Origin of the sequence: uncultured Chitinibacter sp. (genome assembly GCF_945957625.1) — a bacterium.
GTDB lineage: Bacteria > Pseudomonadota > Gammaproteobacteria > Burkholderiales > Chitinibacteraceae > Chitinibacter > Chitinibacter tainanensis.
In genome coordinates this window covers 1-57,288 of the sequence record NZ_CAMFLP010000014.1, presented here as the reverse complement: position 1 = coordinate 57,288, position 57,288 = coordinate 1, and the positions used below count along the sequence as shown (strand labels likewise).

Genomic DNA, 57,288 nt, shown 5'->3' with positions numbered 1-57,288 from the left:
TACCACACTCTGTATGGGGTCTTTCTGACGAACGCCGTCAAACTGCAAGGTGGGAGTGAATTCATGTTGGCTCGACTTAGCCTGCGGCGCTTTCTGGCGCTGATTTTGACCTTGTCGCTGGTGCTGGTGTTGGTGCTCAGCGGCATGGCTTATCGCACATTGCATAGCACGGCGGCTGCCGCTGATCGGATGGGCTTGGGCAAGGATGTGGTCGCCGATATTTTGCCGCCACCGCTGTATGTGGTGGAGGCCATGCTGGTCAGTCATCAGCTGGTGCGTGCGCCCGCCGCCGAGCGTAATGCGCTGCTGGCGACCTTGCAGCGGCTAGAGGGCGAATACCAGACGCGCAACCGCTATTGGGCTGAGCAGGAAGGCTTTAATCCCACTTTGCGTAATGCGTTGCTCGGGGCGCCGAAAACGGCGGGCGAGCAATTCTGGCAACTGCAGCACAGCCAGCTTTGGCCTGTCGCCAAAGCCGGTGATGAAGCGGCGATGTTGGCCGCGCTGGCGCGGCTGGAAAACATTTACGATCAGCATCGGCGCGGTATTGATGCGGTGGTGAAGCAGGGTAATGAGTTTGCCAGCGAAACGGCCAGCCAGCTGCGTGCAGCGGTGCAGACTGCCGATCAGGTGTTGCTGGGTCTGGGCCTCGTGGGCTTACTCTTGATGACGGGCTTGCTGTGGTTGCTGTATGGCGAAATGTTGCAGCGTTTGGGCGGCGATCCTTTGCAGGCCAAAGGTCTGGCGCAGCAATTGGCGCAAGGCGAATTGCTCCCCGCGCCACCGGCCTTGCGCGGGCAGGATCAGCATAGTGTGCTGGCCAGCTTGGTCGTGTTGCAACAGCAGCTTACGACCCAAATGCGGCTGCTATTTCGGCTGGCGCAGGGCGTACGGCAGGCCGCGAGCGAGATGACGCAAGCTGGGGATGGCATTCTGGCCGCTAGCGAGGCCCGCCAGCAGCGCGCCAATACCGTCACCGCCGTAACCGAGCAGCTGAATGATAATTCGCTGCAGGTCGAGCTGTTGTCGGTGCAGATACTGCAGCAGGTGGAAGCCACCGCCGGCCAGGCGGCGCAGGGCTTGCAGGCGGTGATGAGCTGCGAAGCTGAAATGCAAAGTATTGCCGGGCAGGCCACTGCGGCCAGCGATAAAGTGGTGCAGCTGGCTGCTGCTGGGCAGCAAATTCACGCCATTACCGGCACGATTAGCGAAATTTCCGAGCAGACTAATCTGCTTGCGCTCAATGCCGCGATTGAGGCCGCCCGTGCGGGCGAGCAAGGGCGTGGTTTTGCCGTGGTGGCCGACGAAGTGCGCAAACTCGCCCAGCGTACTGGCGAAGCTACCCACGAAATCAATCTGATTATTCAGGGGCTGGCCAAGCTGATCGAGGCCAATCAGCAAGCCATGGGCCAGATTATGGCCAGCACCCAAACTGGCTTGGCGCAAATGGCGCAGACCACCGAGCGTATTCAGGCTATTAGCGGCAGCGCCGAGCAGACTAGCGCTTCCACCCGGCAAATTGCCGCCGAAATCGCGGCGCAGCTGGCCAGTGTGGATGAGCAGCGGCAAGCGTTGGAAGGCTTGTTTGCGATACTGGCCGATGGTATGGAGCGGGTGAGCACGATGCGCTGCATCGGGCAGGATCTCAGTAGCCTAGGTGGTGAGCTGCAGCAGGGTATTGAGCGCTATCGCTTTGAGCACTGAGCCTACAGCGAGATACCCCGTTCCTTCTGTAGATAAAACTGCCGAAAGCCCAGCACCACCAGGCTGGCAAGCGCCACGCCGGCCACTAGATCCGTGAAGTAGTGTACGCCCAGTACCAATCGGGCCAGGCAGCTGGCCAAAACCCAGGTCACCGCCAGGCTCCACCACAGCGCTTGTTTGGCGGGGCGATGCCGGCTGGCAATGCTGGCCAGCACGGCGGCCAAGGTGCAGGCGGCCATGGCGTGCCCGCTGGGGAGCGAATAGCCACTGGCCTGCGCTAGTAGCGGCCCCCATTCTGGCCGGGGGCGGGCCAGCCACAGCTTGGCCAGCTGATTGCTGGCGCCGCAGGCCACCAGCGCCGCCAGCAAACCCCACGCCGCTGGCCGATCACGCCAATGGCGGATTAAGCCCAGCGCGGCCGCTGCGCCCAGTGCGGCCACACCCCAGCCACTACCCAAGGCTTGCAAGCCGCGCGCCGCGCTAATCGTTACGGCGTGACCGCCATAGAGGGCTTGGCCGACGGCCGCATCCAGCCATGCCAATTGCGGGTAAAAAGCAATCAAGGCTAGAAACAGCAGCGCGCAAGCGCTGGCTGGGATGAGCGGAAAAGGGTGTTTGGGCATGATGATTCTCCTGAGCGCGCCAGCTTAATGGCTGCGGCTCAGCTTGGCGCGGACATATTCACATCCGCGCCGCGGCAGGCGATGGCTCAGGCCTGAAGAATAAACACCGTTGGCCGCTTATTCAGTTGCGGCTCGGGGCGTTTTTTCCAGCTGGCGATATCCAGTGTGAGGATCTCCTGGCTGGGCAAGGTGAGATCGCAGGCCACGGTGAGCCGGGTGCCGGGCTTGAGGGTATCGCGCAGCGCGCTAAAGAGCGCCGGATTGCGATAGGGCGTTTCGATGAAAAGCTCGGCTTGGCCTTCTTTGGCGGAAATGGTTTCCAGCTGGCGGATGGTTTGCAGGCGCTGGCCGGCATCGGCCGGCAAATAGCCGTTGAAGCGAAATTTCTGCCCATTGGCGCCCGAGCCCATCAGCGCCAGTAGTAAGGATGATGGCCCGACCAGTGGCATCACGCGAACACCGCGTTGATGCGCCAATTGCACCAGGCGCGCGCCCGGGTCGGCCACGCCGGGGCAGCCTGCTTCGGAGAGTAGACCCACATCGTGGCCATCGAGCAGCGGTTGCAGGAGGGCGCTGACTTCCTGTGGCTTGGTGTGCTCCGAGAGCTCGGCCATGCTCAGGCTGCGTAATTCATGCGGAGTGCCAAATAGCTTCAGATGCGCGCGGGTGGTTTTGGCGTTTTCCACCACAAAATGCGTCAGCGTACGGGCGATGTGGATTACCTCGGGCGGCAAAATGTGCTCAAGGGTGTCGCCGCCCAGCGGTACAGGAATTAAATAAAGGGTGCCGGCCATGATGGTTTCGCTTGGCTGTCGGGTATTGCTCTGCGGGCATTGATTCATATTGCTTGCAGAGCAATACCCTGGGGGTTAAAGAAGGGCGAACTGCTCGGCGTTCAGCATGCTCACCAGCTCGATCAGCGGCAGGCCGATGATGGCGGCCGGATCGCGGCCTTCGATGCTGGCAATCATCACCACGCCCAGGCCTTCGGTTTTGGCGCTGCCGGCGCAGTTGTACGGCTGTTCGCGCTGTAAATAACTTTCAATCTGCGCGTCGGTATAATTGCGCATGGTGACGCGAGTGATGTCGACCACGCTCTGGGTTTGGCCTGTGGCGGTGTTATGCAGGGCCAAGGCCGTATGAAAATCAATGCTTTGCCCACGCATGGCTTGCAATTGCGCCACGGCCCGCGCGTGCGTGCCGGGCTTGCCCAGTTGCTCGCCATTCAGTAGCGCCACTTGGTCAGAGCCGATAATCAGGCTGGCGGGAAAGCGTGCTGCCAGGGCTTGTGCTTTGGCAATCGCCAGCCGCTCGCTGGTTTGGGCGGCGGTTTCGCCGGACAGCGGGGTTTCATCCACTTCGGGTGCGGCCACCTCAAAGGGTACGCCCAAACGGCTGAGTAACTCCTTGCGGTAGACCGAGGTCGAGGCCAGAACCAGCCGGGGCGCAGGATGGGCTTGTTTTTGCATAAGAAATGTTCACCTTTTGCGGTCGACGCGCAATTGACACGGGTAGGTGCGCATTATATCATGCGCGGTTTCCGGTTCTACGCGGCAGCCAAGATGACTGTGATTCATAGCGCGGAATTTGCGCAAGAAGCTAAAGAACTCAAGGGTTCGATACCACTTGCCCAGCTTTCCCGCCTTCACGATCAGCTGGCCGATACGTCAGGTGAAGTGCACTGGCATATCGAAGGCGGCGTGGATCGATTGCAACGCTTGTGGCTTTATTTGGAAGTAACAGGTGATTTGCAGTTGGTCTGCCAACGCTGTCTGACCGGGGTGCCGTGGCCGCTGCATAGCGAGACCGTACTGACTCAGTTTACTAGCGAGGCGGACATCGACGAGGCGGAAGCCATCGATGAAGACCTAGAAGGTATGCTGATTGATCCAGCGCTGGATATTGAGGCGTTGGTCGAAGACGAAATCTTGCTGGCCTTGCCGATTGCGCCCACGCATACGCAATGCAGTGACAAAGACGCGCTGGCCAAATTGGCGAGCGATAAACCGAATCCGTTTGCAGTCCTGGCTCAGTTGAAAACCAGGAAAGCGGAATGACAACTGAGTATTAAGGAGTATTAACATGGCCGTTCAACAGAATAAAAAATCACCTTCTAAACGTGGTATGCACCGCGCTCACGACTTCCTGTCAGCTCCAGCTGTATCTGTTGATCCAGCAACTGGCGAAGTTCATCGCCCACACCACATTTCTCCAAACGGCTTCTACAAAGGCCGTCGCGTAATCAAGGCTAAAGGCGAGTAATTCGCGGCTTTGATTGCCTCTCTAAGCTTTGCTTAGCCTAGCGGCGCAAGTGAGACCTCTCGCTTGCGCCGTTCGTCGTTTTACAAGCACAAGCGAGTACACTGGTGCGCCCATGTCATGATGAGGCAGCCAGTCCAGCCTGAGTTTTTCCGTGTGAAAAGTCTCGGCGCTGGTTTTTCTTGGTATTTTCCGGTCGGGCGTAGCGTCAGGCTGGGTGGGATTTCAGATGGACATTACCGTTGCAGTAGATGCCATGGGTGGCGATCACGGAACGCATGTTACCGTGCCGGCCGCCTTGCGTTTTTTGCGCGATAACCCCGATGTGAATATCGTGTTGGTGGGCCTGCCGGATGCGCTGGCCGCCGAGCTGATCGCGCACAAGGTCGAAGTGGGGCCGCGCCTGCGCATTCATCCGGCATCCGAAGTCGTGGCGATGGATGAATCGCCGCAGCTAGCCATGAAAAACAAAAAAGACTCGTCGATGCGCGTGGCGATCAATCTGGTGAAATCGGGTGAAGCCAATGCGTGCGTGTCCGCCGGCAATACCGGCGCCTTGATGGCCACGGCGCGTTTTGTGCTCAAGACCATTCCGGGGATTGATCGTCCGGCGATTGCCAGCCTGATGCCGACCATGAAAGGCAGCGAAACGCTGATGCTGGATCTGGGCGCGAATGTCGATTCGTCGCCAGAGCAGCTGACGCAGTTTGCGATCATGGGCTCGGCCATGTATGGCGCGATCAAGCAAAGCGCTAGCCCAACGGTGGGCCTCTTGAATGTTGGCTCGGAAGACATCAAGGGCAATGAAGTGGTGAAGGCCGCCACCGAGCTATTGCGACAAACCCGGTTGAATTTCGCCGGTTATGTTGAAGGCAATGACATCTACAAGGGTACCGTGGATGTGGTGGCCTGTGATGGCTTTACCGGCAATATCACGCTCAAGGCTTCTGAAGGCGTGGCGCAAATGTTCAGTACCTACCTGAAAGCCGAATTTAGCCGCAGCTGGCTCAGCAAGCTGATGGCCATGGTGGCCATGCCGGTATTGAAAGGATTTAAACGCAAGCTCGATCCGCGTCGCTACAACGGTGCGTCATTTCTGGGCTTGCGCGGCATCGTGGTGAAAAGCCACGGCGGTGCCGATTCAGTGGCATTTTACTGGGCGCTGGCTCAGGCCGTTGAGGAAGCCCGCGCCGGTCTGATTCAGCGTATTACCGATCAGGTGCAGCAAGAGCTGCAGCACCTTCAAGCCGCAGATGCGGCTGTTCCGAACGCATAAAGCCAAGGGGGCGTTGTGATTTATTCCCGCATAGCCGGCACGGGCTCGTACCTGCCAGAACGCATCCTCACCAACCACGAGCTGGCGCAGTCGGTGGACACTAGCGATGAGTGGATTGTGAGCCGGACCGGGATTTCGGCCCGCCATATCGCAGCGGATGATCAGTTAACTTCCGACCTGGCCCTGATCGCCGTGGAGCGGGCCATCGAAAGTGCTGGCATCGCACGGGAAGACATCGATCTGCTGATCGTGGCCACCACCACCCCGGATAATATTTTCCCATCGACGGCATGTCTCTTGCAGGACAAGCTCGGTCTGCACGGCTTTCCGGCCTTTGATGTGCAGGCGGTCTGCGCGGGGTTTGCCTATGCCCTGACCACGGCCAATGCCATGATCAAAAGCGGTGCGGCCAAATGCGCGGTGGTCGTGGGGGCCGAGAAGCTCTCCAACCTGATTAATTGGCAAGATCGCGCTACCTGCATTTTGTTTGGCGATGGTGCGGGCGCGGTGGTGCTCACGGCGTCTGCTGAGCCTGGCATTCTGGCGACCAAGCTGCACGCCGATGGCCGCTATAACGGCATCCTGAAAACCGCGGCGCGCCCGAAACAAGGCGTGCTCGACGGTGAGCCGTGGATCTATATGGAAGGCAATGCCGTCTTCAAATTCGCCGTGCGGGCGCTGGCCGATGTGGCCGAGGCTACGCTGGCTGAGGCGGGCTTGCAGAAAAGCGATATCGACTGGCTGGTGCCGCACCAAGCCAATGTGCGCATTATCGAATCCACTGCCAAGCATCTGGGCATGAGCATGGACAATGTGATTGTTACGCTGGCTCAGCAAGGTAATACCTCGGCGGCTTCGATTCCGCTGGCGCTGGATCATGGTATCCGCACTGGCAAAATCCAGCGCGGCCAAACCCTGTTAATGGAAGGGATTGGCGGCGGGTTTGCCTGGGGCGCTATTCTGGCCAAGTACTAAATCCAACGGCGCCATCAGCGCCGTTTTTATTGGGTTTCAAACAATTGTTTTAGGGTGGGTTAGCCCGCCACAACCAAGGAGTGAGCGATGTCATTGGCTTTTGTTTTTCCGGGTCAGGGTTCGCAAGCTGTCGGCATGATGGCCGGCTGGGCAGAAATGCCGATTGTGAAAGCCACATTTGATGAAGCTTCCAGCGTGCTGGGGCAAGATTTGTGGGCCATGGTGAGCGACGGTCCGGCCGAGGCGCTGAACGCTACTGTGAATACCCAGCCGGTGATGTTGGCCGCAGGTGTGGCCGCATGGCGTGCCTATCAGGCCCGTGGTGGCGCACAGCCCGCCGTCCTGGCCGGGCATAGCCTGGGCGAATACAGTGCGCTGGTGGCGGCCGAAGTCCTGAGTTTTGGCGACGCGCTGGAGCTGGTGCGCCTGCGGGCCGAAGCCATGCAGGAAGCCGTGCCAGCGGGTACCGGCGCGATGGCGGCGATTTTGAATCTGGCCGACGCCGACATCATTGCCGCATGTGCGGAAAGCGCGCAGGGCGAAGTAGTGCAGGCGGTGAATTTCAATTCACCTGGCCAAGTGGTGATTGCGGGCCATAAAGCGGCGGTCGAGCGGGCCTGCGAGGCGTGTAAAGCCCGCGGTGCTAAACGTGCGCTGCTGTTGCCTGTATCGGTGCCTTCGCATTGTGATCTGATGCGCCCAGCTGCAGCGAAACTGGCAGCAAAATTGGCCACCATCGAGTTGCATGCGCCGGTGATTCCGGTGTTGCACAACGCGGATGTGGCGAGCTACAGCAATCCGGAGCAGATTCGTGATGCGCTGGTGCGTCAGCTGTATCAGCCGGTGCGCTGGGTCGAAACGGTGCAGAAAATGGTCGCCGACGGCGTTGATCTGGTGGCAGAATGCGGCCCGGGTAAAGTACTGGTGGGCCTGAATAAACGGATCGCTCCAGAGCTTAACTCGGTCGCCTTGGTGGATGGTGCTGCGCTGGACGCTTTGCTGAGCGCTGAATAATACTTAGGGTATTGCTCTGTATGGATTGAAATAATTGGTCTGTAGAGTAATGCCCCCAATAGGGAGTTAAAGATGAGTTTGCAAGGTAAAGTGGCGCTGGTGACGGGCGCCTCACGCGGGATTGGCCAAGCCATTGCGCTGGAACTGGCCCGGATGGGCGCCATTGTGGTGGGTACGGCCACCAGCGATAGTGGCGCAGAAGCCATCAGCGCCTACCTGAAAGAAGCCGGCGCGACCGGCGCGGGTAAACGCCTGAATGTGACCGAAGAAGGTGCCTGTGACGCCATCGTGGCCGACATCGAGAAAGAATTCGGGGCGATTGCGATCTTGGTCAATAACGCCGGGATTACCCGTGATAACCTCTTGATGCGCATGAAAGACGAAGAGTGGGATGCCATCATGGATACCAATCTGAAGCCGGTGTACAAATTATCCAAAGCTGTGATGCGCAATATGATGAAAGCGCGCTGGGGCCGGATTATCAATATCGCTTCAGTCGTTGGTGCAACCGGGAATGCTGGGCAAACCAACTATTCGGCAGCCAAAGCTGCGCTGTTTGGCTTTACCAAATCACTGGCTAAAGAAATCGGTAGCCGTGGTGTGACAGTGAATGCAGTGGCGCCAGGCTTTATCGACACCGACATGACCCGTGGTCTGCCGGACGAGCAAAAAGCGCATCTGATTGCCAATATTGCGCTGGGTCGCTTGGGCGACGCGCAAGACATCGCCGATGCCGTGGGCTTCTTGGCCTCGGACAAGGCAGCGTACATCACCGGCAACACCATTCACGTAAATGGTGGGATGTTTATGAATTAATCGGTTAGAATCGCCTCCGTTTGCGGTTTAAGCCGATGAAGTGCAACTAAAATAACCGCAACTGCGGTAGCACGTTTGCCGGAAAACAGGTAAATTTGCGACTTATTGCACCTTGTAACTGTTTGCAGCGCCAAATTTTTGGTAGAATGCGAACGCATTTTTCTGAATTAAGCTAATTAAGGCTTGGGAACTAAATCCATGGAAAACATCGAACAGCGCGTGAAGAAGATTGTTGCTGAGCAACTGGGCGTGCCTGAAACTGACGTTAAGATTGATTCTTCATTCGTAAACGACCTCGGCGCCGACTCACTCGACACCGTTGAACTCGTTATGGCCCTCGAAGAAGAGTTCGAGTGCGAGATCCCTGACGAGGACGCTGAGAAAATCACTACTGTTCAACAAGCCGTTGACTACGTTAACGCCCACCTGAACAAGTAATCTCGGTGATTCCAGACCTCCGCTATGGTTAGCCGTAGCGGGGGTTTTATTTTATCTGGCGCAGAAACAGCTGTTTGAACCGGCCTAGGCTGGCGCGACCAGCATTCTGTGTTAGCCGGCAAGCCCGGCAAACCTAAGCGGAGTACCCCCACGTGTCTAAACGCAGAGTAGTTGTTACCGGTTTGGGTCAAGTGTCCCCCGTCGGCAATGATGTTGCTACGGGTTGGGCCAACCTGCTGGCCGGCAAATCCGGCATCGGCATGATCACTCGTTTTGATGCGAGCGATCTGGCGTGTCAGATCGCTGGTGAAGTGAAAGATTTCGATATTGGTCAGTACATCAGCCCGAAAGATGCACGTCGCATGGACGTGTTTATTCATTACGGTATCGCTGCTGCCTTGCAGGCCGTGGCCGACGCGGGCTTGGATGACGTGGCCAATCTGGACAAAACCCGGGTCGGTGTCAATATCGGTTCCGGCATTGGTGGTCTGCCCCTGATTGAAAACACAGGCGTGGACGTTGTGCACGGCGGCCCGCGTAAAATTGGCCCGTTCTTTATTCCCGGCTCGCTGGTGAATCTGATTGCCGGCCACGTGTCGATCATCAAAGGCTATCAAGGCCCGAGCTACGGTATCGTTTCGGCGTGTACCACCGGCGCGCATTGTATCGGTGATTCAATGCGGATGATCCAGTACGGTGATGCTGACGTGATGGTGGCCGGTGGTGCGGAAGGCGCGATCTCTAAGCTGGGGATCGGTGGTTTCGCCGCCATGAAAGCGCTGTCAACGCGCAACGATGATCCGGCAACGGCATCACGTCCATGGGATAAAGGCCGCGATGGTTTCGTGATGGGCGAGGGTGCCGGCGTATTGGTGCTGGAAGAATACGAGCACGCGAAAAAACGTGGCGCGAAAATTTATGCCGAGCTGGTTGGCTTTGGTATGAGCTCGGATGCGCACCACATTACCGCACCGAATGCGGATGGCCCGGCGCGTGGCGTACAAAACGCCCTGCGTGATGCTGGCCTGAACGCCACCGATGTGGATTATGTGAATGCACACGGCACTTCAACGCCACTGGGTGACGCGAACGAAACCAATGCGCTGAAGATTGCGCTGGGTGATCACGCCAAAAACGTGGTGGTGAACTCTACCAAATCCATGACTGGCCACTTGTTGGGCGGGGCAGGCGGTGTTGAGGCGCTGTATTCGATCCTGGCCTTGCATCACCAGGTATCGCCACCCACCATCAATATCTTCGAGCAAGACCTTGAAGCCGGTTGCGATCTGGACTATTGCGCCAATACCGCCCGCGAGATGAAGATTGATGTCGCTATCTCGAATAGCTTTGGTTTTGGTGGTACCAACGGTACGCTGGTGTTCCGCAAAATCTGATTCCCGCATCAGCTTGGTATCATTGCCAATAAGCCGCTCATTTTGAGCGGCTTTTTTATTGCCCTGCCGTTCAGCCTATGGTCGAATACCATTGGTCGGTTAGTGCGTGCAATACATGCAAGTTGCAATCTGGATTCCTTACAATCTTGGCGCACTCAAAAAATGACAAGAAAATCAGCGAAACGGGCTACAACACAAAATACGGGGCTATCCCATCCTCGTTTCGCTGCGCAAAAAATGGATAGGTATGGATAGGAATGAACTCTTAACCGCGACGCGCGCGGCCTTTTTACGCGCCTACGGTTTACTCTTGCCCGATATGCTGACGCAAACGGCCGATGCGCTGTTTATCAAAGCGGATCGCGCCACCAGTTTGAGCGAGCAGCGCAAAATGCTGGATGCCCGCGCCGCAGTGATGACGCGTGAGGTGGGATGGAAAACCGAGCTGGCCGATGGGCTGGAGCAATTGCTGAACCGCAGTTTTCAAACGGCCTACAGCACTTTCCGACCATCCTTTAGCGCCTCGTTTGCCAGTGCCAGTTTGTCGCTGGTGGATGCGGGCGAATTTGATGGTGAGCTCAAAATCGATGAACTCACCACTCGCCTGCGCAACGCGGCCGAAGAGCAGCTGCGCGATCTGAATATCCGCATGGCCATCCTGTTTGGGCAGGATGACATCAATGAGCGTGAAAACCCGTTCCGCCCCTATTTATTATCCCGCTCGCTCACTCGCGCGCTGGAGCAATTACACATTGAGCCCGAATTACAAGAGCCGCTGTGCGATACCATCGCCGAGCAGCTGCTAAAGCATGTAGCAGAACTTTACGCCGGGCTCAATGAGCTGCTGGCCGCGCATGGTATTGCCGCACAGCTGCAACTCAAAGTGCGCCAGCTACCCGATCCGCAGCAGATGCGGCATATGACGAATGCCGATCTGCAGGCTGATGCTGCTCCGCGGCTTGATCATGGTACCGAAGTTGATACCAGCCAAGCCAATGGCTTTGCCAGTGGGCCTGTTTCGCAAATGGATGGCAGCTATTTGCCACCCAACGAATCGGCACCGGTGCAAACCGGTGCTTGGGCCAGTGCCCGGCTGGAGCAATGGTCGGACATGATGCGCCAGCATGCCCTGTATCCGCATGAAGAGCCGGCCTATTCACCAGGCCAAGATCTGGCGGCGCAAGCTGGCCGGGTGGTGGCGGGCTGGTTGGGCTCGGTGCGACAAATCGGTAGTTCGATTCGGCAGCTGCTGGCAGGCAATATGCCAATGCAGCAAGGCCGGCAGGTAGTCAGTGCCACGCTGGATTCGGCAATTAGCCAGCTGCGGCATGGTCAAGCCGAAGAGGCGCCACTGGATGCGCAGGGTCAGGTGCGCAATCTGATTCTGGAACAACGCACTGAGCTCACCGAAGCCACCCAAGACATCAATGAGCAGATGATTATTGATGTGGTGGGGATGCTGTTTGAGTTTATTTTGCGCGACAGCCAAGTGCCGGCCGAAATCCGTGCGCAGCTGGGACGTTTGCAATGGTTGGTGCTGAAAACGGCGCTGCAAGACCCGGCGCTGTTTTCGCAAAAACACCATCCGGCCCGCTTGCTCGTCAATCGCATTGGCTCGATTGCTCAGGGCTTGCAGCAACTCGACCCCAAGGCCGAGCGGATTACCGGCGAAATTCGTCGCATTATCGAAGCGCTGCTGGGTAATGATGATGAAAGCGTTGAGCTATTTGCGCGCATGCTGGATGAGCTCGATCTATTCATCGCCCGCGAATTGCGTGCGCTGGACGATGCCGCCCAACGCGCCAGCCAGGCCATTGAAAACGCCGAAAGCCGCACCCTGCGCTACGCCCGTATCACCGCGCAAACTGCGCAAGCGCTCGCCCCCTTTACCCTTGATGCGCTATTGCAGGATTTTCTGATCAATCTGTGGCCGTATGCGATCGAGCATGCGGAGCGCACCGATGAAGTGCAAGCATTGCGTTTTCGGATCTTTGTGCCGGAATTACTCTGGAGCATCGCGCCGAAAATCGAGCGCGAAGACCGGCAGCAATTGCTGGGCATGATTCCGCGGCTGATTAGCGTTTTGAGTGAAGGCTTAAAACTCACCCCGTGGTCGGCTGCGCAGCAGCAAAGTTTTAAAAGCTATCTAATCGATGCCCATCGCGCCGCCATTGCCGGCACTTTAAGCACCGCGCTGGAAGTGCCCTCGATGGCGCAGTTGCGCGCGCAGATGGCCGACTACATCAGCGAGCAGGCAAAAGACCCGCAAGACGCTGCGCCGAGCCAAGAGCTGGAACAGGTGAATCCGGTCTTGCTCGATCAGGCCATTGCCGAGCTGAAAGCCGAAATCGGCTTTATGGATCAGGCAGCCGAGGCCGCGCTGGCCTCGGTAGTGCAGGGCACTATTGCGGCCAACGAGCCGGAAGAGCTGAGCAACGAAGCGCTGTTTGCCCGCCTGCGGGACGGGGTGCCGCTGGAAATTAATCTAACCGGACAGCTGCGCCCCGCCCAGCTGTGCTGGATGAGCCCGAACGAAACCCGCTTGCTATTGCGCTTGGGCGATGACGCGCCGCCATCGATTCTGGGCGTGAATGTGTTTAAGCGACTGCTCAAAACGGGCCGGGCCCGCTGGCTGGAGCAAGCGCCGCTGTTCGAGCGCGCGATGGAATCACTGCTCAATACCGCCGATGCACTCGACCGGCAGGCCGCCTAAGGCGGCTGGCTAGGGCGATCGACTCGCTGGGTGAGCAATACCTGGGTGGTGTATTGCTCACAGATCCTTTTATTTTATGCTCTCGGTGGCTATACCCTTGGTTTGTGGGGTGTAGCTTAATTCGCGTAAATCATAGCCTTGGCTCACCGCGATCTGTTGCGCAGCTTGCAGATCGGCTTCGCTCAGTTGCGGGGTGCGCGCCAAGATCCACAAGTATTTACGCGAGGGCTGCCCCACCACCGCCCAGCGATAATCATTCGCCAAGCCAATCACCCAATAGTCGGCCTTGAATGGCCAGAAAAAACTCACCTCCAGCTGGGCATTTTGGCTGCCGGGCACTACGGTGGCGCGGCCGGTGGCATCGATTTCGCTGCCGTCTTCTTTGCGGCAACGATTGACCACCTTGATCGAGCCATCGGGGTTTAAGCTGTAATTGGCCGTGGTGTTGCTCATGCATTGGCGCTGAAAAAACATCGGCAGTTTGGCAATTTCATACCACTGGCCTGCGTAGCGCTCGAGTGCCAATTGCGGCACGCTGCGCACCGGCGCGGGCTCGGCGGCCCAGAGGCTTGGGGCGAGCAGGCCGGCGAAAAGGGCGAATCTGAGTGGCATCGGGCGCTCCAGAGTTAGCACAGATGATGGGAGTGTGGTGGCGAGCGGGCGCTTTCGCAAGCCCCTAGCGCATGCCTTGGGCGCAGGTTACGCTGTTGCCGCGCGGAAGATCCGTATCGTCCGCGCGCCGCTTTGCCATTACAATGCGCGCATGCACGCTGTTTACACTTCCCCTCTTGATCAGGTGCCCGATTTGCAGGCGCTGGTGGCCAGCCACCCGCAGGCGTTTCCGGCTATTTTGCAATCAGCCCGCACCCAGGGCTGGGATATTCTGCCGGCTTTACCGCAAAGCCAGCGGCTGTATGCCGCCGATGAAGGCGCGCAGCTGGTGGCCGACTTGGCAGCCTTGCCCACCGAGCCCGTGGAGCAAAGCCCGTGGCCGTTTCATGGTGGCTGGTTGCTCTATGCCGGCTATGAATTACTGGAAACCTTCGAGCCAACCGTGCCCACGCGTGAGTACGCCAGCGCCGGCGAGGCTTTTGCCGCCACGCCATTGGGCGCCTTGCTGCGTTGCCCGGCGGCGGTGTTGATCGAGCGGGAAACTCAGCGCGCCACGCTGATCGCCGAGACACCCGAACAATTAACGCAGTTGCAGGCTTTGCTCGCTAGCGCTCAGGCCTGGCAAGCAAAGCCTTTGCAGATTGCCGCAATTAGCGAAGACGCGCCCGAGGCGTTTATCTGCGGTGCCGAGCGGGCCAAGCAATATATCTATGATGGCGATGTGTTTCAGGTGAACCTCTCGCGCGGCTGGGATGTTACGCTGGCCGCCGGAGCGCCGCTGGATGTGTTTGCGCATTTGCGCGTGGCCAATCCGGCGCCGTTTTCGGCGTATTTGAATTTAGGCACGACGCAGATTGTCAGCAGCTCGCCCGAGCGGCTGGTGAGTGTGCGCGACGGCGTGGTGCAAACGCGACCTATTGCCGGCACCTTTGCCCGCTCGCCCGATCCGCAGGAAGACGCGCGGCTGAAAGAGAAACTGCTCAATACCCCGAAAGAGCGTGCCGAGCACATTATGCTGGTGGATCTGGAGCGCAATGACCTGGGGCGGATCGCCGTACCTGGCAGCGTGAAAGTCGATGAGCTGATGGCAGTCGAGACGTATGCCTTTGTACACCATATCGAATCTAATATCCGGGCTTATACCCGGGCGGGTATAACTGCGGCAGATGTTTTGCGCGCGCTGTTTCCCGGCGGCACGATTACCGGCTGCCCCAAAGTGCGCTGCATGCAGATTATTCGCGAGCTGGAAGATCGGCCACGGCTGGGTTACACCGGTTCGCTGGGCTATATCAATCGCGATGGCAGTATGGATTTGAATATTCTGATTCGTACCTTTATCCAGCGCGGCCAGCAGTTATATTTCCGCTGTGGCGCCGGCATCGTGGCGGATTCCGATCCGCAGCGGGAATTACTGGAAACCCGCCATAAAGCCCGCGGGCTATTACGCGCCCTTGGCGTCGAAGGATAAAACCATGCTGCGGCGTTTGCTCAATGGTCAGCCAGCCGAGCACATTCATCTGGCCGATCGCGGCCTGCAATATGGCGACGGCGTTTTTCGCACTATTAAAGTCGTAGCAGGCCAACCCTGCTGGTGGGCCGAGCAGATGGCCAAGCTGGCGGCCGATGCGGCTGGCCTTGGGATTGCATGTCCGCCCGCATCTTTGCTGCGCGCAGAGTTGCAGCAATTATTGGCCGAGGGCCCGCAAGACGCAACCGCGAAAATCATCCTCACCCGGGGCGAGAGCGCCCGCGGCTATGCCGCGCCCGCGGATTTAACCCCGAACCGGATTGTTCAGCTCGGCCCTTTGCCGACTTACCCAGCTGAATACGCGCAGGTCGGCGTGGCGGTGCGCAGTTGCACCACTCGCGCCAGCTGGCAGCCAGCCTTGGCTGGCATCAAACACCTGAATCGGCTTGAGAGTGTGCTGGCCCGCCGCGAATGGCAGGATCCGGCCATTTACGAAGGCTTGCTCTTTGATCGCGATGACTTGCTGATCGAAGGGGTAATGAGCAATGTGTGGGTGCTACTGGATGGCGTGCTGTGCACCCCGCGCTTAGATAGCGCCGGGGTCGCCGGCGTGGCGCGGGCGCAAAGCTGGCGCGCGGCCACTGAGCTGAGCTGGCCGGTGAGTGAGCGCCCAATTTCGCGCGCCGAGCTGGTTGGCCTGCAAGGGCTATGGCTGTGTAATTCGCTATCGGGTTTATTGCCGGTGGCAAGCTGGGATGGCCAGCCTTTGCCGCGGCCAGCGCTCACCGCTGAGTGGCAGGCGGCTCTGGCGCGTTTGCCCTAAGTACAGCCCGGCGCAGGGTGGGGCGAAGCGCCTGCCAAATTCGCGTATTATTTAATCCTAATTTTTTGCCGGAGTTGCCCCGCATGTTGCTGCGTCGTCTGTGTCTGTCTTTGCTGTGTCTGAGCGCGTTCGCGCAGGCCAATTCGACTTCACAATATTATCAGGCCGATCCAGCCAAGCTGGCGGCGCTCGAAGCGCAACGCTGCGCCAAGCTCGCGAAGGAAGATGAGCTGATTACCCGGCGTTTAACCGGTAAAGCCAATAACAAATCCTACGATATTCAGAAGATGCAGCAGCGCCAGCAGGTGGTGCGGGCCGATTTTGCGAAATATTGCCAAAAATAAGTGCTCAGTTTCGCCGGGTGTGAGCACGCTCACTGCGGGTGATCGGCTGTTTTTACCCATGTTTGCCTAAAAAATAAGCAAAAAATCGCTGTTTTGCCCAGGCGAAAGGTCTTTTTTCAGCGCTCGTACATTTTTTTACCGAAAAAAAGCTCCCTGACAGCCCTGTCAAGGAGCTACCGTTTGTCGGTCTTGCAAGCGTAAATGCGCCGGCTTGGCAAGTCGTAAAATGCTTACATCATGTAAGTGAGGCTGACTTTTCGCGCAGTTTCCGTCAGCAAAGCCAGCAATCACCAGTTTGGCTAGCAATCTTCGCCCTTGCCGTTGTCATTTACGCTCACCGCCGCCCAAGCAGCAGGTCGCTGCGCTTTCCGTTTTGCTGTCCAGACTTACAAAAAATAATTACAAGAAACTTTCTTTTGCTTTCTTGTTTATTTCTCTGATTTTGATTTTGTCTTGCTTTTTGCCGGTAGGAAAACTGGCTTTATTAGCCAATGGTAATGTTTGGCAGGGATTTTTGTTTGTATTTTCAAGGGCATGCAGGCAAAATCCGTCCGTTCGAATTTAGCGAAGGGAAGGCATGAAGCGGTTTTTGCTAGCACTGTCCACATTGTTACTGTTTGGTTGCGGGGAGATGGAACAAGCTCCGGCGCAGCGCGTATTGTCGTGGGCAGACTCGAAAGAACTCATCGTGCTGGTGCAAAACGGCCCGACGTCACTGTATGTGAACGCCGAGGGTAACTATGCCGGTCTGGAATACGACCTGATTTCCAAATTTGCCGAACGCAACGCGCTGAAAGTGCGTTTCCAGGTCAGCAGCAGCTACAGCGATATGCTGGCGCGCCTGCAGCGCCGTGAGGCGCATCTGGCCGTGGGTGGGCCACTGGATCAGGTTTCTGGTCTGATTTATGGCACGCCTTATCAGGACGTGGAAGCGCGACTGGTGTTCAGCGGTAAAACCAGCGAAGAAACCGCACTGAAAGCGATCAAGGAAGGCTTGGCGACGCTCAGCACCTTGCCGCAATATGTGCCGGCGCTGGAAAAGCTGAAGCAAACGGCACCAGCCCTGCATTGGGAAGTGGTGGGTGCGGGCGAAAGCGAAGCGCTGATCGAACAAGTGGCGCAAGGCAAGCTGGAATTCGCGCTGGTGGATTCACATGCGGCCGAAGTCGCGCAAAACTACTACCCGAATATCATGACCTCCAGCCAGATTGCCAGCCGGCAACAGCTGGCGTGGGTGATGCCGGAGCAAGATACCGAGCTGCAGGCCAAAATTAGCGAGTTTTTCCAGACGCAATTGGCCGATGGCTCGCTGCGGCGCCTGCTGGATCGTTACTACGGGCACGTAAATCGCGTGGATCAGCTCGATGCGCTGGCCTATCTGGGCCGCATTCAAAACACGCTGCCCCGCTATAAAAAATGGTTTAAAGAAGCCGAAGCCACCACCGGGCTGGATTGGCGCCTGATCGCGGCTCTGTCGTATCAAGAGTCGCACTGGAACCCTGAAGCAGTCTCGCCCACCGGCGTGCGCGGCATCATGATGCTGACCAATGAAACTGCACAGCGCATGAATGTTGATCGCACCAATGCCTATCAAAGCATTATTGGCGGCGCCAAATATATTCAGCTCTTGAAAGACACCCTGGCTGATCGCGCGCCCGAGCCTGATCGCACGTGGCTGGCGCTGGCCGCCTACAACATCGGCATGGGCCATCTGATTGATGCGCGCACGCTGGCGGTGCGCATGAAGAAAGACCCCAACAGCTGGGCGGATGTGAAATCCGTGCTGCCGCTGCTGCGCAAGCCCGAATACTTCAGCACGCTGAAATATGGCTACGCCCGCGGTGGTGAGCCGGTGATCTTTGTGGAAAGCCTGCAATCGTATTACGACATCCTCGCGCGCTTTGAAGCGCCGAGCAAAACCGTGCTGCCCGTGGTCTCGGAGACCGTGGTGGTGCTGAATCCAGAAAACCTGCCGCTGGAAATCAACAGCACGCTCAAGCCCAATCGCCCAGAGCGCTTGGCCATGGCTGGGAATGACATGCAGAGTATTGTGCGTTAAGCCAATCAATATATAGTCTAGAGGGCGATACATCCTGGGTGTATCGCCCTTTGTTTTGGCAGGTGGCGGCGAGCACGCGCTTTTGCATTACAATAGCGGCTTTGGAATTTGCCGGATTAGTCGCCATGACCGTTCGTACCCGTTTCGCGCCATCTCCTACAGGCCTGCTGCATATTGGTGGTGTGCGTACCGCTTTGTTCTCGTGGGCGTATGCCAAAAAACACGGTGGCCAGTTTGTGCTGCGGATCGAAGACACGGATCTGGAGCGCTCCACCCCTGAATCAGTCGCTGCCATTCTCGATGGCATGCACTGGGTGGGCTTGGGCTACGACGAAGGCCCGTTCTACCAAATGCAGCGCATGGAGCGCTACAAGGAAGTGATCGCGCAATTGCTCGCCAATGGCACTGCCTATTACTGCTATTGCAGCAAGGAAGAGCTGGAAGCTCAGCGTGCTGCAGCGGAAGCCAAAGGCGAAAAGCCCCGTTACGATCGCACTTGGCGCCCAGAGGATGGCAAAACGCTGCCCGCTATCCCTGCCGACATCAAACCTGTAGTGCGTTTCAAAACGCCCATCGGTGGCTCGGTGGTGTGGGAAGACCAAGTGAAAGGCCGCATCGAGATCAGCCACGACGAGCTGGATGATCTGATTATCGCCCGCCCGGACGGCACGCCCACCTATAACTTCTGTGTGGTGGTGGACGACGCCGATATGCGCATCAGCCATGTGATTCGTGGCGACGACCACGTCAACAACACCCCGCGCCAGATCGTGATCTATGAAGCGATGGGGGCCGCAGTGCCGGTATTTGCCCATCTGCCAATGATTCATAACGATCAGGGCGTGAAGCTCTCAAAACGTCGGGATGCCGTGTCGGTGGTGGATTACGACAGCCAGGGTATCTTGCCCGAAGCGCTGCTCAATTATCTGGCTCGCCTGGGCTGGGGGCACGGCGACGATGAAGTCTTCTCGATGGCGCAGTTTGTGGAGTGGTTTGATCTGCAAGACGTGAGCGGCAGCCCTAGCCGGATGGACCGTGACAAGCTGCTGTGGATCAACGCGCAATACATCAAAGCCGCCGATCCAGCCAAACTGGCCGCGCGCGTGGCCGGTTTTCTGGCCGATAAGGGCATCGCCACCGAGGTCGGCCCAGCGCTGGCCGAGGTATGTGCGCTACTGAAAGATCGCAGCCAAACCTTGGTTGAGATGGCCGAGCAAGCCGTGTATTTCTATCAGGCCTTAACGCCCACTGCCGAGATCGTGGAAAAACACCTCGACCCGGAGTCGGAAGAGCGCCTGAAGGTATTTGCCGCTGAAGCTGCGCAACTGGCAAGCTGGGATGCGGCGACGCTGGGGGCGTTTATCAAAGACTTCGTCAAAGCCCAAGGCGTGAAAATGCCGCAAGTAGGTATGCCACTGCGCGCCAAAGTGTGCGGCATTACCAACACGCCATCGGTGGATGCGGTACTAGCGCTGATTGGTCGCGACGAAGTGTTGCGCCGTCTGGCTGCCTAAACGGCTGCTCACCTTGGTGTGAGCATTAGCAGAACTCAGGGCAGCAGGCGCCAGACGCGGCTGCCCTTTTTTACGGGTAAGCACAGATGCGGACAGCTTTGCTGGTGATTGATTTTCAAACCGGGCTGATTGAATCAAGCCCACCGGCCACCTGCGGAGCCGCAACGCTGGCGCAAATCAATGCCACCATCGCGCTGGCGCGACAGCGGCAGCTGCCGGTGATCTTTATCCAGCACCATGAACCCGACTTGCCGCAGGGCTCACCTGAATGGGCGCTGCATCCGGGGCTGGTGCGGCTGCCGACGGATAGCGTGATCGCTAAAAGCTCGGCCGATAGTTTTCTGGACACCACCTTGCAAGCCACGCTGGCCGCTGAACAGATCGAGGCCTTGTGGATCACGGGGTATGCCTCGGATTTCTGCGTGGATACGACCGTTCGGCGCGCTGCCTCCCTGGGGTATCTGGTAACGGTGGTGAGTGATGCGCATACCAGCAAAGATCGCCCGCATGCCGGCGGGGCGCAACTGGTGGCGCACCTGAACTGGCTATGGGCCAATCTGGCCGTGGCGGGCAACCCCATTCAGGTGCTGCCGCTTGCCTACCTTCAAGCACAATCTGCTGCGGCCTAAGGCCCGGCGCAATGGCGGTTTGGCCGCCGGGAGTGAAGCATGTTTCAGATGATCAGTGCCACCTTGCAGGCACAACTGGGCCAGCTGGTGATGGTGGGCCTGCCGGGGACGACGGTCGATGCCGCCAGCGCGGCGTTGATTCGTGAGCAGCGGGTGGGCGGGTTTATTTTGTTCCGCCGCAATATCGAATCACCCCGGCAGGTGGCGGCGCTATGCCGGCAGCTACAGGAAATCAACGCCGAAGTGTCGACGATTCCGCTCTTGATCGGTATCGATCAGGAAGGCGGTATGGTGATGCGGATTGAAGAAGGCATGACTCCGCTGCCTTCGCCCATGGCCTATGCCTCGGGCTATGCCTCGCATGCGGTGCGCGGCAGCAGCCCGGCCGATTGCGAGCAGCTGCATTACTACGCGGCCGATGAGCTGCGCCAGCTGGGGATCAATATTAATTTCGCCCCCAGCCTTGATATCAACAATAACCGCCAAAACCCGGTGATTGGCGTGCGCAGCTTTGGCGAAAATGCCGCCACGGTGAGCGTGTATGGCCTGGCGGCGCTGCGCGGTATTCAGCGCGCGGGGCTGGCGGCCACCGCCAAGCATTTCCCCGGGCATGGCGATACCGCCACCGATTCGCACTATGCCTTGCCGCTGGTGCCGCATGACCGCGCGCGGCTCGAGAGCGTGGAGCTGGTGCCGTTCAAGTCGGCGATTGCGGCTGGAGTAGATGCGATTATGACGGCGCATGTGGTGTTTCCGGCGATTGAGCCCGATCCAAACACGCCGGCCACACTCTCGCGCGCGGTGCTCACCGGCCTGCTGCGCGAAGAGCTCGGTTTTGCGGGCCTGATTATTACCGATTGCCTCGAGATGGATGCAATTGGCCGCCGCCCCCAGAATCCGGCCTGGCCCGCGGGCGATGGCACGGTGCAGGGTGCGGTGCAGGCGATTGCCGCTGGGGCGGATATCGCGCTGGTGTCACACACGCTGGCGCGCCAGCAAGGCGCCGTGGCGGCCCTGACGCAGGCCGTGAAACAGGGGCTGATTGCCGTTGAGCAAGTCGAGGCCAGTGTGGCGCGAGTCTTGGCCTTGAAAGCCAAAGCCGTGGTGCAAGACTGGGCCAGCTTGCCGCGCGAGCCGCAGGCCTTGCAGCAAAGCGCCGCCTTGCAGCTGGCCGCCGAGATCCAGGCTGCTGGCGTCGAGTTTTATGGCCCGCCGTTGCAGCCGGGTGAGCCAGTGGTGCTGGTGACGGTTGAGCTGAGCCAGCGCACCGAGATTGATGAGGTGGCGCTGGGTGCTTCGGTAAGCGCGCGCGGGACTTTATTGCCCTATCTGCAGGCCGCCGGCTGGCCGGTGCATGAGATTGTGATTAGCCCACAGGTAACGGCCGAAGAGGCCGCCTATGTGCAGGCCGCGGCCGCTGCGGCGCCGCAACTGGTATTCCAAAGCTATAACGCCACCCGCTTTGCCCAGCAGGCGGCGCTGATCGCCAGCTTGCCGATGGAAAAACTCACGCTGATTGCCGGGCGCAATCCTTATGATTTGGCGCTGGCGCCCACGGCCCGCAGCCGTGGCGGGGCGTGCAGCAATCGCCCGGCAGCATTGCAGCAACTCTTGCCGCGCCTGTTGGGTATATCCGTATAGGCTATGTTGGGTATTGCTCCTAGGGCAATACCTGCCTAGGTATCGAGAGATTGCTGACGATAGCGCTCGGGTGAAAGGCCGGTGTGCTGGCGAAACATGGCAATGAAGGCCGACGGATTGCCATAGCCCAGTTGCCACGCCATATCGGCGATGCTCACGCCCTGCTTGAGTAAGGACTGCGCGGTGAGCAGGCGCAGCCGTTGGCGCCATTGGCCAAAATTCATCCCTAGCTCGCGTTGAAACAGCCGTGCCAAGGTGCGCTCGCTGGTGTGCACTTGCGCAGCCCAGGCGCTCAGCGGTTGATTATCTCCGGGCTGCGCCTGCAGGGCGCGCAAAATCGGCGCTAGCTGGCGATGCTCGCTATGGGGCAGATAGCAGCCTTGCTTGGGGGTGAGGCACAGCCGCCCGAGCAGCAGCTCGGCTTGTTGTTGATCGAGCGGGCTGCTCAGCGCTTGCACTTGGCGCTGATAAAAGTCATCAAACAGCGCCCGAACCAGCGGCGTTTGGCTCAGCAAGCACGGCTTGGCCGGCAGTCGCGCGGCCCACTCTGGGCTGACATAGGCCGAGCTGTAGGCCAGCGCCTGACTGATGTAGGCCGCATGTGGCACTTCGGCGGGCACCCACACCAGAAAATCCGCCGGCGCGACTAGGGTTTCCTGATCCAGCGTGATTTCCAGCAGACCCAGATTAATGCGATTGAGCTGCCCCCATGGGTGCCGGTGCAGCGCGTAGCCAGTGTGCGCTTCAACGGCTTCATGCCGCAGGTAGAGCGGCGCCGGGGTGGGCAGGGTGAGATCGAGCGGGGTATAGGGGCAATCCATCTTGGCGGTTTTACCATATCGGCTTGGCGGTTTTTCATTATAAACATTCAAATGGTCATTGCTAGACTGGCCGGCATATTGAATCGAGAGGAGAGTGCGCATGCCTCAATTTGCGTATCCGGTGCTGGCCGTGTTGATCTGGGCGGGCAATACCGTGGTGTCTAAGGCGGCGGCGGGCATGATTGACCCTGCGGCGATTTCGCTCTATCGCTGGTCGCTGGCCGCGCTGGTGCTGACGCCGCTGTGCTGGCGGGTGGTGTGGCGCGCGCGAGCAGCGATCTGGGCGCATGCCGGCCAATACGCCACGCTGGCGCTGCTGGGCATGGTGCTGTATCAATCGCTGGCCTATTTTGCCGCCCATGCTACTTCGGCCACCAATATGGGGGTGATTTGTGCGCTGATGCCGCTGCTGGGTTTGCTGTTGAATGCGCTGCTTTTCAGCGTGCGCCCCGGCAAGCTGGCAGTACTGGGCGTAGCGGTTTCGCTAGCTGGAGTCTTGTATTTGCTTGGACAGGGCCAGCCGGCCAGCTTATGGCAGCATGGCGTAAACCGTGGTGATGGGCTGATGTTGCTGGGTACGGCGGCCTATGCGCTGTACGGGATTTTGCTGCGGCGCTGGCAGTTGCCATTGGGGCACTGGTTTAACTTGTATGTGCAGATTCTGTTTAGCCTGCTGGCCTTGCTGCCGCTGGCGGCGACGGCCACGACGCTCAGTGTTTCACACGCTGCTGCTGGTTTGGTGTTATATGCGGGGCTGGCTTCGTCGATTCTGGCGGCCTACTGCTGGATGCAGGGCGTGGCACAATTGGGTAGCGAGCAGGCGGCGATTTACATGAATTTGCTGCCGCTGTTTACCGCGATTATGGCGATGTTTTGCTTGGGCGAGCGTCTCGCGAGCTATCACTGGTTGGGTGGGGCGGGGATTTTGTGCGGAGTGTTGCTGGTGCAATGGCCTAGCCTGCGCGGCCGGCCACTGCGCCTAAGTAAAGCCTGATGGGATAAGCCTTGAGAAGCACTTTCTCGTTTGAAGACATTACAGTTTGAAGCGGCTGATCATCTGGCCCAGCTGGCCAGCCAGATGATTTAGATCGCTAATCACTTGCCGCGCCGAGCCGATTGATTGATTGCCTTCTTCGGCCATATTGCTGATCCGCTCGGCGGCTTGGGCAATTTGTGTGGTGGCCATCGATTGCTCGCTGGTGGCTTCGGCGATGCCTTTAATGCCGGCAATCACTTCGCTCATTTGCCGCTGAATGTCTTCGATTTGCAGCGCCGCGGTTTCCGCTAGCTGCACACTATCGTTCACCGTGGTGGTGGTCAGATCCATATTGTGAGTAGCTTGCTGGGTTTGCGCGCGCATCGCGCTGATTTTCTGGCTGATCTCGACCGTGGCTTCGCTTGAGCGTTCGGCCAGCTTACGCACTTCATCGGCCACAATGGCAAAGCCGCGGCCTTGCTCACCAGCCCGCGCGGCTTCAATCGCGGCATTGAGCGCCAGCAGATTGGTTTGGTCGGCAATTTCCTTGATCACATCGATGATGCTGTTGATCTGCTGCGAATGATGCTCCAGCTCGTGCATCACGCTGGAGAGGGTAGAAACACGGCTGGAAATCTGCCCCACCTGCTGCGCGGCCTGACGCACGCGCTGAGTGGCCTGACGGGAGACGTCGCCCGTGTGCTCGATTAGTCGCTCGGCATCTTGGGAATTATCCGCAATGTGATTGATGCTAACGGTGATTTCTTCAATCGTGGCGGCGGTAGAGCTCGCTACATCGCTTTGATCGCTCGCGCCCTGGCTCAAGATTTGCGCCATTTGATCGATGCGTTGCACACCGCTGGTGAGTTTGACGGTTTCATCGCGCACGGTGCTGAACATCTGCCGCAATTGCCCCATAAAGGTGTTGACGTGGGTGGCAATCTGGCCGATTTCATCGCCTGATTGCACCGGTAGCTGAATCGTCAGATCGCCAGCTCCGGTTGTCAGCGAATGCATCATGTCGCGCAGGCGCACCAGCGGGCGGGCGATGGCATTGCCCAGCAGTAACGACACCACAATCGCCACCACCAGCATCACAATGCCGGTATAGGCCGCTTGCCAGATCGCGTCGCGAATGTGCTGATGAACCAGATTGGCATCCAGATCAACGCCCACTACGTAATTTTCGCCCTTGCTGTTTTTTACCGGCATCAGAATCGTGCGCAAAAAACCATATTGCGGGCTGGTGCTTTCTTCAAATTCGATTTTGCCGCTTTGTGCTGCGCGGATGGTGGCGGCATCGGTTTCTGGTACATCGCTAGGCTTCAGATAAAACTCGTGATTAGGGTCTTTAAGCTGCTCATCCGAGAGCGAGGCCGTGGTGTAGGTGACCTGACTGCCATTAACGATAAAGGTATACAGATAGCTCACCCCCAGCGCCTTGGTCACGGCGGTGACGTGTTCGGCTTCCTGCCGCTTGGATTTGAGATCAACCTGTTCGCGCGGGGGCAGATTGTCGTGGTAATTGGGGCCGATGATTTGCACATAGGCAAGGGCCGCCATTTTGAGTTGGCCATCAATTTGCTCAAGCGCGGCCGTTCTGGCCTGTTGGATGGCTTGCGCGGTAAACACCCCGATTGTGAGCAGGGAGACCAGCAAAAAAGCCAGCTGGAGTTTGAGGCGCAAATGCAGTGAGCGAAAGATAGTCATGCCAGGATCCCGAAGCGGATAAACAGAAGCTGCTTAATCAGCTTAGTTGCCGACCTTACGTAGCTCAAGTTTCTTTCACGGGCTGAATCAGTAATGGGGCAGGGCGGTGTACCGCATAACCTTGGGCGTAATCCACGCCCAAATCGCGCAGGATTTCGAGCTGGTGGTGGTTTTCAACAAACTCGGCCACAATTTTCAGCCGCAGCGCTTTGGCCATTTGCACCACCGCGGTCACTAGCGCGAGATCGGAGGCATTGCGCTCAAGATTGCGGATCAGGCTGCCATCGATTTTCAGGTAATCCACGTCCAGCTCTTTGAGGTAGCTAAACGAAGAAAAGCCGCTACCAAAATCGTCCAGCGCAAAGCGACAGCCTAGCTGCTTGAGGGTGGAGACAAAATGTCGCGCCGCCTGAATATCGGTCATGGCGGCGGTTTCGGTAATTTCAAAACACCACTGCTGGGCCGGGGTGGGGCTGGCCTGAATCCATTCGCGCAAGGTGTGTAAAAAAGCGTGATCCCCGAGCGAGGCGGCGGATAAATTAATACCGTAGATCGTATGCGGTGGTAACGCCTGCTGCAAGATGGTGCGGGTGACCCAGCGATCGATCTTGCCGATCAGGCCAAAGCGTTCGGCCGCGGGCAGAAATTGCCCGGGGGGCACCGGCTCACCTTGCTCGTCGAGTGCGCGGATTAATATTTCGGCGTGGTCAGGCACGCTGTGTGGCGCCCCGGTGGATTTGAGGGCTTGCATATGCTGAATAAACAGCACAAAGCGGTCTTGTTGCAGCATCTGCGGTAGCTGCGCGGCCCAGCTCATTTGTGATTGCAGCTGATGGTGTTGTTGGTCGACCTCGGTGGCAAAAGCAATTTGCCCGGTGCCGCGTTCTTTGGCGATGGCGCAGGCAGTATCTGCGCGCATAATGTGTTCGCGCAGGCTTTGCTGGCCATCGGCAATGGCGATGCCGAGCGCGCCGCTAAGGCTAAACAAACGCCCTTGCCAGACAAAGGGGTAATTCTGAATTTCGCGCAGAAGCTGTTGCGCCAGCTCGCTCGCCTGGCTGGCATCGGCATTGGGTAAAAAGATGCAGAATTCATCGCCACCAAAACGCGCCATGCTGGCTTGCGTGGGAAGCAGGCGGCCAAAGCGCAGCGCCAGCAGGCTGAGTAATTCATCCCCCGCACTATGGCCGCACAGATCATTCACCAATTTGAACTGATCCAAATCCAGATACAAAATCGCTCCGCGATGGGCGCTGGCCAGTTGCATCTCAAAGCCGCGCCGATTCAGAAGTTTGGTGAGGCTATCATGGGTAGCCTGATATTCCAGCTCGCGCCCCACGCGCAAGCTATTGCGGGTGATAAACACCGCCACCAGGCTGCTGATGATGAGCAAAGTGCAGAGCGCGCCCGCGAGTTGCCATAGGCGGCGCACGCGGATCTCATCAAGCTGGCGCAGTAGGAGTTGCTCTTGCTGTTCGCTGTAATGAATCAGCGCATCGATGGCATTCTGGTATTGATGGATAAAGGTGCGGCGAAACAGAAAGGCGCGGTTGGCTTCTTCTGCGCTGCGAAAGCGGCCCGCCAGTACTTGCTCGGCCACGGTCAGAAAGCCATTTTTGTATTCGTCGAGTGCGCTACGTAGCTGCGCAAGGGCCAGGGGTTTTTGCTCGGGAAGGGTTTGCTCGAGCTGCCCCAAGCGCACATAAGCTTGGTTGAGCTCCTGATTCCATTGCCGCCATTTAAAGCTGGCGTGCTCAGGAATATCGACAGCCAGAAAAACATCTTTTTCAAAACGGCGCAGGTCGCCAAAGTCAGCGCGTAGGGTCTGTACGCTGCTATAGGTGCGGTGCTGACGCGATAGCTCTTGGGCCAGCTGCTGATAGCTGTGGTTGATTTCATTACCCATCAGCAAACCGAACAGCAGCGTGAGCAAGACCAGGCCGGCAAATGCCAAGCCAATGCGTAGCCCCAGCCGCGTGGCGATCAGTTCGCTCATGATGGTTTCCGGCAGTCGTATGGCTTTAGCATAGTGAAGCGATGGCAACTCGGCCAGTCGCCCACCGCATAGCGCGCATTTACGCTGGCAATAAAAAACGCCACCTAGATACCCAGGTGGCGTATATCGCTAGAGGCTAGCTAATTCAATTACTTCAGAGTAACACCCCAGTTGGCTTCCACACACTTGGTGTATTGGCCGTCGATCAGGGCATTGTATGGGGTCTGGTAGCTCACCAGCTGACACTTGTTGTCGCCGCCGACTTTCCAGTCTTTTTCCCAGTAGATGTTAAATGCGGCAGACGATGCGCCATCAAAGCGGCCCATGCCTGAGCATTTCATCGACTCTTTCGTAATATCCCAACCCAGATCACGGGCAAACTCGGTGTAGTAGTTCAGACGATTTTGCGCCGCCGCTTTGGTTGGTGAATCCTGGCATTCGGCATTGATAATCTGGATTGTCGTTGGGAAGTCGTTACCCAGCTGACGCGATTTATCAAAGTCGTTTGGTACCCAAGTGCCATCAATCACGTGCAGCATCGATGGTTTTGGTGGCTGTGGGTACACGAAGAAGAACACAGCCGACGCCAGGTTCAACCAGCTTTCAGCAACACGATCCGGATCTTTCAACAGTACGGATTGGTCGCCATCAAACATCGCTTGGCTGAATGGACCGTAGTTGTAGTTGTAAGACAACTGTTTCGCGCCACGGCCGAAGTATTTCTTGAAGCCGCCTTTCGCGTCGGTGCCGCAAGTCCAAACTTTGTTGAATACTGGGTCAGTACACTCGGTGTTGTAACCACAACCGGTGCCTTCTTCAGTACAACCCATTTCGCGCACATGCACCAGCGCTTGCAGCCATTCTGGGTTGCCGTATTGCTCTACGCTATGACCACCAGTTTCTTGGGCAAAGTGCGCAAATGATGCTGCCAGCGAGCGGCGGCAGATTTCATCGGCATTGCGGCCATCAGTGTAGTCACCGCAGAACGCTGGGAATTTAGCGGTGGCTTGCAAGAAGCGGGTGTAAGTGTAGCTTGGGTGCGCTTTCGAGAAGTAGTAATCCCACTTCGCTTTGGGCAGGATGGCTTCCACGCGTTTCACATTGCTTGGGTTGCTCATCAGCCCTGGCGCTACCGCTTCCACCACCGAGTTTGGCAAGGTGCGAACAGAGGCTTTTACTTTGCGGAAGATATCGCTATTGGTCAGCGTAGCGGCATAAGCTTCTGCTTCCGCTTTAGTGGGCACGCCGCCCGTTGAGCCGCCACCACCTGGTACTGGGGTTGGCAAGCCGCTGGCATCACAGTTGCCCGCTGCGGCCCAAGTGGCATCTTTGCCTGGCTCAGCGCCGACATTCGCCCACCATTTGGCGGTGTAATTCACGCCGTTAAAGCTGACTTTGGCGCCACCAGCGTACGAGCTGCCTGAGTTCCAAGCGGCTTCACATTTTGGCAAGCCAGTGCCTGGATTTGGGGTGCCAGTTGGCGCCGCAGTTGGCGTTGGCGCGCTAGTTGGTGCCACCGTTGGAACTGCCGTTGGCGCTACAGTCGGTTTTGGTGTCGCGGTCGGCGCTACTGTTGGCGCCGTAGTCGGTGCCGCGGTAGGTTTTGGCGTCGCTGTTGGTGCTGTCGTTGGTGCCACGGTCGGTTTAACCGTTGGAGCCGCCGTCGGTACTGCGGTTGGCGCCGTGGTCGGTGCTGGGGTCGCGCCACCGCTGGCTACTTTTTCCCATGGGCCCCATTGGCTGGCGCCCGGGATTTCACCGGTAGTCCACCACTTGGCTTTGTAAGATTGACCCTGATACGTCACGATCGAGCCACCGGTATACACCGCGCTTGAGCTCCATTCGGCCGCCCAAACGCTGGCGCTGAGGAACATCGCGGCCAACAGCGCCGTTAGTTGTACTTTCTTATGCATAAAGTCCCACTCCATTTGAAGGTAATGGCCAGTTTCCGCGGGCGGAAGAGGTTGCAAATCCTTCATTGTTCGCAACCTGGCGCTTTATGTAGAGCGACTGTCGGGCATGCTCGGCCGGGCGGTGCTCAGGGTAAATTCAGTCGAACTGGTATCGCTGAATTTTCGCCATCGTACCATTTGTAGCTAGCGAGTCAATGACTACATGTTGGGGAAAACACGTAGTAGCTGAAAAAAGGTTGACAACATCACAGGATGCTTTCTGCATAATTTTTAAATCTGACGCCAAGCTTTTTTGGTGCGGATTGGCGTTTAAAACGTTAACAAAATCTAATGTGATTTAGCCGCCTAATGGGGCGAAAACCGGGCAAATAAACCGGCGGTGCGGCAGGTGAGTCGGTATAATGCGCAGCTTGTCGTGCCGTGTGTAAGGGCTTGTAGTCAATGAAGAATTGGTTCAAAACAGGGCTGGCGCTAGTCAGTGCCTGCATGCTGTTCAGTAGTACGGTCTGGGCTGAAGACGAGCCCTTGCCCTTTGATAGCCCGGAAGCGGCCACCGCCATCACGAAGCGCGCGACCGTTAATCCGAATCAGGCGAGTAATAGCCCTAGTCAGCGTGCGGAAAAAGCCACACCGGCCAAGAAAGGCAAATCCGCCAAGGCCAGTCAGCGTGGCGAGCGCCGCACTGCCAAAGCACGGGGTAAAGGCCGGGTGGAGAGCAAGGCCGTGCGTGCTAAGCAAGCTACTGCCGGTAAAAAGGTGCGCAGCAAGCAAGTGCAAACCAAGCAGCTACGCAGCCAAAAAACCGACCAGAGCCGTGAGTTGAAACGGTCTAAATCGTCTAGCCGCAAAGCGCCACAAGCGGGTAAGGGCGGCAAAGCGAAAACCGCGGCCAAAGGCAAAACCCAGCGCCGCTAAATCATTTCGCTGGGGCATCAGCCAAGCTACAAATAAAAAAGGAGCCACTGGCTCCTTTTTTATTGTTGGGTATGCCGCTGCAAGCTATTTATTATAAGGCTTGCAGCGATATACCCTGCTTGCGCTTAGCGGCTAATCCGGCCTAGCTCTTCAAAATAGGTCGGGAAAGTTTTGGCCGTGCATTTCGGGTCATTAATCCGCACCGGTACGCCACCCAGAGCCACCAGCGAGAAACACATCGCCATGCGGTGATCGTCGTACGTGTCGATTTCGGCATTGGGCGTGAGTTGCTCTGGCGGAATCACCGAAATCCAATCCTGACCTTCTTCCACTGTCGCGCCGACTTTGCGCAATTCGGTCGCCATGGCTGAGAGGCGATCGGTTTCTTTCACGCGCCAGCTTTCGATATTGCGAATGGTGGTTTTACCGTTGGCAAACAGTGCGGCGATCGCGATCGTCATCGCCGCATCGGGGATGTGGTTCAGATCGACATCAATCGCTTTGAGTTGCCCATCCGCTGGGGGCGCCGCTTCAATCCAGTTTGGGCCCCAGGTGATCTGCGCACCCATTTGTGCCAGCGTTTCGGCAAAGCGTTTATCGCCTTGAATCGACTCGCTGCCAACGCCGGTGACGCGCACCGCATCGCCACCGCCGATGGCACCGGCGGCGAGGAAATACGACGCGCTCGATGCATCACCTTCTACAAAAATCTCGCCTGGCGATTGGTAGACCTGGCCGGCAGGGATAAAGAACTCGTTCCAGCTCTTTTTCTCGACTTTCAGGCCAAATTTGGCCATCAGGTTTAGCGTGATTTCGATATAGGGTTTAGAAATCAGCTCGCCGACCACTTCAATGGTCATATCACGGTTGGAGAGTGGCAAGGCCATCAAGAGGCCGGTCAGGAACTGGCTCGATACATTACCTTTCACCTGCACCTTGTCGGCCGCTACTACGCCCGGCTTGATCTGCAGCGGTGGGAAGCCTTCGTTGCCCAGATAATCAATCTGGCAACCGGCTTGGCGCAGCGCATCGACCAAGTCGCCAATCGGGCGCTCATGCATCCGCGGCACGCCGTGCAGGTGATAGCTGCCGTTGGAAAGCGCCAAGGCAGCGGTCAGTGGGCGAAACGCCGTGCCGGCGTTACCGAGGAATAGGTCGGCGTCTTTATTCGGGAAATTGCCTGCGCAACCGTGCACGATAAAGTCGCGGCTGTCGCCGATTTGTTCAACCTTGACGCCCAAAGTGGCGAGGGCTTCGAGCATGCGTTGGGTGTCGTCCGACGCCAGCAGGCCACGCACGGTGGTTTGCCCGCTGCACAGCGCGGCCAGCAGTAAAGTGCGGTTAGAAATGCTTTTGGAGCCGGGCAGGGCTACCGTGCCGGCCACTTTGGCAATCGGAGAGAGAACGAGAAATTCCATCGGTCAGTCCTTGGTGAGTTCTTTCAGCGCCTTCATCACGCGATCGGGCGTCAGTTTATTCAGGCAATCCATATGCCCCAGCGGGCACACACGTTCAAAACAGGGGCTACATTCCAGATCCAGCGTGACCACTTTGGCGCGAATGGCCAGTGGCGGGGTAAAGCCGGGTGAGCTTGAACCATACACGGCTACCAGTGGGCGCTGAAGCGCGGCGGCCACGTGCATCAAGCCCGAATCATTACATACGGCGACGCGGGCCAAGGACAGCAGATCAATCGCTTCGGCGAGGCTGGTTTTGCCGGCCAGATTCACCACTTGCGGGCAGCGTGCGCTAATTTCGGCGCAGATTTCCTGATCTTTTACCGAGCCAAACAGCCACACCTGATAGCCATCGGCCAGCAGTTGCTGGGCCAGCGCGGCGGCATGCTCAGCGGGCCAGCGCTTGGCTGGGCCGTATTCGGCGCCCGGGCAAATGGCCACCATCGGCGGCTCGCTACTGAGGCCAAGTTTGCTCAGTGCCGCCTCACGCTCCGCCGCGTTAATGGTGAGTACCGGATAGGGCATCGGCTCGGTGCGCGGGGCGGTTTTTTCATCGCCCAGCGCATAAAAGCGTTGCACCATCTGCGGTAGCTGCAGCGGGTCTAGCTCGCGAATATCATTGAGTAGGCCATAGCGCATTTCGCCCACCCAGCCGGTGCGCTGGGCAATCCCGGCCAGCAGCGGCACCAGGGCTGATTTGAGCGAATTGGGCAGCACAATGGCTTGATCATAGCCGCGCGCTTTGAGCTGGCGGGCCAGCTGCCAGCGCGTGCGCAATTTCAGCTCGCCGTGCCCAAAGGGGGCATCGATGGTGCTGCTGATTTCGCGCATACGGGCGTGCAGTGGGCGCGTCCAGGCAGGCGCCAGGACATCAATCTCGGCCTCGGGATGGCGCTGCTTGAGGCGGGCATACAGCGGCTGGGCCATGATGGCGTCGCCCACCCAGGCGGGCGCCACAATAAGAATGCGTTTCACAACAAACCCCGGCAAAAACAAAAAAAGCGGCGGCCACTGGCGCACCGCTTGCTCGCGAGCGGGAAATCCCGCGGCCGATTAATGGCCTTTGATGACTTCGCCTTCTTTCAGCTTGTAGTGCGTGCCACAGTATGGGCATTGCGCTTTGCCGGTTTTGGCGATGTCGAGGAAGACGCGTGGGTGCGAATTCCATTTATTCATATTCGGCATCGGACAGTGCAGGGGCACGTCGTGGGCAGTTACTTCGATTTCTTTTTGAGTATTGTCGATCAGACTCATAATGATCTCCAGTCAGCGAGTGGGGTATTGCTTGCTAGGCTAATCATTATCAGCCCTAGCGGGGTATACCCATGCAGTCAGTAGTAAGCTCAGCGCTTTATTTACTTGGCTTCACCTTGGCCGTACGCGCTGGTACTGCCGGTGGTGAAGCCTCGCTGGCAAAACGCTGCGGCGCTTACTTCGTTCAGTCTTGCTAGCTTAAACCAGGGTTAGCCAGTCTTCGTGTTTTGGATCCAGGCCTTTTACGCAATCGAAATAGCGTTTTTGCAAAAGCTCGGTGATCGGGCCGCGCACGCCGGCGCCAATTGCGCGGTTATCCAGCTCGCGAATCGGGGTTACTTCGGCAGCGGTGCCAGTGAAGAACGCTTCGTCGGCCGTGTAGATTTCATCACGGGTGATGCGTTTTTCGATGATCTGCAGGCCTTCTTCGCGGGCCAGCGTCAGTACGGTGTTGCGGGTAATGCCATCCAGGCAAGAAGCCACGTCCGGTGTGTAGATCACGCCTTTTTTCACGATAAACAGGTTTTCACCCGCGCCTTCCGAGGCATAGCCATCGGTATCGAGTACGAGCGCTTCATCGTAGCCATCGGCGGCGGCTTCTTGGTGAGCCAAGATCGAGTTGATGTAATAGCCGCATGCTTTGGCGCGCACCATGGAAACATTCACATGGTGACGGGTAAAGCTAGAGGTTTTTACGCGAATGCCTTTGGTCAGGCCATCATCGCCCAAATAAGCGCCCCACGGCCACGCGGCCACCACGGTGTGGATGCTGTTATTGCTGGCGGCAATGCCCAGCTTTTCGCTGCCGATAAAGGCCAGCGGGCGCAGATAACATGATTTGAGCTGGTTTTCGCGAACCACGGTTTTTTGCGCTTCGTTGAGCTCTTCGGCGCTATACGGGATTTTCATCTGGAAAATCTTGGCCGAATTGAGCAGACGCTCGGTGTGATCTTGTAGGCGGAAGATCGCGGTGCCTTTGGGCGTTTCGTACGCGCGCACGCCTTCAAACACGCCCATGCCGTAATGCAGGGTGTGGGTGAGGACGTGGGTGGTCGCGCCACGCCAGTCCACCAGTTTGCCGTCGTACCAAATGACGCCGTCGCGATCTGCTAAAGACATGCTGATCTCCTGCCAAGAATCTTGTATTCGGGAAAGCGGCGATTGTAACCGAAAATAGCCGACTAGATGTGCACCGCCCGCGAGATTTGTCGCCCTGCCGCGTGCATAGGTGAATGTGGCACAAAATCAAGGGCAAGCGGCGGGCTGGGCCAACCGGCGCTGCGCTGCGGTGGGGTTATTGCTCCAGCAGTTTGGCAATGGCGGGGTGCATGATTTTTTTCGGACTATACAGCGCATGGTATTGCGCAATCACGCCGGATAAATGTCCTAAGGAGGTTAACTCATTGCTGGGTATCGGCTTGGAAGGGATGACTGGGCTGGGGTAGAAGCCAATACCCGTCTTAGCGAAGGTGTGCATCAGCGCGCTATCGGAAAACTCACCCACGATATCCGGTTGCAGATGATGCTCGGCTAGCCAGACATCTAGCTGCAAGCGCAGCGCGGTATTGCGGGTGGGCAGCAGCAAGGGCGCGCCATTCAGTTGCTGGGGAAAATCATCCTGATAGCGCGCGACTAATTCTGGCGTGCCCAGGAGCATAATCGGTGCATACACCAAGGCATGGCTTTGCAGGCGCAACGATTGCGCTTCGCTGCCGGCCTGATCGGCCAGCACCAAATCGAGCTGATGCAAGGCCAGCTTGGCGCAGAGTTCATCTAGGCTGCCATCAATGCACACCAATTTCACCGTGGCGCCGCTCAGGGGCGCGAGCAGCTGCTGCGCGATGGATTTGGGGATGGCGTCGACAATACCGATATTCAGCCGCGCGCGCTGGCTCTCGCCCCGTTCCATGGCTTCTTGCAGCTCATTGCCCAGCATGAAAATCTGATCGGCGTAATGCAGCATGGTGCGGCCCGCTTCGGTGAGCTGCAAATTGCGCCCGACTTGGCTAAACAAGCTCTGGCCGATGTCTTGCTCCAGCAAGCTGACTTGGCCGCTGATGGTCTGCGCCGTAATCCCGAGCTTGCGCGCGGCCGCACTAATGCCGCCCTCTTTGGCCACCACCCAGAAATACTGCAGATGTTTATAGTTGAGCCCCAGCATGGCTATCTTTCGAAAAAAACTGAAGATTTCTAAGCGTAAGGCTGATGTTGGAAACTGTAAAGTCCAGTTTATGCTACAGCCTATCTCAGTGTTGCAACGAGCCAGCAGTGATTGATCGGCAAACCTTAGCAGGCGGTGGTAGAAGGAAAAGAAATGACCAAGTTCTTCAATCTGGCGTGGTTACTGAAGGAAATCCCGTTTGGTTTTCATCTTGTTCAACGGTACTTGCTGTACTTGCCTGGGGCACAAAATTGGCTGCATACGCAGATGACCGAGATTGAATATCGGCACTGGCACTCTGATTTAGTGGGCAAGCAAGGCATTAGTTGCTATCAGTGTGGTGGAACTGAAAAAGTTCAGATCGCTCTAAGGGCTAAACAGTGTGGCATCGCTTGTGCGCGCTGCAAAAGCATCCTGTGGCGACAAGCGGCTACCGTATAATCCGAGCAACCATTTAATAAGGAGTGGATTGTGAAACGAACGATTCTATTAATTGCCACCAATATCGCCATCATGGTGGTGTTGGGCATTTTTGTGAGTGTCTTTGGCCTCAATCGTTTTCTGACTGCCAATGGCCTGAATCTGGGCATGCTGCTGATGTTTGCCGCCGTGATGGGTTTTGGTGGCGCCTTTATTTCGCTGGCGATGTCTAAAACCATGGCCAAATGGAGCACGGGCGCGCAAGTAATCGAGCGCCCGCGCAATCAGGATGAGCAATGGCTGTTTGATACCGTGGCGCGTTTGGCGCAGCGCGCTGGCATTGCGATGCCGGAAGTGGCGATTTACGAAGGCGAGCCGAATGCGTTTGCGACCGGCCCGAGCAAAAATAACTCGCTGGTGGCGGTATCAACCGGCCTTTTGTACAGCATGACACACCGTGAAATCGAAGCGGTGTTGGCGCACGAAGTCGCGCATGTGAAAAACGGCGATATGGTGACGCTGACGCTGATTCAGGGCGTGGTGAATACCTTTGTGTTCTTCCTAGCGCGCGTGGTGGGTTATCTGGTGGATTCCTTCCTCAAACGCAATGACGAAGAATCATCCGGCCCCGGCATTGGCTATATGATCACCGTGATTGTCTGTGACATCGTGTTCGGGATTTTGGCTAGCGTGATCGTGATGTATTTCTCGCGCCAGCGCGAATTCCGCGCCGATGCCGGTGCGGCACAGCTAATGGGCGAAAGTGGCTCGATGATCGATGCACTGCGTCGCCTTGGCGGGATGGCGCCAAGCGCCTTGCCAAGCAATATGGCGGCCTCTGGGATTTCGAATAAAGCCGGCTGGAGCTCGCTGTTTAGCTCGCACCCATCGATGGAAGAGCGCATCGCTGCGCTGCAAAATCTGCGCTAAATAGATCTTTTCGACTAAAGGTCGAAGCTAAAAAAGGCCACGCATAGCGTGGCCTTTTTTATGGGTATCTGTTTGAAAACAAGCAAAATCATGGACTTGAGGCCAGTACCCCTGCAAGGTATTGGCGGACTGGCTAGGGGTTAGTGCCGAGATCTTTGTCATGATTTTGTCATTTTGGCTGGTTAGAGTGCCCTGTATTAGCAATACCGGATACACCCCGCCATGAAAATCGCAGCGCAACTCTTTTTTGGACGCATTCTGATCGGGGTCGCCCTCGGTATTGGCGTGTTACTGGCGGGCTGGAATCTGCAGCAGCTCAATGACAGCTACCAAACCTACCGCACCTCGCAGCAGGCCGCCAATCAGCTGGTGCAGCTGAAAGTCGATATGCTCACCACCTCGCGGCTGGATGTGATGCAGCCCGATATCAATAGCCAGCTCGATCACTACGGCCAGCAAATCGCCGCCACCAGCCAAACCTTGAAACTGGCCGCAGGCGAGCAACAGGCCATCACCCGCTTACTGCAAGACAACTGGCAGCGCTACCTCAAGCAATTTAAACAAGCCGCCGTCATCGCCGAAACCGCGCCCGAAGATGCGCTAGCGATGCCCGAGCAGCTGTACCGCAATGATCTGGCGCCACTCTTGGGCGAGCTGGACCAGATTATTCGGCAAGAGCAGCAGCAGGCGCAGGAGGCCGACCGCAGCTTTGCCACCCGGGTGAAGCAGATTGTCTGGCTGGTGTTGCTGCCGTTGGTGCTGGGCGGCGTGCTGATTATTGGTTTCTCGCTGTATTTTGCCCATCATCTGCGCAACAAACTGCAGGCGATGGAAACCGTGGCCCAGCATTTGCAAAATGGCGATCTCACCTTGCGGATGCCAGAAGGCGCCGACGAATTTGGCCAGCTGGGGCAGGCGATTAATCATTTCCTTACCCAGCTGATGCAGGTGCTCTCTAGTGCCCAGCAGGCCGCACAGCATACCCGCAGCGATGCGCGACATATTACTGAGCTCGCCAATCAGGCCACGCGCAATATGGATGAACAATCACAGCGGCTGAACGAAATCAGCCACGCCACCCACGAAATGACCGATACCGTGCATTACGTGGGGGAGCTGGCGCAGGCGGCTTCCAACGCGGCCAGTGAGGCTAAAGTGGCCACACAATCGGCCAATCAGGCCGGGCAAACCACACTGGGCAACTTGCAGGCGCTGTCTAGCCACTTTGCCGCGGTGGAGCAGGCCATGCAGGATATGGCCCAATCGTTTGGCCGCATTGTTAATGTCAGCGCCACGATCAAAGACATTGCCGATCAAACCAATTTGCTGGCGCTAAATGCTGCGATTGAAGCCGCCCGCGCCGGCGAGCATGGCCGTGGTTTTGCCGTGGTGGCCGATGAAGTGCGTAAGCTGGCGCAAAACACCAGCGATTCAACCCGCACGATTCAGGAAATTCTGGATGGTACTCGCCAGACCAGCGAGCAAACCGGCAAAGCGGTGACCGCCGCCGGCCACTATTTGAGCGAATGCAATCGCGACGGTGAAATTGTCGCCGATGCCTTGCAGCGCATTGATGGCATGGCGGTGATGGTGGCTGAAAAAATGGGCGCCATTGCCACCACGGTGGATGAGCAAAGCCGCACCGCCAGCGCGATCAACCAGCAGATTGGCGAAATTGCCCAAGGTCTGAATCAAACCGTGCAGGGCAGCCAAACCATCACGCAAGACATGCGCCGCCTGCAAGATGTGGCCAATCAGCTTGATGGCAGCATGGCCAAACTGCGCACGCGCTAAAGCGGCTGGGTGGGCAATGCAAAAAGGCCAGCTTGCGCGCTGGCCTTTTTGTTGGGGTTTAGTCTAAAACCCGCTCAATGCGTTGGTCTGGAATCAACCAAATAATCGCCACGATGATATAGATGGCGCCCGCCAGCAGCTCTTGATAAAAGGCCAGCGGAATCGCGAGCAAATACAAGAGCACCGACCAATTGCCCTTGCGATCTGCGCCAATCGCTTTGGCCAGTACCGAATCCGGCCCATCCACAAGGATGATCGCCCGCACCAAAATCCAGTAAGCGATGGCCGCCATTAATAGCACCCCGCCATAAATCGCCACGGGCAGCTGCGCAAAATGGTTTTCACCCATCCAGCCCGTCGCAAAGGGCAAGAGCGACAGCCAGAACAGCAGATGCAAATTCGCCCAGAGCACCCGGCTGCTGACCTTGCGGGTGGCGTGCAGCATATGGTGGTGGTTATTCCAGTAAATGCCGACGTAGATAAAGCTCAACACATAGCACATCAATACCGGCAACAGCGGTTTGAGCGCCGCAAAGCTCTCGCCATGCGGCACCTTAATTTCCAGCACCATGATGGTGATGATAATCGCCAGCACCCCATCACTGAAGGCTTCGAGTCGGTTCTTTTGCATGTGTTCTCCTGTTGTCGGTGAGGCGTGAACTCCGCCTGAGGCGTTGAGTCGCTTTTACTTTTAGATTCGTGCTTGGCGCTCGCTCACGTTGCACTGATGCGCCGTGAGCATTACGCCAGCATATCGCCGGCACGACAAGCGCGGCCGCGTAAATCGGCGGACGAGCAAAAGGCTGCGATTTATGCTTTGTCTGCAAACCACTTATCAAATAGGTAGTTTGCGCAGCCAGAGTACTTAAATTTCATTCGTATTTGTCCGACTTTTAGCCCGGTTTGGCGGCTTTTGGGTAAGGATTGACCGTGCGCAAATGAAACAAACGTAGGTGCTTGATTGACACTACATGTTTTTGAACCTAATCTCAGCTCGTGATTTACCTATAAAACACCTATTTGTGGGTGTTGATTGGTTGGTTTGGTCGATTTTTGCGATGTGATAAACAACTTAAGAGGTGGATGATGCGCATGATGAAACAATTCGTTGGTCTGTTTGTCGCGGTGGCCAGTATGTGTGCTTTGGCCGGCGGCACCACTGGGCCCAATGGCGAACAGCCCACGCCGTATACACAGGTCACCCTGAAGCCGGAGCAAACCAAGGCGCTGCAAGGTAAACAATATAAAGCTGCCATTCTGATGCACACCACCTCGGATTTTTCATCGGCGCTGATTAAGGGTGCCAAAGAGGTGTTTGCCGAGCAGGGTATTGCGGTGGTAGCGGTGACCGATGCCGAGATGGATTCGAAAAAGCAGCGTACCGATCTGGAAACCGTGTTGGCGCTCAAACCCGATGTGATTATCTCTTTGGTGATTGATCCGGTTTCGGGGGCTGCGGCTTTCCGGCAAGCCAGCGATAAAGGCGTCAAACTGGTGTTCATCAGCAATGCGCCACAGGGCTTTAAGCCGGGCAAAGATTACGCCGGGATTGTGACCGACGATTTGTACGGCATGGGCAAAGCCGCAGCAGAGTTAATGGCTGGCAGCATTGGTGGCAAAGGGGATGTGGCCTTGATGTATCACGCGGCCAATTACTATGTCACCAATCAGCGCGATGCCGCGGTGAAATCTGAGCTGGCCAAATACCCCGGCATTAAGGTCATTGCTAATAAAGGCATTGCCAACCCGAACGACGGTGAAGTGATCGCTGGCGCCATCCTGACGCAAAACCCGAGCGTGAAAGCCATTTACGCGCCGTGGGATGCGATTGCCGAAGGGGTGACTGCCGCGGCGCGGGCGGCTGGGCGCAAGGATGTCAAAGTGGTCACCATGGATCTGGGGGCGGCCAATGCGCTGGATATGGTGAAGGGCGGTAATGTCGCCGGGATTGTGTCCGATCTGCCGTATGACATGGGCAAAACGCTGGCGCGCATGGGGGCGCTGGCGCTGCTGAATCAGCCAACGCCACCCTTTGTGACCGTGGATGCGATCAAAGTCACGCCGGCCAATCTGGCCACGCAATGGCAAAAAGCCTTGTCGCGCACGCCACCCGATGCCATTCAAAAAGCCCTGGCAAATCGTAAATAAGCATAGGGTATGCCCGCTAAGACATTATTCTAATTGCGCTTGGCGGGTATACCCCCTGGTTGGAGATCGCTATGTCACCAGCAGCAGCCATCGTAGCCAAAGGCATTTTCAAGCAGTTTGATGGGAATGCAGTATTAAAAGGCGTGAATTTTGAATTAGCGCAGGGCGAGATTCATGCGCTGGTCGGGCAAAATGGCGCCGGTAAATCCACCTTGATGAAGGTGCTCAATGGCACGCATCAACCCGATCAGGGCAGCCTTAGCATCTTTGGCCAGCCCGCCAGTTTTAGCTCGACCAGTGCCGCGCGCTCGCGGGGCATCGCCATGGTGTATCAGGAGCTCAGCCTCGTGCCGACCATGTCGGTGGCCGACAATATTTTTATGAATAACTGGATTGTCGTCGGTGGTTTGCTTGATGCCGAGGCAATGCGCGCGGCGACCTTGCGGCTCTTAGAGAAAGTCGGCGTCGCCAATGAAATTTCGCCCGATCAATTGGTCGAGTCGCTTAGCATGGGGCAGCGGCAATTGGTGGAAATTGCCAAGGCGCTATCGAGTGAAGCGCGGATTATTATCCTAGACGAACCCACAGCATCCTTATCCGATCAGGAGATCGAGCGGCTGTTTGTGGCGATTCGGCGCCTGCAAAGCGAAGGCGTATCGCTGATTTATATCACGCATTATCTGCGCGATATTTTCAAAATTTGCGACCGCGTGAGTGTCTTGCGTGAAGGGCGTTGCGTGCAGCAATGGGCGGTGAGTGAAACTTCGGTGCCGCGGCTGGTGGCGGCCATGTTGGGTGAGGCGGTAGCGCGGCAAACCAACTGGCAGCGCGCCACGAGTGAGATCCCGCCGGCGGCCACCCCCTTGCTGGAAGTGGAAAACCTAGTCACCTCCCATCTGGATGAAGTCTCGTTTAAGGTTTATCCGGGGCAAGTTGTTGGGCTGGCTGGGCTGTTGGGGAGCGGGCGCACCGAAATCCTGAATGCGATTTTTGGGCTTGATCCACTCCAGAGCGGGCAGATCCGGATTAATGGCCGCGCGGTACGGATACAGTCGCCCGCTCAGGCGATTGCCCACGGCATTAATCTGGTGCCCGAAGATCGGCGCAGCCAGGGCCTGATTCTGGATTTCAGCGTGCTGGATAATCTCTGGCTGTGTTCTTTACGCCAGCTGGCAAATCCTGTCTTTATCGATCAGAATCGGGCGGCGGAAGTGGCGCATGCATTGGTCAAACGCTTGCAGGTGAAAACCGCTGGGGTTGAGCAGGCGGTGCGCTATTTATCGGGCGGTAATCAGCAAAAAGTCGTGATCGGCAAATGCCTGCATACCCAGGCCAAAATCTTGCTGCTGGATGACCCCACCTTTGGGATCGATCTGGCGGCCAAGCATGAAATCATGCACATCGTGAATGACTACGTGCAGCAGGGGAATGCGGTGGTGTTTGTATCGAGTGAATACAGCGAAATCGCCAGCTTTTGCGATACGACTTATATCGTGAAAAAAGGGCGGATCGCTGCGCAATTGGCGGCAACAACCGAAGAGCGGCTGCTGGCCGCCGTACAGTGAGGATGCATCATGGATATCGCCATTAAACGCACCGCTTTGCCATTGAGTTTGGGGCAATGGCAACACCTGATTATTTATTTTGTGTTTGTCGGGCTGTTTGTTTTTTTCTCGGTTTTTCTGCACGACAAAGGCTTTTTAGAAGCCGGCAATCTGATGAATATCGCGCGGCAGACTGCCATGATTTCGATCATGGCGGTCGGGATGACGTTTGTGTTGTCGGCCGCGGAGATTGATTTATCGTTTGGTGCGGTGGTCGCGCTGTCGGCGGTGACGGTGGCGCTGCTCTTACCCTACGGCATCTGGATCGCCGTACCGGCTGCGCTGGGGGTCGGTGCCTTGTGTGGTTTGATTAACGGCCTGTTTGTCGCGAAAGTGGGCATTCCTTCGTTTCTGGTGACGCTGGGGATGACCGGCATTATCACCGGCATTACGCGCTGGGTGACTGAATTACAGACGATTCCGGTCGATCACGAAACCTTCGCCTTTATTTTTGGCTCGGGCGATATTGGGCCGATTTCGGTGCTGTTTATCTGGATGATGGTCATCGCCGCCGGTGGGCATGTATTACTGCGCAAAACCAGCTTTGGCAAAGAAGTACTGGCCAGTGGCGGCAATAAAATCTCGGCGATGTATTCGGGGATTAATGTTAATCGCGTCAAGCTGTATGTCTTGGTGCTCAATGCCACCTTGGCGGCGCTCGCCGGGATTTTATATGCCGGACGCTTGCAAAGTGCCCGCTACACCTTGGGCGAAAGTGATCTGATGATGGTGATTGCGGCGGTGATCATTGGCGGCACCAGCTTGTTTGGTGGCAAAGGCACCGTGGTGGGCGCGCTGATCGGGGCGCTGATTATGGGCATGGTGAACAACGGGCTGGTGCTGATGGGCTTGAATGTGGATCAGCAATTAATCCTGCGCGGCATCATCATCATCTTTGCCGTCACGCTCACGATGGGCACTTTGCGGAAAAAGAAAAAGGCCTAGTTCGCTAAAGCGACTGCGCCGGATTTAAATACCCTCTCTCTGTATATAACTCTAAGCCTTGGGGTAACTGCACTTGCTGCAGATACCCATGGCGGAGCTTTGCCTGTCGGTTTTACTTTTCATCTTTGTAATTGCAGTGCACCTGAGATTTGATTCTTCGTACACCAAGGGGCTTGATGATGTTTGAACGCTATCTTGAGCAGGCCGGCCAGCTGGTGGCCAGTTGGTCTGTGGCTGAAAAAGTAGGGCAATTATTTATTCTGGCGTTTCCCGGCAAGCAGGCCGAAGCCGCCCGGATATTAATTGAGCAATACAATTTGGGCGGTTGTTACTTAAGCCAGGACAATGCCGAAACCTTTGCTGAGGCGCGCCAATTAACCCAGGCCATGGCCCGCATCGTGGCGCAGCGCGCCGCCCATGTGCCTTTGCTCCTAGGGGTTGATCAGGAAGGCGCGTGGAGTGTCTTAACGCCCGAATCCACCACCGGGCCGGGCAATCTGGCGCTGGGTGCGGCCAATCAGACTGAGCTCACGGCCGCCATGTATGCGGTGTTTGGCGAGCAAATGCGCTCGGCCGGGTTTAACTGCGTGCTAGGGCCGTGCTCGGATGTCAATCTCAAGCCCAATTCACCGATTATCGATACGCGCGCCTTTGGCGAAAAACCCGAACAAGTGGCGCAACATGTGGCGGCCGCTGTGCAGGGCGGGCATCGTGGCGGGATTGCCGTATGCGCCAAACATTTTCCGGGGCATGGAGATACCACGGGCGATACCCATCGCGAGATTCCGGTGGTGGATAAATCATTGGCGCAATTAATGCAGCAAGACTTGCTGCCATTTAAGGCCGCGGTGGATGCCGGCGTGGATCTGGTGATGACCTCGCACATTCGCTATCCCCAGCTTGATGCGACGCATCCGGCAACCCTGTCGGCTGCGATTTTGCGTGGGGTGCTGCGCGAACAGCTGGGCTTTGGCGGGATTGTGATTTCCGATAGCATGAATATGGGGGCGATTCGGCGCAATTACGCGCCAGTTGAGGCTGCCTTGCTGGCGTTTAAGGCCGGCATCGACATGATCATGCTGTCTGAGGAGCATTACGATCACAATACGGCCTATCTGGATAATCAATTAGCCATGCTCGAGGCGCTGGTGGCCGAAGCGCGCGCGGGGCGTTTCCCCGAGCTCGATAGCATCGTCAGCCGCGTGGTGGCGTTCAAATTGGCGCGTTTGCAGCCCATGGCCTTGTATCAGGATTTTGATCTGCCCGCGCATCTTGATGTCGAAACACAGGCCGCGCAGGCGGCGGTGAAAATCTTGCGCGACCCGGCGCAGTGCTTGCCGCTTAAGCCCGGGCAGCAGGTGGTGGTGATTCAAACGACACCGCTGGCCGATTACGCCAATTTAATGAATCCGCGCGGGATTGGCCCCAATCAAGCGGTGAGCGCTTTTGATTACTTTGCCGCAGAAATCAGCCTGCATGTCGAGGCAGATCGCTTGCTGATTCTTGATCATGGCGCCGCGCAGGCTTGGCTCTTGAATCAAGCGTCGGCTGCCGATGCGCTGGTGCTGGCGGTAACAGAAAACTACCCGCTACCCGGGGAAGATTTTGCGCAAACGGCCTCGCGTGAGCTGGTGGCCACTTTGCGCCGGGAGTTGGGCGCGCGGTTGATGGTGGTGGGCCTACGCAGTGGCTACGAGGCACTGGCCAGTGATGTGCCGTACTTGTGCGCGTATTCCAGCCGCGAATGCAGCGCACGGGCGGCCGCAAGGGTATGTGCTGGCGTGCTTTAATTTAATTGGTTTGGTGGTCTATACCCCTGGGTGAGAGCCCAGGGTGATTAAATAATTGCGCAGGTTGATGCCTTTATTGGTAATGCCTAGTTTGGCGCGCAAGCTATTGCGGTGATTTTCGACCGTCTTGGAGGCTACGCTCAGGCTGGTGGCAATTTCCTTGGTTGACATGCCCAGCTTGATAAACTTGGCCACCTGCACTTCGGAAGGGGTGAGCAGGGCGTACAGGCTGGCATCGATGTCGGCATCTTCATTGAGCGTAGAGACCACCATACCTTCAATCAGATCAAGGCACATACCCAGAATCGGGTCGCTAATCGAGGCTTTTACCTGCCGGATTTTCGGCAAATGGACATCGCGGATCCGCGCGAGCAATTCATCCATTTCCCCGCCATCTTGCCATTCGCGCACATCGCTCAATGTTTCGGTCAGGCTGTAAAACTTCTCAAAATCGGGGTTGCTCAAATGCGGATCGCTCTCGTCCTCTTGGGAGCCGACTTCCAGATTCCATAATTGCGCATTCACGCGAAATAAATGCAATTGCAAATTACGGTTGTAAAACTTCCAGCCGTCCGCACCGGTGACCGAGGTTTTGCTCAGGGCACTAATTGCGATCAGATTGTCTTTGCCGATCAGAAAGGCAAAGTCATCCAGACGCTTGGCATTGTCGTGCGAAGGATAATTGTGCGACAGGATTTCGCCCGAGCTAAAAAAGCTAATCACAAAGATATTGCGGTACGACAGAACGTGTTGCAGCGCGGTCAGCTTGAGCAGCAAAGCGTCATCAGGCAAATGAGTCGTCAAATTATGCATGCGTCAGGGGCTGGATGATTACTGCTGTGATCTTATCGCAGCAGGGCGGCGCAGACAAATCAGCCGCCTATAACACCAACCATGTTCCGCTTATGCCCGCAACGCGCGACCGGCGCCTGAGTAGGCGCCGGCCGCGGTTTGGTACGCGGCTACTAGCGCAGCGCTTTAATCAGCGTGTTCAGCAGGGTAAATTGCGCGTCGTCTTGCGTCATTTCCCAGATCATTACGCCACCGAGTTGGCGACTTTTGACGAATTTGACCTTTTCGGTGAGCGAGGCCGGATCGTCGTAGCTCAGCAACTCTTTTTTACCCGGGTGGTACAGGTAGGGCGCATTGCCGGCCTCCATGGAGCGATAGGCTTGCCAGCCAGGGGCTTTGGCGTATTTACGTTGGAAATCGGCCCAGGTGGCCACGCCCGGTTCGGCTTCGTCTTTCAGGCCGGGACCGCTGCTTTGTTGCGCTAGCCCATTACCTTGCGCGCCGGGCTCGACATTGCCCATGGCGCGCACATAAAACGGTACGCCTAAGACCAGCTGCTCGGGTTTGGCGCCTTGTTTGATGAAGTATTCCACCGCTTTATTGCTAGCCAGCGTGACGCCATCCGGGTCGCCCGGGGTGGGGTAGAGGCTGGCGTGCAGGGTGGCGTTCTTTGACCAGCCGCCGCTACGATCATAGGCCATCAGATTGACCCAATTCAGGTACGGCAGGCCGTTTTTCAAATCATACCCCTGCATCACCCAGCCGCCGTTATTGGCGGGAATGGCGGTGGTGAGCAGGTAGGTTTTTTTATCCTGTTTGCCGGCGGCATCCAGCGCGGTGCGCAGCTCGCGCAGCAGGCTCACCCAGTTGCCCAGATCGGCGGGGCTAGCGTCAGCGGCATACTCACCGCCGGTGACCGGGTGTTCCCAATCGATATCAAGGCCCGTGCACTGGGTTTGCCGCATGATGGCGATCGACGATTGAATAAGCTTGGCGCGGCCCGCTTCGGTTTGCGCAGTTTTGGCGATGTTTTTCGAGCCGGTCCAGCCGCCCAAGGCCCACATGCAGTTAAATTTACCGGCTTTGCGCGCGGCGGCTAAATGCGGTTGCCACAGTGCGAGGCCTGCTTGCGTGCCGGCGGCCAGATAAGCTTCGCCTTTGGCATTCACTTCGATAAACGACAATACGCCGTAGTCGAGCTTGGCCAGCTGGGGGCCAAAGCGGGCGACCGTGTCGGCATCGCGCCAAGTGGGCAGGTAGGAAATCAGTTTGTCATTGGCCAGCAGCGGCTGGCTCAGCAGCACGGCGGCAAGGGCGAGGAGTTTGGCAGACATCGGGCGCTCGGAGTAAAAAACAGTGCGGCCAGTATAAGGTGGCGTAAGGCATGCGCCCATGTCTGAATTGGATACGGCTTTGTTTGAATCTGATCTTGCCGGGTATTGCCTCATGGCCTTTTTAATTTATGGCTTACAAGGCAATACCCCTGCTTTGTTGTTGGTTCGGCTATGAAAAAAGACACACCGTAGTGTGTCTTTTTTGGGTTGGGGCCGGCTCAGAGGCGGCTTATTCTTTTTCAAACCAGGCGATGCTTTCGACGTGCGCCGTATGCGGGAACATATTTATCACGCCAGCGGATTTGAGCGTGTAGCCTTTCACATTCACCAGCACATTGGCATCGCGCGCCAAGGTGGCCGGGTTACAGGAAACATACACAATCCGTTTCGGGCCGTGTTCGGCGCTGATGGATTTCACCAGCTCCATCGCGCCATCGCGCGGTGGATCGATCAACATTTTGTCAAAGCGGCCGAGCTGATCCAGCCATTCTTCGGTCATCTCGAAAAGATTGGCCACGGTGAATTCGGTGCGCTCGGCCAGGCCGTTGTGCGCGGCCGATTCCAGCGCGCGCTCTACCAGTTGCTGGCTGCCTTCCATCCCCAATACCTGCGCGCCACGGCGGGCGATAGGCAGGGTGAAATTACCCAAGCCACAGAACATGTCGGCGATTTTCTCGCCCGGCTGTGGGTCGAGCAGATGCAGCGCGCGCTCGACCATCACGCGGTTAATGCCGTGATTCACCTGAGTGAATTCAGTCGGTTTGAACGGCATTTCGATATTGAATTCCGGCATCAGGTAAGTGAGCGCCGGGGCATCGAGCGGATACAGCGGGTAGGCGGTATCCGGGCCTTTGGGTTGCAACCAGATCTGCACTTGCCATTGATCGGCATAGGCTTTGAAATGGGCCAGATCGTCGTCGTTGATGGCTTCCATATTGCGGAATACCAGCACGGTGATCTTGGCGCCCACCGCTAGCTCGACTTGCGGCATGCGATCAAAAATCGACAGCTTCTTGATCAGCTCGCGCAGCGCCGGCAATTGGGCCGAAACATGCGGGGGCAAGATATGGCATTCGGTCATGTCGGCAATAAAGCTCGAGCGCTTTTCATGAAAGCCGACCAGTACCGTGCCTTTTTTGGCCACAAAGCGCGCGGATAAGCGCGCCCGATGGCGATAACCCCAGGCCGGGCCGTAAATCGCGGGCAGCATGGCTTGCGGGTGAACGCTGCCAATGCGCTCCAGATTGTCTTCCAGCACGCGCTGTTTGGCGGCCACTTGGGCGCCGAATTCCATGTGTTGCATCGAACAGCCACCGCAGACACCAAAGTGCGGGCATTTTGGTTTTACCCGCATAAAGCTGTCATTATGTATGGCGATAGCTTGCGCGTTTTCAAAGTTTGGCTTTTTGCGATAGCTGCTGTACGTCACGGTTTCGAACGGCAAAGCGCCGTCGATAAAAATGGTTTTGCCATCGACTCGGGCAACGCCATGACCTTCGTGGTCGAGTGATTCAATGTGGGCGGTTGGGTTGGTCATTTTGAGTCCAAAAATTTAGGCAATAGTCGTCAATTATAACCGAGCTTGGCCCGCATCGTGCTGCGGCGCTAACCGGTTCGCTGCTGGGTTGCTGCTCATGAAGCTCGAATCCGTTCTCAATTTACCTGCGCTCTTGCAGGCGAAAACCTGGGAATTATTTGCCGAACATCTGGTGGGGGCGGTGTGTGCGGCGTTTGAGGCCCGCCGCACTTTCCTGATTTTGCCGGCGGCAGAAAATACTCTGCAGATTCACGCCCAAGCCGTGATTGGCCTCAAACCACTGTGTTTTGCCGAGCCACAACGGCCCGAAGCCTTTTTCGGTCTAGCGGTCGAAGAGCTCTTGTGGCAGCTGCGCGAGCCGGCGCTCTCGGTGCGGCCGGTGGATTTTCAGGTGCAGGATATTTGGGATCTGGATAGCAGCGAAGTGCCGCAGCTGGTGCGCTGGATCTTGCCACTGAAGCACAACGATCAGCTGGTGGCGCTGCTGTATGTTGAGCTCTCGGATGTCGCGCGGCTGGAAAAATACCTCGATACCGCTTCATTCCGGATGGAATACGCGGCGCTTGCCGGCATGCTGGCCGACCGCATCGACAGCCTGCTTAGTGGTACCGAGCTGGGGCTGGATGAAATGACCCGCCGTTTGCAGCAAAGCCTGCAGCGCGCGGAAGAATACCGTGAGCTGCTGCGGGTGCTCCACCAGGTTACTTTGCGCCTGACACAAACCCCAGATCTGGATACCCTCTACCGCTCGGCAGTGCAGGCTGCGATTACCGATCTGGGCATCGACCGGCTGGCGCTGTTTCTGGCCGATCACGACAAAAACCTGATGATCGGCACCTATGGCACTGATAATTTTGGTGAGCTCACTGACGAGCACTGGTATAGCGAGCCGATTCCGCAGCGGCAGATCTTTTTTGATGCCGCCAAAAGCCCCGGCGAAGTGATCGTTAAAGAAGATGCGCCGATTTACTACAACAAAGTCGTGGTCGGCCGGGGCTGGAATTCACTCGTGGGCCTCTATGCCGATGGCAAGCATCTGGGCTGGCTGGCTGCGGATAATTTCTTGCGCCGTCGCACGCTGATGCCGTATCAGCGCGAAGTGATGAAGCTATTTGCCGCGATTGTGGCGCAGTTGATTCGCGCCAAGCAGGTGCAGCAAGAGATGCTGCTCTTGAATGCCCGCCTGTCGCAGCAAACCGCCGCGCTGGCCCATGCCAAAGACGAAGCCGAGGCGGCGAGCCGGGCTAAATCTGATTTTCTAGCCACCATCAGCCATGAAATTCGCACTCCGCTGAATGGGGTGCTGGGCTTTGCCCAGCTGCTGGCCGATACCCGGCTGGATAAAGAGCAAGCCGAATATGTTAGCAATATCCGCAAGTCGGGTGATTCGCTGGCTTTGTTGGTGAATGATCTGCTGGATTATTCCAAGATCGAAGCTGGCAAATTCGAGCTGAAACAGGATTTTTTCAATCTGCAGGAAGTGCTGGAAGACTCCTGCAGTATGCTGGCTTCGCGAGCGGTCGAGCGGCGGCTAGAGTTGGTGCTGGATATCGCGCCCGTGTTTCCGGTGCGCTTTTATGGCGATGGCTTGCGGCTCAAACAGGTGATGACCAATCTGGTGGCCAATGCGCTTAAATTTACCGAGCGCGGCGGAGTGTATGTTAGCGCGCAAACCCAAGGTGGCATGATTGAGCTGGCGGTGCGCGATACCGGTATTGGCGTGAGCAAAGCGCAGCAGGCATTGCTGTTCCAGCGCTTTTATCAGGCCGATTCGGGCTCGACGCGGCGCTACGGCGGCACGGGGCTGGGGCTGGCCATTTGCAAGCTTTTGATCGAATTAATGGGCGGTAGCATTAGCGTGGAATCCGAGCTGGGGCAGGGCGCCTGTTTTACCGTGCGCCTACCGCTGGGTGCGGATGACACAGTGCGGCCACGCATTTTGCCCACGCTGGCCTCGCTGGCTGGCCGGCCGGTGGTGCTGTGCGGACAGCTGGATTGGTCGCTGGGCTGGATACGCCGTTTGTTGATTGCCTCTGAGGTGCAATTACAGGCTCCGGGCGCGGCCAGCGAGCACGCCTTATGGCTGGTGGATGAAGCGCCCAAGGGCGATGCCTGCGGCCATACGCCACCACTGGGGGCGAGCATTCTCACGCTGGGCTGGCAAGCACCGAGTAATGCGCATTTGCGGCATGGCTTTATTGCCAAGCCGGCGCTAAATGAAGTGGGCCTGATTCGCAGCCTGAAAAAACTACTCGAAACCCAGCCCGCCTTGCCCAGCGCGCCTAATCCGGTACGCCAGTATCACGGGCATATTCTGGTGGCCGAAGACAACCCGATGAATCAACGTGTGGTGAGCGCCTTTTTGCGCAAGCTGGGCTGCACGGTGAAAATCGCCCATAGCGGCAAAGATGCGGTGGACATGCTCAGCCGCGAGCGTTTTGATCTGGTGCTGATGGATTGGCAAATGCCGGAAATGGATGGCATTGAGGCCACGCGTATTTTGCGCAGCCAAGCGCAGTTTCGCCATCTGCCGATCATTGCCCTGACCGCCAATGCCTTTGAAAGCAGCGAGCAGCAGTGTCTGGCCGCTGGCATGGATGGCTTTTTGGCCAAGCCGCTGGAGTTTGCCCGCCTGCAAGACATGCTCTCGTACTACCTGCCCGAGCAGGAAGACGAATACCCGCTGCCGGTCATCGCCAGCGCACTGGATTAAAGCGCAAGGCTGGATTAGGGAAAACCCGCAGGGCAGCCGCGGGGCGAGCTGTTATCCTCTCTGTTTTAGCTGGCCGTATTACGCATGAATTCCAAACTTGCCGGGCATCTGCTGGTGCTGTTCTGTGTGTTGGTCTGGGGCGTGACTTTTGTCTCGACCAAGGTCTTGCTGGGCGTACGCAGCCCGGTTGAGATTGCCTTTGATCGCTTTGTCTTGGCCTTTCTGGTCTTGTGTGTGCTGCACCCCCGCTTTGCCTGGCAGGCGCCGCGTGAAGAGCTGCGCTTTTTCGGGCTGGGCCTGTGTGGCGTGACGCTGTATTTCCTGTTTGAAAACTTTGCCCTGCAATACACGCAGGCTTCGAATGTGGGCCTGCTGGTGTCTTCCGCACCGCTACTCACTGCGATTTTTGCCCATTACATCACCCACGAACAAAAACTGAGCCGGCAGTTTGTGCTGGGCTCGCTCCTGGCGCTGCTGGGCGTCGCTGTGGTGATGTTTAACGGCAGCGTCGTGCTCAAACTCAACCCGCTGGGCGACTTGCTGGCGCTGCTGGCGGGCGCGGCCTGGGCCTTGTATTGCCTGCAATTGCGCAAAATGGGTGACAAATACGGTTATCTGTATTTAACCCGGCAAGTATTTTTCTATGGTTTGCTTACCATGCTGCCGGCGTTGTATTTCACGCACTATCGGCTCGATCTGGGGCTGTGGCTGAGCGCTTCGGCCGGCAATATGCTGTTTCTGGGCGTGGTGGCATCGGCGGTTTGTTATGTGGCCTGGAATAAGGCCGTGAACCTGATTGGCTCGGTGAAGGCCAGCAATTACATCTACCTGATTCCGGTGGTGACCTTGATCACCGCCGTGTTGGCGCTGGGCGAGCGGCTCACCCTGATTGGCCTGACCGGTGCGGCGTTTATCCTCTGTGGGGTATATTACGCTGAGCATGGTTTTAAATTGCCTAGTGGGCAATAGGAGTGGGGGGTATATGCAGCTTATTTTGGTGACTGGCGCCCAGAAAAGCGGCAAAAGCCGCTATGCCGAACAACGCGCGCTGGCGCTGGCTGCGCAGCCGGGCTATCTGGCCACCGCGCGGGTGTGGGATGAGGATTTTGCCGAGCGCATCCGCCGCCATCAGGCTGAGCGCGATGCGTGCTGGGTGAATCTGGAGCAAGACGTTGACCTGGCCGCGCACGGTTTTGGCGGGGAAGTGCTGGTGCTCGATTGCATTACCCTGTGGCTGACCAATCTGTTTACTGATAGCCAATACGAGCGTGAGGCCACGCTGGCCACCGCCAAACAACGCTGGCAGGCGTTTACCGCGGTAAGTCCGCCGACGGTGATCGCGGTGGGCAATGAGCTGGGCTGGAGCCTGCATGCCGAAACCCAGATGGGCCGGCATTTTGTCGATCTGCATGGCAGCTTTATGCAGCACATCGCCGCGCAGGCGACTGAAGTGGTGCTGATGGTGGCGGGCTTGCCGCTGACAGTGAAAGCGCCCGTAGCTTGATTCTTGTGCCGTTTGCAGCAAATAAAAAGCCGCGCAATGCGCGGCTTTTTATTGCGTGCTGAAGATTAAGCCTTGGCTTTGCCCAGCCAGTTATAAATCAGCCCCGCAACCGCCGCACCGGCCAGTGGCGCCAGCCAGAAGACCCACACCTGCTGCAGCGCAGCCGTATTGGCAAACAAGGCCACCGCCAGACTCCGCGCTGGGTTTACCGAGGTATTGCTGACCGGAATCGAGATTAGGTGAATCAGCGTCAGCCCCAGGCCGATCGCGATTGGCGCCAGCCCAGCCGGTGCGCGCTGATCGGTGCTGCCCAAGATAATCAGCATGAACATCGCGGTGAGGACTGCCTCGGCCAGCAAGACTGCGCCCAGCGCATAGCCGCCCGGCGAGAGCTCGCCAAAGCCATTGCTGGCAAAGCCACCGGCCACAAAGCCGGCTTTACCGCTGGCGATCAGATACAGCACTGCCGCGCCGGCGATCCCGCCCAGCACTTGGGCAATCCAGTAAGAGGGCAGCTCTTTGGCTGGAAAACGCCCGCCGGCCACGAGGCCAAGCGTCACGGCTGGGTTGAGGTGGCAGCCGGAAATATGCCCAATCGCATAAGCCATGGTGAGTACGGTCAGACCAAACGCCAGCGCCACACCGACAAAACCGATGCCTAATTGTGGAAATGCGGCCGCCAGCACGGCGCTACCGCAGCCGCCCAAGACGAGCCAGAAGGTGCCGATGAATTCGGCCGCGAGGCGTTGTTGTATCGAATACATGATGAACTCTCCCTATCGATGTGGTGGGTGGATACCAGCTTTGCTTGGGCTGGCAACCCGGTTAGGAGAGTTTACCTTTTTAAAGGCTTACGGTTTATGACGAATGGGGCGAAAAATCACCCCGATTTCGTGTAATAGTGGCTTGTGTCGCGGCAAGGGGCCGGTCAGACTGGGTCTGACCGGTGTGGGGGCTTAAGCGAGGATCTCGCGCAGGGCGCTTACGAGCGCCGCGCATTCTTCGGGGGTTCCAATCGAAATGCGCAGGAATTGCTCGATGCGAGCCTGTTTAAAGTGGCGCACGATAATGGCGCGTTCGCGCAGGGCGGCGGCCAAGGTGGCGGCATCGTGGCCTGGGTGGCGGGCAAACACGAAATTGGCACTGGAAGGCAGCACTTCAAAACCCAGCTCATGCAGTTGCGTTGTGAGGGTATCGCGGCTGGCGTTAATCGCTGCGCAGGTTTGCGCGAAATACCCCTCATCTTCAAATGCGGCTACCGCGCCGGCCAGCGCCACCCGATCCAGCGGATAACTATTAAAGCTGTTTTTTACGCGTTCCAGTCCGGCGATCAAATCAGGGTGGCCGACCGCAAAGCCCACTCGCAGCCCTGCCAGCGAGCGCGATTTCGACAGCGTTTGCACCACCAGCAGATTATCGTAGCGCGCAAGCAGCCTAATGGCGCTTTCGCCGCCAAAATCCACATAGGCTTCATCCACCACCAGCACCTGGTCGGGGTAGCGCTGCAGCAGCGCTTCGATCTGCGCCAGCGGCAGCAAAATGCCGGTTGGGGCATTTGGATTAGGGAAAATAATCGCGCCGCCACCGGTGTAATCGGCCGGGTCGATGCAGAAATCCGCCGTCAGCGGCACGGTGCGAAAATCAATGCCATACAAGCCGCAATACACCGGATAAAAGCTGTAGGTGATGTCCGGAAACAGAAGCGGGCGCTCGTGTTTCAGCAGCGCCTGAAAGGTGTGCGCCAGCACTTCATCCGAGCTATTACCAACAAATACCTGCTGGCGGCTCAGGCCGTGATAATGAGCAATCGCGTCTTTGAGCACATCGCCATTCGGATCCGGATACAGCCGCAGCGTGTCGGCCACGGCCGCTTGCATGGCGGCGATGGCTTTGGGCGAGGGGCCGTAGGGATTTTCATTGGTGTTGAGCTTGATCAGGTTGGTGATCTTCGGCTGCTCGCCCGGGGTGTAGGGGGTGAGCGTGTGAACGACGGGACTCCAGAAACGGCTCATGACAGGCTCTTGTTTGGCAAGGACAAAAGCCGATTCTACCAAGTGGCTTGCCCTTTGCGCGCAAGCTTGGGTAAAAAAAGCCCGCGGGATTGGCCGCTTGGCGGGTGTGGCTTGTCAGGCGATTGCATAGCCCCGACACTCCGATTAGTGTTTAGTGATAAATAAAGACACATAAACAATGACGCAGCTTTTGGCGCCGGATGGAGGCAAAGCCATTTTATGACGATTAGTATGCGCGCTCTGGCGGCCGCGGTTGGTGTTTCGGTTGGCACCGTGTCGCGGGCGCTTAAGCATCAGGGTGGGGTTTCGCCCGAAACCCGGCAGCGGGTCTTTCAACAGGCCGCCGCGCTGGGCTACGACCTAGGGCGGCTAGAGCCGGCGCCGCTGCGCAAAGTATTGTTTCTGCTGCATAGTCAGCACACCCGTTCAAGCGCGGTGCCGTTTTATTCGGCCGTCGAGCAAGGCGCGCGTGATGTATGTACCCCTATGGGTATTGAGCTGCAACCCTTTGCTGTTAAGCCTTCTAGCTCAATACGTCGGCAATTATTACTACAAGAGGCCGATGCGATTCTGGCCGTGGGTTTTCTGGAGCCGGAAACGCTGGCCATCGCGCAGGCGCTGGGCAAGCCGATGACACTGATCGACAGCAGCGCGCCGGGGCTGCCGAGTGTGAACCCGGACAATCTTGCGGGCACGCAGGCGCTGACGGCGCAATTACTCGCGCAGGGCTATCAGCGCATTGCATTTTTGTGTGGCTCGCTGGCGCATTATTCGATTCGTTTACGCGAGCGCGGCTATCGGCAGGCGTTATTTAATGCCGGGCGTTTGGCTGATCCGGCGCTGGAGAGGCTGATTCCGCCCGGGCTAGACCTCGCGGCTGGGGTGCAACATGTATTGCGGCAATGGCTGGCGGGCATCAATCCGCCCGATGCCATCATCGCCTACAACGACGCCTGCGCGCTGGAAGTGCTGCGCCAGCTGCGCAGCCACGGTATTCGCGTGCCCCAGCAAATCGCCGTGGCTGGCTTTGACAATATCCCCAGCGCCGCCGATGCCGGCCTGACCACTGTCGCGGTGGATCAGGCGGCGCTCGGTATTTCCGGGATGCGGCAATTACTGGAGCTCGCCCGCCACCAAGCAACGCGCGACAGTTTGCACGCGGTACGCGTGTTGCAGCGCGCGAGTACAAGCCGCTAGTAAAAGCACCGCGGCTGGCTAGGGGCGGGGCAAGGACTGCATCAGTGGCTCGACCTTGATCGAAAATGCTTAGTCAAATCGCTCGTCTAGGCCTTTTTTAGTAAGGAATGTACTTCGGTACAGTCGTATATTTTTCCGCCCCCCCCTATATTCCTTGGCTGGTAATCTAATCTCAGGAATTTGGTCATGGCGAGTGTTGCAGCTCAGGGCGTTAAATCAGCAGCGAAATCCATTGTTTTGGTTGATGGTGTTGCATTTGTGCGGGATGCCAGTGGTAAAGAAACCCCGCTGCAAGTCGGCCAGCCACTGCAAGAAGGGCAGGTGATTTTTACCTCTGCAACTGGCCATGCCACCTTACTGTTGCCCAATGGTCAGGTCGTTGAGCTGGCCGCCGGCCGCGATATGTTGATCGATGGAGATCTAAGCGGCGGCGCGACAACCGACGTGACCGAGGCGCGTGTGGCTCAGGCCGAAACGAGTGCCGATCAGATCATTACTGCGCTTAATCAGGGCAAAGATCTTTCAGATGAACTTGAAGCCACTGCCGCGGGCTTGAATGGTGCCGGTGCAGAGGGCGAAGGCGCTGGATTCGTTCGTTTGCTCCGTATCGCCGAAAACGTATCGCCAGTCAGCTTTAATTTTGGTGCAAACGGCGCGGCTCCTGACTTGACCGTGCCAGAATACGCAACGCTCCCGCAGCCGGAACCCGAGATTGTTTTGCCACCAGAGCCACCGGTTGAAACACCCTCGATCACCATTGGTAATCCAGGCGCTGCCGCCGGCAACACCAACGACATCACTGTCGCCGAAGGCAAAGACGCCGTCTTCGCCGTTCACGTTGAAAAAGCCGCCGCCGGCAGCACCCTGACACTGACCCTGGCCGACGGCACTGCACTGAGCCCAAGCGACTACAGCAAAGGCCAATACAGCTACAGCCTGGATGGCGGTAAAACCTGGACCGTGTACACCGGCGCGATTGCGCTGACTGCCGGCACCAATGACGTTCTGGTGAAAACCACCACCGTTGCCGATGGCGTGAACGAAAACGACGAGAAATTCTCGT

The 57,288-nt window shown here is 57.4% G+C and carries 50 protein-coding genes; 31 read left to right on the top strand and 19 right to left on the bottom strand.

Going from position 1 to position 57,288, the window contains the following annotated elements:
- The first annotated feature begins 63 nt into the window (after positions 1-63).
- Entirely contained in the window at positions 64-1,704 is a 1,641-nt protein-coding gene (locus tag QV747_RS14225; protein ID WP_273431923.1) for a methyl-accepting chemotaxis protein, read from the top strand.
- 2 nt (positions 1,705-1,706) lie between these two features.
- Here the strand turns inward: QV747_RS14225 and QV747_RS14220 are convergent, their stop codons facing one another.
- From QV747_RS14220 to QV747_RS14210, 3 genes are all read right to left on the bottom strand, one after another.
- Positions 1,707-2,327 (bottom strand): phosphatase PAP2 family protein, encoded by a 621-nt coding sequence (locus QV747_RS14220; RefSeq protein WP_273431926.1) that lies wholly within the window; start codon positions 2,325-2,327, stop codon positions 1,707-1,709.
- An 86-nt stretch (positions 2,328-2,413) separates the two neighbouring features.
- The gene (locus QV747_RS14215; RefSeq protein WP_047393549.1) at positions 2,414-3,121 is read right to left on the bottom strand and encodes an SAM-dependent methyltransferase; all 708 of its coding nucleotides are present in this window, start codon (positions 3,119-3,121) and stop codon (positions 2,414-2,416) included.
- Between the two features lie 75 nt (positions 3,122-3,196).
- Complete coding sequence (locus QV747_RS14210; RefSeq protein WP_273431929.1) at positions 3,197-3,796, bottom strand: Maf family nucleotide pyrophosphatase; 600 nt, start codon at positions 3,794-3,796, stop codon at positions 3,197-3,199.
- 93 nt (positions 3,797-3,889) lie between these two features.
- On the opposite strand from QV747_RS14210, the gene QV747_RS14205 reads away from it, so the two are divergent.
- From QV747_RS14205 to QV747_RS14165, 9 genes are all read left to right on the top strand, one after another.
- Entirely contained in the window at positions 3,890-4,384 is a 495-nt protein-coding gene (locus QV747_RS14205; RefSeq protein ID WP_028449813.1) for a DUF177 domain-containing protein, read from the top strand.
- A 25-nt stretch (positions 4,385-4,409) separates the two neighbouring features.
- The gene (gene rpmF, locus QV747_RS14200) at positions 4,410-4,589 is read left to right on the top strand and encodes a 50S ribosomal protein L32 (RefSeq protein ID WP_081986560.1); all 180 of its coding nucleotides are present in this window, start codon (positions 4,410-4,412) and stop codon (positions 4,587-4,589) included.
- Positions 4,590-4,815: 226 nt separating this feature from the next.
- Positions 4,816-5,862, top strand: a complete 1,047-nt coding sequence (plsX, locus tag QV747_RS14195; RefSeq protein WP_273431931.1) for a phosphate acyltransferase PlsX — start codon at positions 4,816-4,818, stop codon at positions 5,860-5,862.
- Between the two features lie 15 nt (positions 5,863-5,877).
- Positions 5,878-6,837 (top strand): beta-ketoacyl-ACP synthase III, encoded by a 960-nt coding sequence (locus QV747_RS14190; RefSeq protein ID WP_028449815.1) that lies wholly within the window; start codon positions 5,878-5,880, stop codon positions 6,835-6,837.
- Positions 6,838-6,924: 87 nt separating this feature from the next.
- Positions 6,925-7,851 (top strand): ACP S-malonyltransferase, encoded by a 927-nt coding sequence (gene fabD / locus QV747_RS14185; protein WP_273431935.1) that lies wholly within the window; start codon positions 6,925-6,927, stop codon positions 7,849-7,851.
- Between the two features lie 72 nt (positions 7,852-7,923).
- The gene (gene fabG / locus QV747_RS14180; protein WP_047393543.1) at positions 7,924-8,667 is read left to right on the top strand and encodes a 3-oxoacyl-ACP reductase FabG; all 744 of its coding nucleotides are present in this window, start codon (positions 7,924-7,926) and stop codon (positions 8,665-8,667) included.
- A 198-nt stretch (positions 8,668-8,865) separates the two neighbouring features.
- A complete protein-coding gene (gene acpP, locus QV747_RS14175; RefSeq protein WP_028449818.1) occupies positions 8,866-9,105 on the top strand; it encodes an acyl carrier protein in 240 nt (79 codons plus the stop codon).
- Between the two features lie 152 nt (positions 9,106-9,257).
- On the top strand, positions 9,258-10,499 hold the full coding sequence (fabF, locus tag QV747_RS14170) for a beta-ketoacyl-ACP synthase II (RefSeq protein ID WP_047393541.1): 1,242 nt from the start codon (positions 9,258-9,260) through the stop codon (positions 10,497-10,499).
- Between the two features lie 247 nt (positions 10,500-10,746).
- Positions 10,747-13,212, top strand: a complete 2,466-nt coding sequence (locus tag QV747_RS14165) for a DUF1631 family protein (protein ID WP_273431940.1) — start codon at positions 10,747-10,749, stop codon at positions 13,210-13,212.
- A 69-nt stretch (positions 13,213-13,281) separates the two neighbouring features.
- On the opposite strand, the gene QV747_RS14160 is transcribed toward QV747_RS14165, so the two are convergent.
- A complete protein-coding gene (locus tag QV747_RS14160; RefSeq protein WP_273431944.1) occupies positions 13,282-13,824 on the bottom strand; it encodes a lipocalin family protein in 543 nt (180 codons plus the stop codon).
- Positions 13,825-13,975: 151 nt separating this feature from the next.
- Here QV747_RS14160 and QV747_RS14155 point away from each other — a divergent pair, with 151 nt between their 5' ends.
- From QV747_RS14155 to nagZ, 7 genes are all read left to right on the top strand, one after another.
- Complete coding sequence (locus QV747_RS14155) at positions 13,976-15,292, top strand: aminodeoxychorismate synthase component I (protein ID WP_273431947.1); 1,317 nt, start codon at positions 13,976-13,978, stop codon at positions 15,290-15,292.
- Positions 15,293-15,296: 4 nt separating this feature from the next.
- Positions 15,297-16,115 carry an aminodeoxychorismate lyase gene (gene pabC, locus QV747_RS14150; RefSeq protein WP_273431950.1) on the top strand — a complete coding sequence of 273 codons (819 nt, stop codon included), beginning with the start codon at positions 15,297-15,299 and terminating at the stop codon, positions 16,113-16,115.
- Between the two features lie 83 nt (positions 16,116-16,198).
- Positions 16,199-16,459 (top strand): hypothetical protein, encoded by a 261-nt coding sequence (locus QV747_RS14145; protein WP_047393534.1) that lies wholly within the window; start codon positions 16,199-16,201, stop codon positions 16,457-16,459.
- A 577-nt stretch (positions 16,460-17,036) separates the two neighbouring features.
- Positions 17,037-18,518, top strand: a complete 1,482-nt coding sequence (mltF, locus tag QV747_RS14140; RefSeq protein ID WP_052190681.1) for a membrane-bound lytic murein transglycosylase MltF — start codon at positions 17,037-17,039, stop codon at positions 18,516-18,518.
- 125 nt (positions 18,519-18,643) lie between these two features.
- Positions 18,644-20,032, top strand: a complete 1,389-nt coding sequence (gene gltX / locus QV747_RS14135) for a glutamate--tRNA ligase (protein WP_273431953.1) — start codon at positions 18,644-18,646, stop codon at positions 20,030-20,032.
- Positions 20,033-20,118: 86 nt separating this feature from the next.
- Positions 20,119-20,661, top strand: coding sequence for an isochorismatase family protein (locus tag QV747_RS14130; protein WP_273431955.1), 543 nt, complete (start codon positions 20,119-20,121; stop codon positions 20,659-20,661).
- Between the two features lie 39 nt (positions 20,662-20,700).
- Positions 20,701-22,302 (top strand): beta-N-acetylhexosaminidase, encoded by a 1,602-nt coding sequence (gene nagZ, locus QV747_RS14125; RefSeq protein ID WP_273431956.1) that lies wholly within the window; start codon positions 20,701-20,703, stop codon positions 22,300-22,302.
- A gap of 35 nt (positions 22,303-22,337) precedes the next feature.
- Here the strand turns inward: nagZ and QV747_RS14120 are convergent, their stop codons facing one another.
- A complete protein-coding gene (locus QV747_RS14120) occupies positions 22,338-23,225 on the bottom strand; it encodes a helix-turn-helix transcriptional regulator (RefSeq protein WP_273431958.1) in 888 nt (295 codons plus the stop codon).
- Between QV747_RS14120 and QV747_RS14115 the strand changes: the two genes are divergently transcribed.
- The gene (locus tag QV747_RS14115) at positions 23,224-24,117 is read left to right on the top strand and encodes a DMT family transporter (RefSeq protein WP_273431960.1); all 894 of its coding nucleotides are present in this window, start codon (positions 23,224-23,226) and stop codon (positions 24,115-24,117) included. The two genes, QV747_RS14120 and QV747_RS14115, sit on opposite strands and share 2 nt — an antisense overlap.
- 39 nt (positions 24,118-24,156) lie before the next feature.
- Here QV747_RS14115 and QV747_RS14110 read toward each other — a convergent pair whose 3' ends face one another.
- The 3 genes from QV747_RS14110 to QV747_RS14100 all read right to left on the bottom strand — a co-directional run bounded on the left by QV747_RS14110 (position 24,157) and on the right by QV747_RS14100 (position 29,718).
- Positions 24,157-25,809, bottom strand: coding sequence for a methyl-accepting chemotaxis protein (locus tag QV747_RS14110; RefSeq protein WP_273431962.1), 1,653 nt, complete (start codon positions 25,807-25,809; stop codon positions 24,157-24,159).
- A 64-nt stretch (positions 25,810-25,873) separates the two neighbouring features.
- The gene (locus tag QV747_RS14105) at positions 25,874-27,805 is read right to left on the bottom strand and encodes a bifunctional diguanylate cyclase/phosphodiesterase (RefSeq protein WP_273431964.1); all 1,932 of its coding nucleotides are present in this window, start codon (positions 27,803-27,805) and stop codon (positions 25,874-25,876) included.
- A 149-nt stretch (positions 27,806-27,954) separates the two neighbouring features.
- Positions 27,955-29,718, bottom strand: a complete 1,764-nt coding sequence (locus QV747_RS14100; RefSeq protein ID WP_273431966.1) for a glycoside hydrolase family 19 protein — start codon at positions 29,716-29,718, stop codon at positions 27,955-27,957.
- A gap of 441 nt (positions 29,719-30,159) precedes the next feature.
- On the opposite strand from QV747_RS14100, the gene QV747_RS14095 reads away from it, so the two are divergent.
- Positions 30,160-30,633, top strand: coding sequence for a hypothetical protein (locus QV747_RS14095; RefSeq protein ID WP_273431968.1), 474 nt, complete (start codon positions 30,160-30,162; stop codon positions 30,631-30,633).
- 125 nt (positions 30,634-30,758) lie between these two features.
- Here QV747_RS14095 and aroA read toward each other — a convergent pair whose 3' ends face one another.
- The 5 genes from aroA to QV747_RS14070 form a co-directional block, all read right to left on the bottom strand.
- Complete coding sequence (gene aroA / locus QV747_RS14090; RefSeq protein WP_273431970.1) at positions 30,759-32,051, bottom strand: 3-phosphoshikimate 1-carboxyvinyltransferase; 1,293 nt, start codon at positions 32,049-32,051, stop codon at positions 30,759-30,761.
- Between the two features lie 3 nt (positions 32,052-32,054).
- Positions 32,055-33,065 carry a lipopolysaccharide heptosyltransferase II gene (waaF, locus tag QV747_RS14085; RefSeq protein ID WP_273431973.1) on the bottom strand — a complete coding sequence of 337 codons (1,011 nt, stop codon included), beginning with the start codon at positions 33,063-33,065 and terminating at the stop codon, positions 32,055-32,057.
- A gap of 78 nt (positions 33,066-33,143) precedes the next feature.
- A complete protein-coding gene (locus QV747_RS14080) occupies positions 33,144-33,344 on the bottom strand; it encodes a zinc-finger domain-containing protein (RefSeq protein ID WP_028449834.1) in 201 nt (66 codons plus the stop codon).
- Positions 33,345-33,542: 198 nt separating this feature from the next.
- On the bottom strand, positions 33,543-34,463 hold the full coding sequence (locus tag QV747_RS14075) for a branched-chain amino acid transaminase (protein WP_273431976.1): 921 nt from the start codon (positions 34,461-34,463) through the stop codon (positions 33,543-33,545).
- A gap of 175 nt (positions 34,464-34,638) precedes the next feature.
- Positions 34,639-35,505, bottom strand: coding sequence for a LysR family transcriptional regulator (locus QV747_RS14070; protein WP_047393522.1), 867 nt, complete (start codon positions 35,503-35,505; stop codon positions 34,639-34,641).
- A 153-nt stretch (positions 35,506-35,658) separates the two neighbouring features.
- Between QV747_RS14070 and QV747_RS14065 the strand changes: the two genes are divergently transcribed.
- The 3 genes from QV747_RS14065 (at position 35,659) to QV747_RS14055 (ending at position 38,649) form a co-directional block, all read left to right on the top strand.
- Positions 35,659-35,946, top strand: a complete 288-nt coding sequence (locus QV747_RS14065) for a hypothetical protein (RefSeq protein WP_273431979.1) — start codon at positions 35,659-35,661, stop codon at positions 35,944-35,946.
- A gap of 30 nt (positions 35,947-35,976) precedes the next feature.
- Positions 35,977-36,855, top strand: coding sequence for a protease HtpX (gene htpX, locus QV747_RS14060; RefSeq protein WP_273431981.1), 879 nt, complete (start codon positions 35,977-35,979; stop codon positions 36,853-36,855).
- 222 nt (positions 36,856-37,077) lie between these two features.
- On the top strand, positions 37,078-38,649 hold the full coding sequence (locus QV747_RS14055) for a methyl-accepting chemotaxis protein (RefSeq protein WP_273431983.1): 1,572 nt from the start codon (positions 37,078-37,080) through the stop codon (positions 38,647-38,649).
- A gap of 58 nt (positions 38,650-38,707) precedes the next feature.
- Here QV747_RS14055 and QV747_RS14050 read toward each other — a convergent pair whose 3' ends face one another.
- Entirely contained in the window at positions 38,708-39,280 is a 573-nt protein-coding gene (locus QV747_RS14050; RefSeq protein ID WP_273431985.1) for a TMEM175 family protein, read from the bottom strand.
- 461 nt (positions 39,281-39,741) lie between these two features.
- Here QV747_RS14050 and QV747_RS14045 point away from each other — a divergent pair, with 461 nt between their 5' ends.
- From QV747_RS14045 to QV747_RS14030, 4 genes are all read left to right on the top strand, one after another.
- Positions 39,742-40,797 carry a substrate-binding domain-containing protein gene (locus QV747_RS14045; RefSeq protein WP_273431987.1) on the top strand — a complete coding sequence of 352 codons (1,056 nt, stop codon included), beginning with the start codon at positions 39,742-39,744 and terminating at the stop codon, positions 40,795-40,797.
- A 71-nt stretch (positions 40,798-40,868) separates the two neighbouring features.
- Positions 40,869-42,362, top strand: coding sequence for a sugar ABC transporter ATP-binding protein (locus tag QV747_RS14040; RefSeq protein WP_273431989.1), 1,494 nt, complete (start codon positions 40,869-40,871; stop codon positions 42,360-42,362).
- A 9-nt stretch (positions 42,363-42,371) separates the two neighbouring features.
- Entirely contained in the window at positions 42,372-43,346 is a 975-nt protein-coding gene (locus QV747_RS14035; RefSeq protein ID WP_051258892.1) for an ABC transporter permease, read from the top strand.
- Positions 43,347-43,525: 179 nt separating this feature from the next.
- On the top strand, positions 43,526-45,136 hold the full coding sequence (locus QV747_RS14030) for a glycoside hydrolase family 3 protein (protein WP_273431992.1): 1,611 nt from the start codon (positions 43,526-43,528) through the stop codon (positions 45,134-45,136).
- A gap of 18 nt (positions 45,137-45,154) precedes the next feature.
- Here QV747_RS14030 and QV747_RS14025 read toward each other — a convergent pair whose 3' ends face one another.
- The 3 genes from QV747_RS14025 to rlmD form a co-directional block, all read right to left on the bottom strand.
- The gene (locus QV747_RS14025) at positions 45,155-45,949 is read right to left on the bottom strand and encodes a LuxR C-terminal-related transcriptional regulator (protein ID WP_273431994.1); all 795 of its coding nucleotides are present in this window, start codon (positions 45,947-45,949) and stop codon (positions 45,155-45,157) included.
- 152 nt (positions 45,950-46,101) lie between these two features.
- Positions 46,102-47,262, bottom strand: a complete 1,161-nt coding sequence (locus QV747_RS14020) for a glycoside hydrolase family 18 protein (protein ID WP_273431996.1) — start codon at positions 47,260-47,262, stop codon at positions 46,102-46,104.
- 229 nt (positions 47,263-47,491) lie between these two features.
- Positions 47,492-48,799: a 23S rRNA (uracil(1939)-C(5))-methyltransferase RlmD gene (gene rlmD / locus QV747_RS14015; RefSeq protein WP_034619413.1), complete on the bottom strand. Its 1,308-nt coding sequence runs from the start codon at positions 48,797-48,799 to the stop codon at positions 47,492-47,494.
- Positions 48,800-48,896: 97 nt separating this feature from the next.
- Between rlmD and QV747_RS14010 the strand changes: the two genes are divergently transcribed.
- The 3 genes from QV747_RS14010 to QV747_RS14000 all read left to right on the top strand — a co-directional run bounded on the left by QV747_RS14010 (position 48,897) and on the right by QV747_RS14000 (position 53,016).
- Positions 48,897-51,512 carry an ATP-binding protein gene (locus QV747_RS14010; protein WP_273431998.1) on the top strand — a complete coding sequence of 872 codons (2,616 nt, stop codon included), beginning with the start codon at positions 48,897-48,899 and terminating at the stop codon, positions 51,510-51,512.
- 84 nt (positions 51,513-51,596) lie between these two features.
- Positions 51,597-52,481, top strand: a complete 885-nt coding sequence (locus QV747_RS14005) for a DMT family transporter (protein ID WP_047393517.1) — start codon at positions 51,597-51,599, stop codon at positions 52,479-52,481.
- Between the two features lie 13 nt (positions 52,482-52,494).
- Positions 52,495-53,016, top strand: a complete 522-nt coding sequence (locus tag QV747_RS14000; RefSeq protein WP_273432001.1) for a bifunctional adenosylcobinamide kinase/adenosylcobinamide-phosphate guanylyltransferase — start codon at positions 52,495-52,497, stop codon at positions 53,014-53,016.
- A 65-nt stretch (positions 53,017-53,081) separates the two neighbouring features.
- On the opposite strand, the gene aqpZ is transcribed toward QV747_RS14000, so the two are convergent.
- Complete coding sequence (gene aqpZ / locus QV747_RS13995) at positions 53,082-53,780, bottom strand: aquaporin Z (protein WP_273432003.1); 699 nt, start codon at positions 53,778-53,780, stop codon at positions 53,082-53,084.
- Between the two features lie 192 nt (positions 53,781-53,972).
- Complete coding sequence (gene hisC / locus QV747_RS13990) at positions 53,973-55,028, bottom strand: histidinol-phosphate transaminase (protein ID WP_273432005.1); 1,056 nt, start codon at positions 55,026-55,028, stop codon at positions 53,973-53,975.
- 219 nt (positions 55,029-55,247) lie between these two features.
- Here hisC and QV747_RS13985 point away from each other — a divergent pair, with 219 nt between their 5' ends.
- Both QV747_RS13985 and QV747_RS13980 read left to right on the top strand, forming a co-directional pair.
- Positions 55,248-56,225 carry a LacI family DNA-binding transcriptional regulator gene (locus QV747_RS13985; RefSeq protein WP_273432007.1) on the top strand — a complete coding sequence of 326 codons (978 nt, stop codon included), beginning with the start codon at positions 55,248-55,250 and terminating at the stop codon, positions 56,223-56,225.
- Between the two features lie 186 nt (positions 56,226-56,411).
- Positions 56,412-57,288, top strand: an 877-nt coding sequence (locus tag QV747_RS13980) for a retention module-containing protein (RefSeq protein WP_288791520.1), incomplete at its 3' end; no start/stop codon positions are given.

What these genes read in the sequence shown, in the direction of transcription:
- QV747_RS14225 (WP_273431923.1), top strand. Translation starts at nt 64, where the DNA reads ATGTTGGCTCGACTTAGCCTGCGGCGCTTTCTGGCGCTGATTTTGACC.
- QV747_RS14220 (WP_273431926.1), bottom strand. Translation starts at nt 2,327, where the DNA reads ATGCCCAAACACCCTTTTCCGCTCATCCCAGCCAGCGCTTGCGCGCTG.
- QV747_RS14215 (WP_047393549.1), bottom strand. Translation starts at nt 3,121, where the DNA reads ATGGCCGGCACCCTTTATTTAATTCCTGTACCGCTGGGCGGCGACACC.
- QV747_RS14210 (WP_273431929.1), bottom strand. Translation starts at nt 3,796, where the DNA reads ATGCAAAAACAAGCCCATCCTGCGCCCCGGCTGGTTCTGGCCTCGACC.
- QV747_RS14205 (WP_028449813.1), top strand. Translation starts at nt 3,890, where the DNA reads ATGACTGTGATTCATAGCGCGGAATTTGCGCAAGAAGCTAAAGAACTC.
- rpmF (WP_081986560.1), top strand. Translation starts at nt 4,410, where the DNA reads ATGGCCGTTCAACAGAATAAAAAATCACCTTCTAAACGTGGTATGCAC.
- plsX (WP_273431931.1), top strand. Translation starts at nt 4,816, where the DNA reads ATGGACATTACCGTTGCAGTAGATGCCATGGGTGGCGATCACGGAACG.
- fabD (WP_273431935.1), top strand. Translation starts at nt 6,925, where the DNA reads ATGTCATTGGCTTTTGTTTTTCCGGGTCAGGGTTCGCAAGCTGTCGGC.
- fabG (WP_047393543.1), top strand. Translation starts at nt 7,924, where the DNA reads ATGAGTTTGCAAGGTAAAGTGGCGCTGGTGACGGGCGCCTCACGCGGG.
- acpP (WP_028449818.1), top strand. Translation starts at nt 8,866, where the DNA reads ATGGAAAACATCGAACAGCGCGTGAAGAAGATTGTTGCTGAGCAACTG.
- QV747_RS14165 (WP_273431940.1), top strand. Translation starts at nt 10,747, where the DNA reads ATGGATAGGAATGAACTCTTAACCGCGACGCGCGCGGCCTTTTTACGC.
- QV747_RS14160 (WP_273431944.1), bottom strand. Translation starts at nt 13,824, where the DNA reads ATGCCACTCAGATTCGCCCTTTTCGCCGGCCTGCTCGCCCCAAGCCTC.
- QV747_RS14155 (WP_273431947.1), top strand. Translation starts at nt 13,976, where the DNA reads ATGCACGCTGTTTACACTTCCCCTCTTGATCAGGTGCCCGATTTGCAG.
- pabC (WP_273431950.1), top strand. Translation starts at nt 15,297, where the DNA reads ATGCTGCGGCGTTTGCTCAATGGTCAGCCAGCCGAGCACATTCATCTG.
- QV747_RS14145 (WP_047393534.1), top strand. Translation starts at nt 16,199, where the DNA reads ATGTTGCTGCGTCGTCTGTGTCTGTCTTTGCTGTGTCTGAGCGCGTTC.
- mltF (WP_052190681.1), top strand. Translation starts at nt 17,037, where the DNA reads ATGAAGCGGTTTTTGCTAGCACTGTCCACATTGTTACTGTTTGGTTGC.
- gltX (WP_273431953.1), top strand. Translation starts at nt 18,644, where the DNA reads ATGACCGTTCGTACCCGTTTCGCGCCATCTCCTACAGGCCTGCTGCAT.
- QV747_RS14130 (WP_273431955.1), top strand. Translation starts at nt 20,119, where the DNA reads ATGCGGACAGCTTTGCTGGTGATTGATTTTCAAACCGGGCTGATTGAA.
- nagZ (WP_273431956.1), top strand. Translation starts at nt 20,701, where the DNA reads ATGTTTCAGATGATCAGTGCCACCTTGCAGGCACAACTGGGCCAGCTG.
- QV747_RS14115 (WP_273431960.1), top strand. Translation starts at nt 23,224, where the DNA reads ATGCCTCAATTTGCGTATCCGGTGCTGGCCGTGTTGATCTGGGCGGGC.
- QV747_RS14120 (WP_273431958.1), bottom strand. Translation starts at nt 23,225, where the DNA reads ATGCGCACTCTCCTCTCGATTCAATATGCCGGCCAGTCTAGCAATGAC.
- QV747_RS14110 (WP_273431962.1), bottom strand. Translation starts at nt 25,809, where the DNA reads ATGACTATCTTTCGCTCACTGCATTTGCGCCTCAAACTCCAGCTGGCT.
- QV747_RS14105 (WP_273431964.1), bottom strand. Translation starts at nt 27,805, where the DNA reads ATGAGCGAACTGATCGCCACGCGGCTGGGGCTACGCATTGGCTTGGCA.
- QV747_RS14100 (WP_273431966.1), bottom strand. Translation starts at nt 29,718, where the DNA reads ATGCATAAGAAAGTACAACTAACGGCGCTGTTGGCCGCGATGTTCCTC.
- QV747_RS14095 (WP_273431968.1), top strand. Translation starts at nt 30,160, where the DNA reads ATGAAGAATTGGTTCAAAACAGGGCTGGCGCTAGTCAGTGCCTGCATG.
- aroA (WP_273431970.1), bottom strand. Translation starts at nt 32,051, where the DNA reads ATGGAATTTCTCGTTCTCTCTCCGATTGCCAAAGTGGCCGGCACGGTA.
- QV747_RS14080 (WP_028449834.1), bottom strand. Translation starts at nt 33,344, where the DNA reads ATGAGTCTGATCGACAATACTCAAAAAGAAATCGAAGTAACTGCCCAC.
- QV747_RS14075 (WP_273431976.1), bottom strand. Translation starts at nt 34,463, where the DNA reads ATGTCTTTAGCAGATCGCGACGGCGTCATTTGGTACGACGGCAAACTG.
- QV747_RS14070 (WP_047393522.1), bottom strand. Translation starts at nt 35,505, where the DNA reads ATGCTGGGGCTCAACTATAAACATCTGCAGTATTTCTGGGTGGTGGCC.
- QV747_RS14065 (WP_273431979.1), top strand. Translation starts at nt 35,659, where the DNA reads ATGACCAAGTTCTTCAATCTGGCGTGGTTACTGAAGGAAATCCCGTTT.
- QV747_RS14055 (WP_273431983.1), top strand. Translation starts at nt 37,078, where the DNA reads ATGAAAATCGCAGCGCAACTCTTTTTTGGACGCATTCTGATCGGGGTC.
- QV747_RS14050 (WP_273431985.1), bottom strand. Translation starts at nt 39,280, where the DNA reads ATGCAAAAGAACCGACTCGAAGCCTTCAGTGATGGGGTGCTGGCGATT.
- QV747_RS14045 (WP_273431987.1), top strand. Translation starts at nt 39,742, where the DNA reads ATGATGAAACAATTCGTTGGTCTGTTTGTCGCGGTGGCCAGTATGTGT.
- QV747_RS14040 (WP_273431989.1), top strand. Translation starts at nt 40,869, where the DNA reads ATGTCACCAGCAGCAGCCATCGTAGCCAAAGGCATTTTCAAGCAGTTT.
- QV747_RS14035 (WP_051258892.1), top strand. Translation starts at nt 42,372, where the DNA reads ATGGATATCGCCATTAAACGCACCGCTTTGCCATTGAGTTTGGGGCAA.
- QV747_RS14030 (WP_273431992.1), top strand. Translation starts at nt 43,526, where the DNA reads ATGTTTGAACGCTATCTTGAGCAGGCCGGCCAGCTGGTGGCCAGTTGG.
- QV747_RS14025 (WP_273431994.1), bottom strand. Translation starts at nt 45,949, where the DNA reads ATGCATAATTTGACGACTCATTTGCCTGATGACGCTTTGCTGCTCAAG.
- QV747_RS14020 (WP_273431996.1), bottom strand. Translation starts at nt 47,262, where the DNA reads ATGTCTGCCAAACTCCTCGCCCTTGCCGCCGTGCTGCTGAGCCAGCCG.
- rlmD (WP_034619413.1), bottom strand. Translation starts at nt 48,799, where the DNA reads ATGACCAACCCAACCGCCCACATTGAATCACTCGACCACGAAGGTCAT.
- QV747_RS14010 (WP_273431998.1), top strand. Translation starts at nt 48,897, where the DNA reads ATGAAGCTCGAATCCGTTCTCAATTTACCTGCGCTCTTGCAGGCGAAA.
- QV747_RS14005 (WP_047393517.1), top strand. Translation starts at nt 51,597, where the DNA reads ATGAATTCCAAACTTGCCGGGCATCTGCTGGTGCTGTTCTGTGTGTTG.
- QV747_RS14000 (WP_273432001.1), top strand. Translation starts at nt 52,495, where the DNA reads ATGCAGCTTATTTTGGTGACTGGCGCCCAGAAAAGCGGCAAAAGCCGC.
- aqpZ (WP_273432003.1), bottom strand. Translation starts at nt 53,780, where the DNA reads ATGTATTCGATACAACAACGCCTCGCGGCCGAATTCATCGGCACCTTC.
- hisC (WP_273432005.1), bottom strand. Translation starts at nt 55,028, where the DNA reads ATGAGCCGTTTCTGGAGTCCCGTCGTTCACACGCTCACCCCCTACACC.
- QV747_RS13985 (WP_273432007.1), top strand. Translation starts at nt 55,248, where the DNA reads ATGACGATTAGTATGCGCGCTCTGGCGGCCGCGGTTGGTGTTTCGGTT.